This window comes from Pseudomonas sp. MUP55, from assembly GCF_034043515.1.
In the GTDB taxonomy this organism is placed as follows: Bacteria; Pseudomonadota; Gammaproteobacteria; order Pseudomonadales; family Pseudomonadaceae; genus Aquipseudomonas.
Genome location: NZ_CP138214.1, coordinates 1,430,980 through 1,488,650 on the forward strand (window position 1 = coordinate 1,430,980; position 57,671 = coordinate 1,488,650).

Consider the following 57,671-nt stretch of genomic DNA (forward strand, 5'->3'; position numbering starts at 1 on the left):
ATAGCCATTGCTCAAAAACAGAATTTTCGCGGCTTCGAGAATCGCCTGGCGTTTTGCCATGTCCTTGGGGCGCCCGGGGCTATTGGTGTTTACAGGATTGTCGGACATTTTCACCTTTAATACTGGACTGGTGAGTTTGGTATTAATAACATACCGGCCAGTATAATAATTCCTAGCTTCATTTGCGAAAGGTCCTACAGCATGCGCAGCACTTTCCTGCCCTTTGCGTTGCCTGTCAGTCTGGTTTTCCTGTTAGCCGCTTGCGGCCACGAGGAAGCGGCTCAAACCACCGTCCGCCCGGCCATGGTGGTGCAACCCCAGCCTTCGGCGCAGGCAATGGACAGCTACCCGGGCGAAGTGCGCGCCCGTTATGAGCCGGACCTGGCCTTTCGCATCGCTGGCAAAGTCAGCAAGCGCCTGGTGGAGGAGGGCGAGCGGGTCAAGGCCAACCAGCCACTGGCAGAGCTCGACCCACAGGATGTGCGCCTGCAGCTGGAAGCCACCCGTGCCCAAGTAGCCGCCGCCGATGCCAACCTGAGCCTGGTGCGTGCCGAACGTGACCGCTACAAGACCCTGATGGACCGTCAGATGGTCAGCCGGTCCCAGTACGACAATTCCGAAAATCTTTATCGATCAGGTGTTGCACGCCTCAAGCAGATCAAGGCTGAGTTCGAGGTGTCCAGCAACCAGGCCGGCTACGCTGTGCTGCGCGCCCCCCAGGACGGCGTCGTCGCCAAGCGTGCGGTGGAAGTGGGCCAGGTCGTCTCCGCGGGCCAGACCGTGTTCACCCTGGCCACCGATGGCGAGCGTGAAGTATTGATCAGCCTGCCCGAGCAAGGTTTCGCTCGCTTCAAGGTCGGCCAGCCGGTGTCGGTTGAGCTGTGGAGCCAGCCGGATCAACGCTTTGCCGGGCGCATCCGCGAACTCTCGCCCGCCGCCGATCCGAAGTCGCGCACCTTCGCCGCACGGGTGGCTTTCACGGGGGGCAAAACGGCGGCGGAGCTCGGCCAGAGTGCCCGCGTATTCATACAGGCCGACGGCGTGATTGCCCTGTCGGTGCCGCTGTCGGCCCTCAGTGCGCAGGACGGCGCGTCCTACGTCTGGCGCGTGGCACCCGACAATACCCTCAAGCGCACACCCGTGCGCGTCGGCGCGTTTGGCGAGAAGACCGTGCCGGTACTCGAAGGCCTGGCGCCCACTGACTGGGTGATCGCCGCGGGTGTGCACGTGCTGCATGAGGGCCAGCAAGTGCGGCCGGTGGATCGCACCAACCGCGTGGTGAATCTGGCGGCGAAGGAGTAGTCCCCGATGGGTTTCAATCTTTCCGAATGGGCGTTGCGTAATCGCCAGATCGTACTGTTCCTGATGATCCTGCTGGCGGTGGTCGGCACCTTGTCCTACACCAAGCTGGGGCAAAGCGAAGACCCGCCCTTTACCTTCAAGGCCATGGTGATCAAGACCAACTGGCCGGGCGCCACGGCCCAGGAAGTCTCACGTCAGGTCACCGAGCGCATCGAGAAAAAGCTGATGGAAACGGGCGAGTACGAGCGCATCGTCTCGTTTTCGCGCCCAGGTGAGTCTCAAGTCACCTTCATTGCTCGCGACTCCATGCACTCGGCGCAGATTCCCGAGCTGTGGTACCAGGTGCGCAAGAAGATCAGCGATATTCGCCAGACCTTGCCGCCGGATATCCAGGGGCCGTTTTTCAACGATGAGTTCGGCACCACGTTCGGCAATATCTACGCCTTGACTGGTGACGGTTTCGACTACGCCGTGCTCAAGGACTACGCCGACCGTATCCAGATTCAGCTGCAACGGGTGCCGGATGTGGGCAAGGTCGAGCTGCTTGGCCTGCAGGACGAAAAAATCTGGATCGAACTGTCCAACCTCAAGCTCGCCACCCTCGGCCTGCCATTGGCCGCTGTGCAGCAGGCCTTGCAGGAGCAGAACGCGGTGTCGACCGCCGGTTTCTTTGAAACCCCGACCGAACGGGTGCAGTTGCGGGTATCCGGCAATTTCAAGACCGTGGAAGAGATTCGCAACTTTCCTATTCGGGTTGCGGAACGCACCTTCCGCATTGGCGATGTGGCCGAGATTCACCGGGGCTTCAACGACCCACCGGCACCGCGCATGCGTTTCATGGGGGCTGACGCTATCGGACTGGCCGTGGCCATGCGTGATGGCGGCGACATCCTGGTGCTGGGCAAGGCGCTGGAAAACGAATTCGCACGATTGCAGAAGAATCTTCCGGCAGGCATGGAGCTGCGCAAGGTCTCGGACCAACCGGCAGCGGTGAAAACCAGTGTCGGCGAATTCGTCCAGGTGCTGGCTGAAGCGTTGGCGATTGTGTTGCTGGTGAGCTTCTTTTCCCTGGGCGTACGCACCGGCATGGTGGTGGCCCTGGCGATTCCGCTGGTGCTGGCGATGACCTTCGCCACCATGTATTACCTCGGCATCGGCCTGCACAAGATTTCCCTGGGCGCGCTGGTATTGGCCCTGGGCCTGCTGGTCGATGACGCGATCATCGCCGTGGAAATGATGGCGATCAAAATGGAGCAGGGGTACGACCGGCTCAAGGCCGCGAGTTTCGCCTGGACCAGTACCGCATTCCCAATGCTCACCGGTACGTTGATCACCGCTGCGGGCTTCTTGCCGATTGCCACGGCGCAATCGAGTACCGGTGAGTACACCCGTTCGATCTTTCAGGTGGTGACCATTGCATTGCTGGCCTCATGGGTCGCCGCAGTGGTATTTGTGCCTTACCTGGGCGAAAAGCTGCTGCCGGACCTGGCGAAGATTCATGCCGCCAAACACGGCTCGGATCGGCCTGATCCCTACGGCACGCCCTTCTACCAGCGTGTCAGGCGTCTGGTGGAGTGGTGCGTGCAACGGCGCAAGACGGTGATCGTCCTGACCCTGCTGCTGTTTATCGGCTCGGTTGGGCTGTTTCGTTTCGTGCCGCAACAGTTCTTCCCGGCCTCGGGTCGCCTGGAATTGATGGTCGACCTGAAACTGGCCGAAGGCGCGTCGTTGAGCAACACGGCCGAGCAAGTCAAACGCCTCGAAACCCTGCTCAAGGGACACGCCGGCATCGATAACTACGTGGCCTATGTGGGCACCGGTTCGCCGCGTTTCTACCTGCCCCTCGACCAGCAACTGCCGGCCGCCAGCTTTGCGCAATTTGTGGTGTTGGCACCCACCATCGAAGAACGCGAAAGCCTGCGCACCTGGCTGATCGAAACGCTGAACGAACAGTTTCCCGACCTGCGTTCGCGCGTTACCCGCCTGGAAAACGGCCCACCCGTGGGCTACCCCGTGCAGTTTCGCGTGACCGGTGAGCACATCGAAGAAGTCCGCGCCCTGGCGCGCAAAGTCGCGATCAAGGTTCGCGAAAATGCTCACGTGGTCAATGTGCATCTGGACTGGGAAGAACCGAGCAAAATCGTCTACCTGAATATCGACCAGGACCGCGCCCGCGCGCTGGGCGTAAGCACCGCCAACCTGTCGAAGTTCCTGCAAAGCTCCCTGACCGGCTCCACGGTCAGCCAGTACCGCGAAGATAACGAGTTGATCGAAATTCTCCTGCGCGGCACCGTCCATGAGCGCACCGAATTGTCGCGGCTGTCCAGCCTGGCCGTGCCGACCGATAACGGTAAAAGTGTGGCGCTGTCGCAGATTGCCACCCTTGAGTATGGCTTTGAAGAAGGCATCATCTGGCACCGTAACCGCCTGCCTACGGTGATCGTGCGCGCCGATATCTACGGCAAGGAGCAACCTGCCACGCTGGTCCAGCAGATCCTGCCGACCCTCGAAGGCGTGCGCGCCGAGTTGCCTGACGGCTATTTGCTGGAAGTCGGTGGTACCGTCGAAGACTCGGCGCGCGGCCAGAACTCGGTGAAAGCCGGCGTGCCATTGTTCATCGTGGTGGTGCTGACCTTGCTGATGTTGCAACTGCGCAGCTTCTCACGCACCGCGATGGTGTTTCTGACGGCACCCTTGGGCTTGATCGGCGTGACCCTGTTCCTGCTGGTATTTCGTCAACCCTTTGGTTTCGTGGCGATGCTCGGCACCATCGCGCTGTCGGGGATGATCATGCGCAACTCGGTGATCCTGGTCGATCAGATCGAACAGGACATCAAGGCGGGGTTGACGCCCTGGCAGGCGATCATCGAAGCGACGGTGCGGCGCTTCCGGCCGATCGTGCTCACGGCACTCGCCGCGGTACTGGCCATGATTCCCCTGTCGCGCAGTGTGTTCTTCGGGCCGATGGCGGTGGCGATCATGGGCGGGCTGATTGTGGCGACCGCGTTGACCCTGTTGTTTCTGCCGGCGTTGTACGCGGCCTGGTTCAGGGTCAGGAAGGAGGTTGGGTGATGGGTCGATACCACGCGCAGTTGGGTTACGAGCTGAAGCAAATAGCCACGCAGCCATGTGGAACGCCCACGGCTGCTACTCCACTCAGAGATGCCTGATGAACAGGCAGCAGCCTCGGTATCGCTGTTGGGCGACCGGCGCTGTTTCATTGAGCTTATGGAGTTTCATATGTCGTTTTTTACCGCAATTGCGGCTTTCAAAGGGGCGTTTCTCGGGGCCTTGCTGGGCGGCCATCTGCCGCGCCATGAAGAAGTTAGTTCCAAGCCGTACAGGTCTGACCATAGCTACTCAGGTCATCACCCTCATGGACCTCGTTATGGCCATACTCAACCCGCCAAGCTGCATCATGGTCGGCCTTACCCGTCCCATCCGACGTTCAATGAACATCAGCCTCACACCAGGATTTTGTACTCGCTTTTTCGTTGAGTCATTAGGCTTCGTGGCTTGAAACCCCTGCGCCAAGGCCCTTTGCAAGCAGCCTTGGCGCAGTAGTTGAGCGGTGTCGTCGAGGATTTACAGCGCGCCAAACACCTTCTTTGCCAAGCTGGTGGCGGCTGCTGCCGGATTCTGGCGAATCGTCTCTTCCTGCTGCGCGATCATCTTGAACAAGCCATCCAGCGCCTGTTCGGTCACGTAGTTTTCAACATTGGCGCTTTTGGCGTCCACTGCGCCAAACGCAGCCGCCTTGCCGGCGAGGGCGTTGTACTGCTGGGCCACGCCAACCTTGTCGGTGGCCGCCTTGACGATGGGCAGGAACTTGGCGCGGATCTGCTCGCGGCTGCTCTTGTCCAGGTACTGGGTGGCGGAGTCCTGACCGCCGCTGAGAATGCCTTTGGCATCGGTCACGCTCATGTTTTTCACGGCATTGACCAGAATCGGCTGGGCCTGGGTAACGGCGGTTTCCGCGGCTTTGTTCATGCTGGTTTCCAGCTGGGTGACCTGATCGCCCATGCCGAACATCTTCAGCTTGTCAGCGACCTTGCCCAGCTTCCCCGGCAGGCCGATCTTCACTTCAGGGTTATTGCTGAAGCCACCGGGCGTTCCCAGTTGTTTCACGGCGATCTGTGCGCCCTGGGTCAAGGCGTCCTTGAGGCCGCCGCTGGCGTCGCCCTGGGACAGGCTGCCAAGGTCCAGCGCCATGGCGTTGGCGCCCAGCAGCAGGCCGGCGAACAGGGCAGTGAGGCGAAGAGGGTGACGGAGCATGTGCGCTTCCTTGTGGTTGAATTCAGTGGGCTACAGCGTCGACGCGCAAGCGCAGTGGCTGTTGATCCTGGCCGTTGAGCTGCACGGCGTGCCGTTCAGTGGTGATGAACAGTAGCTTGCCATCCACTTCGATGCGAGCGCTGACCGAATAGCTGTGGCCGGGCTTGACCTGCGCCGGGTCATAGCTCAGGTGAAACGGCAGCGGTACCTGGCCTTTGACCGGGCCTTTCTGTTCGGCCAGGACCACGGCGGGGGCGTCCATCAGCGATACGTCCTGCAGGCTGACGCTCAAGGTGGCGGCAGGCGGCAGGGCGATGCGTTGCAGGTAGAACACTTCGCCGTCGAGGCTGGCCTTGGGTGCAGGGGTCATGGATTGGCAGGCTCCGAGCAAGGCGGTGAGGCCCAGGAGGATGATCTTTTTCATGGTGCTGCTCCTTTTCAACGGCGCCGGAAACTGCCCGGCGCCTTGTTCAATCTAGCGGGTTTGCGCAGGTTCCACCGCTTGCTCGGCCGCGCCATCGACGCGATGCAACGCGACCTGGCGGATCGACAGGCGAATGTCCGCCGGCAGTACCCGTTTGGCCGCGCCTTCAGCCAGCTCGCCGAGCAGGTCGTGGTAGCTCAGCTTGCCGGCTTCATCGCGGCGCAGCACATCTTGCTCCAACAAGGTCTGGATGAAATGTCGGAATAGGCTCTTGTCGAAGAATTCCGGGGCATTGAGGCCGTGCAGGATCGACAGCCGCTGTGCCATGATCGTGCACAGGTCTTCCAGCTCTTCGGCGCTGATGCTGTTCTGGCCGCTGTTGAGCAGCAGCGAAATGGCCATGTAGAAGCGCTGCAGGGTCTGGGCGATGCTTTTTGACAGCAGCGTCAGCAGCACAAAATGCCGCGAGCTCGGCGCCGGGCGCAGGTACACGTTGTTTTCAAAGCGCAGCAGGCCCTGTTCGACAAACGCGTCCAGCCATTGGTCGACCACGGTATCCAGATCCTCCAGTGACCAGCGGATAAACAACTCCGATTGCAGGTACGGATACAGCGCCTGGGTGTAGCGCAGGATCTGTTCGCGGCTCATGCGCGAACTGCTCTGGAAGAAGCTCGCCAGCAGCGCCGGCAGGGCGAAGATGTGCAATACGTTGTTGCGGTAATAGGTCATCAGGACGGCGTTTTGCTCATCCAGATAGACGATTTTGCCCAGGGCATCGCTCTGTTCCGACAGCAGATTCATGTCCTTGACGTGCTTGATCAGGGCGAGGCCATCGCCGTCCGGCAGGGTGGTATGCGGTGAATAGGGCACACGGCGCAGCAGCGCCAGGTACAGGTCCAACTGGCGGGCCATGGCTTGTTCATCCAGGGCCAGGCGTGTGGTCGACAGCAGCGCCAATGCCACCAGGTTCACCGGGTTCACCGCTGCGGCTTCGTTCAGATGGCGCGCCACCTGTTCGCCCAGGCGGTGGGTGGTTTCATTCAGCCACGCCGGCTTGTAGTTCGGGCCCAGTTCCTGAGCGCGCCAATCCGGTTGCTCGTTGTCGAGGAATTCCGCCAGCTTGATCGGCTCGCCGAAGTTGACCGCGACCTGGCCGAAGCGCTGCTTGAGCGCGCCCACCACTTTGAAAATATCGAAAATCGACTCTTTCTTCTTGCTCGCACCACGCAGTTCGCCGAGGTAGGTACGACCTTCCAGCACGCGTTCATAGCCGATGTACACCGGCACGAACACGATAGGCATGCGCGAAGAGCGCAGGAAACTGCGCAGGGTGATCGCCAGCATCCCGGTTTTGGGCTGCAGCATGCGCCCCGTGCGCGAGCGTCCGCCTTCGACGAAGTACTCGACGGGGAAGCCTTTGGTAAACAGGGTGTGCAGGTATTCGTTGAACACCGAGGTGTACAGCGGGTTGCCCTTGAAGGTGCGGCGCATGAAAAACGCACCGCCACGGCGCAGCAGGCTGCCGATCACGGGCATGTTCAAGTTGATGCCGGCGGCAATGTGCGGCGGGGTCAGGCCGTTCTTGAACAGCAGGTAGGAAAGCAGCAGGTAGTCGATATGGCTGCGGTGGCACGGTACGTAGATTACTTCGTAGCCCTGCGCAACCTGTTGCACGCCCTCGATGTTGTTGATCTTGATGCCATCGTAGATCTTGTTCCAGAACCAGCTCAGCACCACTTCCAGGAAGCGGATCGCGGTGTAGGTGTAGTCCGAGGCGATCTCGTTGCCATAGCGCAGGGCCAGGGCCTTGGCTTTCTCCGGCGAGATTTTTTCACGCTCGGCTTCATCGGCGATGGCTTGGCGCACCAACGGCATGTTCACCAGGCCCTTCACCAGATTGCGGCGGTGCGACAGGTCGGGGCCGATCACGGCGGTCTTCAGGTTACGAAAGTGCACACGCAGGATGCGCTGGGCCATCCTTACGGTGCGTTCGTGCCCTTTATTGTGCTCGATCAATTCACGCAGATTGATGGGCGCGGAGAATTGCACGCGCGTCTTGCGACCGAGGATCAGGATGCTCAACAACCGGCGCAAGCGCCCGGTGACCGCCCAGCTGTCGGCGAACAGCAGTTTCCAAGGGCTGGACTCACTTTCAGGCGACTGGCCCCAGAACACGCTGACCGGAATGATTTGTGCATTCTCTTCGGCATGTTCGGTGAGGGTGTTGACCAGGCGCGTCAGAGTTGGCGGTGCGCCGCGCTTGTCCTGGCGACCGAGCCAGTCCGGGTCCGGCGTCAGGTAAAAGAACGCCGCGGGTTCCATCAACGGGCCGACCGATACCGGCAGCACCGGGCGCGGCAGGCCGGCCCTGGTGCACTCGGCGTCGACCACGGCCAGTTCGGTCAGGGAGGGCGATTGCAGGACATAGAACACCGGCCGGCTGCGGTCCAGGTTAAGGGTTAGGGACGACTGGTTGATCGTCTCCGAGCGAACCCAGAGGTACAGCAGTCGACGCAAGGTGCCGAACACCAGGCGACGGAACGGGGAGCGGGTCATAGGCGAGCTGCTTCAAGTGGGAATAAACCGGGCAGATGCTCGGGCAGGTAGTGTGCCGTATTCGCCGAAAATCGGCAAAAAAGCGGCGATGTAAAGTTGGGTTGATGGTTTTTGAACCTGTCTTATACTCGGCAGTTCAACCTCAGCGACTCAATAATAAAAACCAGTGGGAGTGAACAGATGACAACGCGCGAAACCGGCAATGTGAAGTGGTTCAACGATGCCAAGGGCTATGGCTTTATCCAGCGTGAAGATGGCAAGGACGTGTTCGTGCACTACCGCGCCATTCGCGGTGACGGTCACCGTTCGTTGGCCGAAGGCCAGCAGGTGGAGTACGCCGTGGTGACCGGCGAGAAGGGGCTGCAGGCCGAGGATGTGGTGGGTCTTTAAGACCACCGCTGGAACCCTGTGGGAGGGGGCTTGCCCCCGATAGCGGCGGATCAGTCGATTTATTCAGCGACTGACACTCAGCAATCGGGGGCAAGCCCCCTCCCACATTTGATTGGGTTCGCAGCTCGGAATCAGGCGGTTTTCCAGGTGATCTGTTCTTCACCGTCGGCGCTGATGCGAATCCAGGTGTCGGCGCTTTCCTCGCCTTCTTCCTCGACCCAGGTCCCCGGTGCGCAGCGCACTTCAACGTTCAGTGCGGCAAACGCGGCGCGGGCGCAGGCGATGTCGTCGTCCCATGGAGTCTGGTCGCTTTCCAGAAACAGGCTGTTCCACTTGCCGACGGCTTTTGGCAGCCAGGTCACCGGCACGTTGCCGGCTTTGCACTTGTAGGTCTGGCCCTTCTGGACCCAGTCGGTGCAAGGGCCCAGGGCGGCGCCCAGCCAGGCGGCGATGGCCTTGTGGTCGACGTCGGCGTCCTTCAGGTAAATCTCAATATCGGGTTGGCGCATGGATGTTCCTCGTCGCGGGATTCGAAAATCCATTCGCGGGTACTGAAAAGTCGGTTATTGAAGCACGAAATAATCGTAGCGCATCGACACGGTGACCTGCAGCGGCTCGGCGGCTTCGATCACCTCGTTGCGGCGCTCGGCGCTGGCGCGCCAGCCGTGAGGGGTCATGGCCAGCAGATTGGCGCGGTCCTTGGGTTCGGCCAGGCTCAGGGTGAACTCCAGGGTTTCGCTGTGGGCCAGGCTCATGCCATCCGGCACCAGCGCCAAGTGTTTGTCGTCGGTGTACTCGCGCACTTCATCGTACAAGCGCTCGCGCAATTCCATCAGATGGCCGCGGGTGGGGCCGACCTTCATCAAGCCGCCACCTGGGCTGAGCAGGCGCTTGGCTTCCTGCCAGTCCAGCGGGCTGAACACGCTGGCGAGAAACTGGCAACTGGCGTCGGCCAATGGGATGCGGGCCATGCTGGCGATCAACCAGGTCAGCGCGGGGTTGCGCTTGCATGCCCGCTTGACCGCTTCCCTGGAAATATCCAGGGCGTAGCCGTCGGCGTGGGGCAGGGCGTCGGCGATCTGCGCGGTGTAGTAACCCTCGCCACAGCCGATGTCCACCCAGCGTTGCGGTTTGCGTTCAGCGGCCAGCTCGGCCAGGCGCTGAGCCACAGGGGCGTAGTGCCCGGCATTGAGAAAATCGCGGCGCGCCTCGACCATCGCCAGGTTATCGCCCGGGTCGCGGCTGTTCTTGTGCTGCACCGGCAGCAGGTTCAGGTAACCCTGGCGTGCGCGGTCGAAACGGTGCCCGGCGGGGCACGCCACGCCGTTGTCCACCGGATTGAGCGGGGCGCTGCAAAGGGGGCAGGCGAGCATCAGGCGAGCAACTTGATCAGGGTCTGATAGTAGATTTCGGTCAACACATCGAGGTCGCTGGCAAGGATGCGCTCGTTGACCTGATGGATCGTCGCATTCACCGGGCCCAGCTCGACCACTTGCGTGCCCAGGGTCGCGATGAAGCGACCATCCGAGGTGCCGCCGCTGGTGGACGCCTGGGTCTCACGACCGGTGATCGCCTTGATGCTGGCCGAGACCGCGTCGAGCAGTGCGCCCGGCTCGGTGAGGAATGGCAGGCCCGACAGCGCCCAGTCCACATGCCAGTCCAGGCCGTGTTTATCCAGGATCGCGGCCACCCGTTGCTGCAAGCCTTCCACGGTGGATTCGGTGGAAAAACGGAAGTTGAACACCGCCGTCAGGTCGCCGGGAATCACGTTGGTGGCGCCGGTACCGGAATTGAGGTTGGAGATCTGGAAGCTGGTCGGCGGGAAGAAGGCGTTGCCGTCGTCCCAATGCTCGGCAGCGAGCTCGGCCAATGCCGGTGCGGCCAGGTGGATCGGGTTCTTCGCCAGGTGCGGATATGCCACGTGGCCTTGCACACCGCGCACGGTCAGCGTAGCGCCGAGGGAGCCACGGCGGCCATTCTTGACCACGTCACCCACCAGGGTTGTACTCGACGGTTCGCCGACGATGCACCAGTCCAGGCGCTCCTTGCGCGCGGCCAGACGTTCGATCACGGCCTTGGTGCCATGGTGCGCCGGGCCTTCTTCGTCGCTGGTGATCAGGAAGGCCACCGAGCCCTTGTGGTCCGGGTAGTCGGCGACAAAACGCTCCGCCGCCACCAGCATCGCCGCCAGGCTGCCTTTCATGTCCGCCGCGCCACGGCCGCACAGCATGCCGTGTTCGTCGATCAGTGCGTCGAACGGATCGTTCTGCCAGGCCTGCACCGGGCCGGTCGGCACCACGTCAGTGTGGCCGGCAAAACACAGCACCGGGCCTTCGTGCTTGCCATGGGTCGCCCAGAAGTTATCCACGTCGAAGATGCGCATTGGCTCGAGCGCAAAACCGGCGTCGCCCAGGCGCTGCATCATCAGCTTCTGGCAATCGGCGTCGATCGGAGTGACCGACGGGCGACGGATCAGGTCGATGGCAAGTTGAAGGGTCGGCGAAAGGTCGGCATGGGCCGTCATGGGAAAACTCCGGAAAGCGTGTAATGGGCGCAGGACGAATGTGCTGAAACGGCGCAGATTCAATGTGGGAAGGGGCTTGCCCCCGACGGCGGTTTATCAGCAAAAAATTAGCTGACTGACACGCTGCTATCGGGGGCAAGCCCCCTCCCACATAAAGCAATCGGTGCTTGCCTGATCCAACAAAACGGCCGTTATCTTATAGCAAAACGGCGACCAGAGGCCGCCGTTTAGTGGATTGCGCAAGTTTTTACGCCGCGGGTGCGGGCTCAGCCTTCGCCGCAGGTTTGGGCAGTGAAGACAGGAACGCCATGATCAGCGCCGCCACATACGGCAGCGACTGCACCAGCAGCATCACCACCCAGAAGCGCATGTCATTGCTCGGCAGGCCCTGCACCAGGTAGATCCCCAGCGCCGCGCCCCACAACAGCAGCATGATGAACATCTCTTCGCGGGCTTCGGAAATGGCTACCCAGAAGCCGTGGTTATCGGCGTTTTTCGGCGTGCGAAAGAACGGAATGCTGGTGGTGAAGAAGCCATACAGCACCGCCTTGGCAATGGTGTGCGACAACGCCAGGCCGGCCAGCGCCGCGCAAAATGCATCCTTGAGGTTGACTCCGACCGCACGGCGGTAGAGGAAGATGATCTTGCCCACCTTGAACACGAACAGCGCCAACGGCGGGATGGCGAAGATCAGCAACGGCGGATCGACACGGGTCGGCACGATGACCATCGCCGCCGACCACAACAGCGCGCCGACGGTGAAGAAGATGTTCATGCCATCGGCCACCCACGGCAGCCAGCCCGCGAGGAAGTGATAGCGCTGGCCACGGGTCAGCTCAGTGTCCTTGCCGCGCAGCAGGCTGGCGGTGTGGCGCTTGATGATCTGAATCGCGCCATAGGCCCAGCGGAAACGCTGTTTCTTGAAGTCGATAAAGGTATCGGGCATCAGGCCTTTGCCGTAGCTGTCGTGGTAATACGCCGCCGACAAGCCTTTTTCGAACACGCGCAGGCCCAGTTCGGCGTCTTCACAGATGCACCAGTCGGCCCAGCCCAGCTCTTCGAGCACCGAGCGACGGGTCATGGTCATGGTGCCGTGCTGGATGATCGCGTCGCGGTCGTTACGGGTGACCATGCCGATATGGAAGAAGCCTTTATATTCCGCATAGCAGAGCTTCTTGAAGGTGCTTTCGTTCTGGTCGCGGTAATCCTGTGGCGACTGCACCACGGCGATTTTCGGGTCGGCGAAGTGCGGCACCATGTGCTTGAGCCAGTTGGGCGAGACGCAGTAGTCGGAGTCGATCACCGCGATCACTTCGGCGTCCTTGGCGGTGTGCGGAATCAGGTAGTTCAGCGCGCCGCCCTTGAAACCGGCCAGTGGCGCGACGTGGAAGAACTTGAAACGCGGGCCCAGGGTTTGGCAGTAGTCGCGCACCGGTTCCCATACCGCCGGGTCCTTGGTGTTGTTGTCGATGATCAGGACTTCGTAGTCCGGGTAATCGAGTGCGGCCAGGGCGTCGAGGGTCTGTTTGACCATTTCCGGCGGCTCGTTGTAGCACGGCACGTGGATCGACACTTTCGGGCGGTAGTCCGATTCCCCTTCTACCGGCAGGAATTCACGCCGGCGCTTGTGAGTCCACACCGCTTCGGCCAGTTCGTGGGCTTCGGTCAACAACACGATGAATACGCCCATGGCACCCAGCGCCAGCAAGAAACCGACGGTCAGGCTGAACCAGGTGCTGTATTGCTGGCTGTAGTCGTAGCCGATCCATACCAGCACCGAGCCGCACAGGAACGCGATAAACGTCAGGAAGGTACGGCCGCGCTGGCGCAAGGCCGAACCGTCGATCATTAACAGGGTCAGCGACAGCAGGGCCAGTACCACCGAGCCGATCGCCAGCACGCGCCATTGCGGAATGGCGACCACCGGCCCTTCAAAGTTGAATTTTTGCTGGCGCGCGGCGTTGTACACGCCCCAATAGGCGCCGGCAGAACCTTCATCGCTGACTTTCCACGGTTGGTCGAAGGCTTCGATCACAAAATAGTTGAAGCCTTGGCGATTGAGCTTGTTCACCAGCGTGCGCAGGTAAATCGCCTGGTCCGCCGGGGACGATTCATTGCCGCCGCGCATGCGCCCGTTACTTGGCCAGCCAACCTCCGACAACAGCAGCGGCTTTTTCGGGAACATCTTCTTCAGGTCCCGGGCGCGGTCGAGTACGTACTGGCCGGCCTTGTCCATCGGAATGAATTCCCAGAACGGCAGGATGTGCGCGGCGATCAGGTCGACGTGCTTGGCCAGTTGCGGGTTCTTTTCCCAGATGTGCCATTGCTCGGAGGTGGTCACCGGCACTTTCACAGCGGCGCGCACCCGGTCCAGCAGCACGATCAGCGCCTCTGGGGTGATTTCTTCACGGAACAGCGCCTCGTTACCCACCACCACCCGCACAACGCTGCGCGAGCTGTTGGCGATCTCGATGGCGCGCTGGATTTCGCGTTCGTTGCGCTCAAGATCGGGGCTGATCCAGATACCCAGGGTCACCCGCAGGCCGAACTCTTCCGCCAGCTTGGGGATATCGCCCAGGGTGCCGTCGACCGAGTAGGTACGGATGTTGTCCGTCAGCTTGCTCATGATCTCGAGGTCGCGACGCATCTGGTCGTCGCTCGGGTATTGGTTTTTCTGTGGATACTGGCCTTGCTGGAACGGCGAGTAAGAAAACCCGGAGATCTGTTCAGGCCAGTTGGGGGTAGTGACCGGGCGGTTGATCAGCGCCCAGAAGCCAGTGAACAGTGCGGCAATAGCCAGCACCACCACCAGGTTGAGTCCAAATTTACGCGATGACATGGCGATTTCGGGTTCCAAAGGGTGTGGAACGAAAAGAGGTGTCGGCCTGCGCCGAACGGCGCGCATCCTACACCGGCCTTTCCCTGAGCGTACAGCAGACAGAGAAAAGCCGGACGTTAGTCCGCGAATGTTCACCTAAGTTCTTTACTTGTAACTTGTAGCTTAAAACTTGCCGCTGCGTAGCCCATAATGCGCGCCGGTTTTTGGGGTAATGGTCATGAGCACAGAAGATCCACGGTTTGCAGGCGTTGCCCGCTTGTATGGCATTGAAGGCCTGGAACGCTTGAAAGCGGCCCATGTGGCGATCGTCGGCGTTGGCGGCGTGGGCTCGTGGGCGGCGGAAGCCATCGCCCGCTGCGGGGTGGGCGAGATTTCGCTGTTTGACCTGGATGACGTCTGCGTCAGCAACAGCAACCGCCAGTTGCATGCGCTGGACAGCACCGTGGGCAAACCCAAGGTCCAAGTGATGGCCGAACGTCTGCGCGGCATCAACCCGGCGTGCACGGTGCATGCGGTGGCGGATTTCGTGACGCGCGACACCATGGCCGAGTACATCACCCCGAACATTGATTGCGTGATCGACTGCATCGACGCGGTCAACGCCAAGGCGGCGCTGATTGCCTGGTGCAAACGCCGCAAGATCCAGATCATTACCACCGGTGGCGCCGGCGGGCAGATCGACCCGACGCTGATCCAGGTGTGTGACCTGAACCGCACCTTCAACGATCCGCTGGCCTCGAAAGTGCGCTCCACGTTGCGCCGCGACTATGGTTTCTCACGCACCGTGACCCGTCATTACAGCGTGCCGTGCGTGTTTTCCACCGAGCAACTGCGCTACCCCAAGCCCGATGGCAGCATCTGTTTGCAGAAGAGTTTTGTCGGCGACGGCGTCAAGCTCGATTGTGCCGGTGGCTTTGGCGCGGTGATGATGGTGACGGCCACGTTCGGCATGGTGGCGGCCACCAAGGCGGTGGACAAGATCGTGGCGGGGGTGCGCCGGCCGTCGGAGCGGGTCAAGCCCGCCTGAATCGAAGCATGTTGTTCAGCCCAAAATGTGGAAGGGGCCTTGCCCTAATGCCAGTCAGTTAAGCGAAAGCGGTTCAATGTAGGAGCGAGCTTGCTCGCGAAAAACGCCTAGGCAACGCGTTCATTCTGGATAAACGCGGGGGCCCTGAGTTCTTCGCGAGCAAGCTCGCTCCTACAGTGAACCAATTTCAGTTTTGGGTCTGGCTCAGGGAACGCATGCGCTGCAGCACCGCATTGAGGCCATTGCTGCGTGACGGTGAGAGCTGGCGCGACAAGCCCAGTTGATTGAACCACTCAGGCAGGTCAACCGCCTGCAACTGCGCAGCCGACAACCCATTGACCCGTGCCAGCAACAACGCCACCAGCCCACGAATCATCCGCGCCTCGCTGCTGGCGGCAAACTGCCAGTGACCGTCCTCTAAGCGTCCCACCAACCACACCAGGCTTTCGCAGCCGTGCACCAGATTGGCGTCGACCTTGTCGGCCTCCGTCAGAGCCGGCAGCCGCTCGCCCCATTGCATCAACAGGCGTGCGCGTTGCTCCCAGCTGCCTATGGCCTGGAACGCTTGCAGTGCGGCCACCGCGTCCGTCGGCAAGCTCATCGCAACATATCCAGCGCCTGGTCCAGTGCTTCAAAGAAACGCTCCAGGTCGTCGGAGTCGTTGTACAGCGCCAGGGACACGCGGATCGCCCCCGACAACTGCAGCGCCTTGAGCAACGGCATCGCACAGTGATGACCGGCACGCACGGCAATCCCCTGTTCGGTCAGCAAGTGGGCGAGGTCGGCGTTATGCACGCCCTCGACCACAAAGCTGACCAACGCCACCTGCGGCGCGCCCAATACGTGCACGCCGTTGCGCGCCTTCAAGCCGCGCAGCAGATAATCGTGCAGCGCCGCCTCGTGCCTGACCACCGCCTGTTGATCCAGCGAAGTCAGGTAGTCGAGCGTCGCGCCCAGGCCGATCACACCGGCAATTGGCGGCGTTCCCGCTTCAAAACCCAGCGGGGCAGGGCGGAAGCTGGCGCTGTGGTAATCGGCCTGCTGCACCATCTCGCCGCCGAACTGCCAGTGGCGCAGGTGATGCAAGGCTTCATGGCGGCCGTATAACACGCCGACCCCGTCCGGGCCGTACAGCTTGTGGCTGGAAAATACGTAGAAGTCGCAGCCCAGGGCCTGCACGTCGTGGCGGCCGTGGACGATGCCTTGGGCGCCGTCGATCACCGTCAGTGTGCCGTGGGTGCGGGCCAGCCCGAGCAAGGCATCGAGCGGTTGCCAGGCGCCGAGTACGTTGGATAGCTGGCTTACCGCCAGCAGTCGGGTACGCGGGCCGATCAGCCGTGCGGCGGCCTCAAGGTCAATCACACCGTCAGCCTCCAGTGGCAATACCACCAGGGTCAGTGCGCGACGTTTGGCCAGTTGCTGCCAGGGCAGCAGGTTGGCGTGGTGTTCCAGGGCGCTGATGGCAATCTCATCGCCCGCATTGAATAAGTGCTCCAGGCCATAGGCCAGGAGGTTCAGCGCAGAGGTTGCGCCGTGGGTAAACACCACCTGCCCGCTGTCGCCCGCATTCAACCACTGCATCACCTTGCTGCGACTGTCTTCAAACGCCTGGGTCGCGTGGGCACCCGGCAGATGCTGGGCACGGTGCACATTGGCTGCGCCATTGGCGTAGTAATGGCTGATTGCATCCAGCAGGGCTTGGGGTTTTTGCGTGGTGGCGGCGTTGTCCAGGTAGGTCTGGTCCTGGCGTTGCAGGGTGGCGATGGCTGGGAAATCAGCACGCCAGGGGGAGGGCACAAGCATGATGTTCAAGACTCGTATAAGCGAGCCGCACCCTGAAGGTGCGGCTCGCTGGGCGGCATCGAGTGGCTGCTTAGTTGTGAGCGTGCAGCGTTTCGTTCAGTTCGATGGCCGATTTGTGGGTTTTGCACTCCACGGCACCGGTCTCGGAGTTGCGACGGAACAGCAGGTCCGGCTGGCCCGCCAGTTCACGCGCCTTGACCACTTTGACCAGTTGGTTCTTCTCGTCCAGCAAGGCGACCTTGGTGCCGGCGGTGACGTACAGGCCGGACTCCACGGTGTTGCGGTCGCCCAGCGGGATACCGATACCGGCGTTGGCGCCGATCAGGCAGCCTTCGCCGACCTTGATCACGATGTTACCGCCACCGGAGAGCGTGCCCATGGTCGAGCAGCCGCCGCCCAGGTCCGAACCCTTGCCGACGAACACGCCAGCCGATACGCGGCCTTCGATCATGCCCGGGCCTTCGGTGCCGGCGTTGAAGTTGATGAAACCTTCGTGCATGACGGTGGTGCCTTCGCCCACGTAGGCACCCAGGCGCAGGCGGGCGGCGTCAGCGATACGCACGCCGCTCGGCACCACGTAGTCGGTCATTTTCGGGAATTTGTCCACCGAGAACACTTCCAGCAGATCGCCGCGCAGGCGCGCTTCCAGCTGGCGTTCGGCCAGTTCAGCGATATCGATGGCGCCCTGGCTGGTCCAGGCCACGTTCGGCAGCTGCGGGAACACACCGGCCAGGTGCAGGCCGTGAGGCTTGACCAGGCGATGGGACAACAGGTGCAGCTTGAGGTAGGCCTCAGGCGTGGAGGTCAGCGCGGCATCTTCGGCCAGCAAGGTCGCCACCAGCGGGGTATGGCTTTCAGCCAGACGGCTGAGCAGGGCGGCCTGGGCGGAATCGACGCCTTTGAGCGCGTCGGCCAGTTGCAGGGCCTGGGTGACGGTGAAGGTAATCGCCTGGTTGCCTTCGGTGTAACCGAGGATCGGCGCAATGGCCGCGACGATGTCAGCCGACGGGTTGAGCAGGGGTTGTGCGTAAAACACTTCCAGCCAAGCACCTTGGCGGTTCTGAGTGCCGACGCCGAAGCCCAGGCTGAACAGGGAATTGGACATGCTGTTACCTCTACAAAAATGGAAAAGGCTGACCTACTTGAGGGCCGCCGAATAACTCTCTGGCTTGAAGCCAATCAGGGTTCTGTCACCGAGATCGAGCACCGGGCGCTTGATCATCGAGGGTTGTGCGAGCATCAATTCAATGGCTTTCGACTGATCGAGATCGGCTTTGCGTTCGTCTTCGAGTTTGCGAAAGGTGGTGCCCGCACGGTTCAAAACCACCTGCCAACCGTGCTCGTTGCACCATTGGGTCAAGTGTTCGCGGTCGATACCGGCCGTTTTGTAATCATGGAACTCATAGCTCACAGCGTGCTCATCAAGCCAGGTGCGCGCCTTTTTCATGGTGTCGCAGGCTTTGATGCCGAAAAGGTGCAAGGTTTTGCTTGAAGCAGTCAAGGAATTGCCCCCCTTTGGACGAATGAAAAATGAAAGATCGCGGATTATGCCACGCTCAGCGCGTTTCGGCGCCGCCCGTCAGCAGGGTGCGACTTTTGTGCAAAAGCCAAGGCGCAGCATAGACGCCTAATATGGCACTTCAACGGACACATGTTGCCTGATGTGTGTCGTTGCAAGTCGATTGTCTGGGAAACTGCGTTATGCAAACCGCCTACACCGTTCTTATCCTGCTGATGCTGGTCAGCGTTTCGCGTCTGGTCGGGCGCATCATTCCCCTCCCGCTGCCACTGGTGCAGATTGGCGCCGGGGCCCTGCTGGCCTGGCCCACGCTGGGGCTGCACGTGGCGCTGGACCCGGAGCTGTTCCTGTTTCTGTTCCTGCCACCGCTGCTGTTTTCCGATGGCTGGCGCATGCCCAAGCGTGAGTTGTGGCGCTTGCGCGGGCCGATTCTGACGCTGGCCGTAGGGCTGGTGCTGTTCACTGTGGTCGGCGCGGGTTATCTCATTCACTGGATTGTGCCGGCGATTCCGTTGCCGGTGGCCTTCGCCCTGGCCGCCGTGTTGTCGCCGACGGATGCCGTGGCGGTGTCGGCGATTTCCCAGAACCGCTTGCCCACGCCCTTGATGCACATGCTTCAGGGTGAGGCCTTGATGAATGACGCGTCGGGCCTGGTGACCTTCAAGTTTGCCCTGGCTGCCGCCCTGACCGGGGTGTTTTCCCTGGCTGATGCCAGCCTGACCTTTGTCTTGGTCGCCGTGGGCGGGCTCGCGGTGGGTGTGGCGTTGAGCTGGCTGGTGGGTCGTCTGCGCGCCTGGATGATCGCACGAGGTTGGGATGACCCGGCCACCCACGTGGTATTCATGTTGCTGCTGCCGTTCGCTGCCTACGTCCTGGCGGAACGCCTGGGGGCGTCGGGCATTTTGTCGGCGGTGGCGGCGGGCATGATGCAGAGCTGGCTGGACCTGCTGCCGCGTCAAACCAGTACGCGGCTGCTCAATCGCAGTGTCTGGTCGCTGCTGGAGTTTGCGTTCAATGGCCTGATCTTTCTGCTGCTGGGCCTGCAGCTGCCGGACATCATCAAGGCAGTGGTGAGCCATGAGACCACGGTGTGGCCGACCTTGATGTATCGCTGCCTGGACGTGATCGCGATTTTTGTGGTGCTGGTGGTGTTGCGCTTTATCTGGGTGCAGAGCATTTGGCGGCTGTCAGGCCTGCTGCGTCGCGTGCGTGGCAAACCCGAGCTGACCCTGGTGCCTACGGCACGCTCCTGCTGGTTGCTGACGGTGGGCGGCGTGCGCGGTGCGGTGACATTGGCGGGCGTGATGTCGGTGCCATTGCTGCTGGCGCCGGGCCAGGCTTTTCCGGAGCGCGACCTGCTGATCTTCATCGCGGCCGGGGTCATCCTGTTGTCATTGGTGGCCGCTTGTATCGCGCTGCCGCTGCTGCTTCGCGGCATCGAAAAGAGCCCCGATGAGAAGCGTCACCGAGAGGTCCGCGAAGCCTGGAAAAAAACCGCTGTGGCGGCGATCCATGCGCTGGAGGCCGAAGAGCCTGATGAAGGCGCACTACCGGACGCGGCTCAAGCGGCGTTGGCCACTGAGCTCAAAGCGCGGTTGATGTCGGAATATCGCCACCAGCTCGAGGTATTCAACGATTCCGCCGAAGCCCAGGCACTGGCGCTGCAGATGGATAAGTTGGAACGCAAGCTGCGGCTCAAGGGGCTGCGCGCGCAGCGGCTGGAATTGTATCGTTTGAGCCGTCAACACCAGATTGGCGATGACGTGTTACGCGAGGTCCTGGCGGATCTGGACATGAGTGAAGCGAACCTGGGCAGCGTCAAGTAGTTCTGCTTTCGCTCGACGGCCGCCCCCACGGTGTGGGAGCGGCTTGGAACCTTAAGCGCGGCGCTGGATGAAATCGCGAATCCGCTCAGCCGCTTCGACGCATTCGGCCAGCGGCGCAACCAATGCCAGGCGCACACGCCCGGCGCCTGGATTGAAGCCGTCCACTTCACGGGACAGGTAAGAGCCCGGTACTACCGTCACGTGTTCTTCCACGAACAAGTCACGGCAGAACGCCGCATCGTCCCCATTCACATTCGGCCACAGGTAAAAGCCGCCGTCCGGGCTTTGCACATCCAGCACCGGCTTGAGGATTGCCAGCACCGCGTCAAACTTCTCGCGATACAGGTCACGGTTGGCCAGTACGTGTGCTTCGTCTTGCCAGGCGGCGATGCTGGCCAGTTGGGTTTGCACTGGCATGGCGCAACCGTGGTAGGTGCGATACAGGAGGAACGCCTTGAGAATCTCTGCGTCGCCAGCCACGAAGCCCGAACGCAGGCCTGGCAGGTTGGAACGCTTGGACAGGCTATGGAAGACCACGCAACGCTTGAAGTCCTGGCGACCCAGTTCGACACAGGCGCTCAGCAGGCCCGGCGGCGGGGTTTGCTCGTCGAAGTAGAGTTCGCTATAGCACTCGTCGGCGGCGATCACGAAATCGTACTCGTCGGCCAGGGCGATCAGCTTTTTCAGGGTGGCGACTGGAATCAGCGCGCCGGTCGGGTTGCCCGGGGAGCACAGGAACAGGATCTGGCAGCGTTTCCAGATGTCCGGCGATACGGCATCGAAGTCCGGATTGAAACCATTGCTGTCCAGGCACGCCAGGTAATGCGGCTTGGCACCGGCGAGGAACGCGGCGCCTTCATAGATCTGGTAGAACGGGTTCGGGCTCACCACCAGCGCGTCGTCACCGCGATTGACCACGGTCTGGGTAAAGGCGAACAGTGCCTCGCGCGTGCCATTGACCGGCAGAATATTGCGCGCCGGGTCCAGCCAGCCGCCAGGTACGTTGAAGCGGCGCTCGCACCAGGCGCCAATGGCCTCGCGCAGTGCAGGGGTGCCCAACGTGGTCGGGTACACCGCCATCTGGTCCAGGTTATTGCTCAGCGCCTCGGCCACGAACCTTGGGGATGTGTGCTTGGGCTCGCCAATCGACAGTGCAATCGGGCGTTTGTCCGGGTTCGGGGTGACACTGCCGAGCAGGGCGCGCAGTTTCTCGAACGGGTAGGGCTGCAACTGGTTCAGGGCGTTGTTCATCGAAAGTCTCGTCAAGTTCAGTTGTCGGCACGCAGTCTGGTTGCCGGCGAAATTCAATGTGGGAGGGGGCTTGCTCCCGATTGCGTTGTGTCAGTCAGCTGATTTTTATCTGATCCACTGCTATCGGGAGCAAGCCCCCTCCCACAGAAGCCGATGTTCATAGGGTCAGGCGCGTCAGCTCGACGCCGGGTTCCTGGGTGACGCTCAATTGCTCAACGATTGCATCCTGCAAGCGGCGGCACAGCTCGGGGTCGGACAGCGGCTGGTTGTCGGCGTCGGTGATGAAGAACACGTCTTCCACGCGCTCGCCGAGGGTCGCAATCTTGGCGTTCTGCAAAGACAGGTCGAACTCGAGGAAAATCCCGCCGATGCGTGCCAGCAGGCCTGGGCGATCCGGCGCGCTGAGTTCCAGCAGCGTCACCGGGCGCTGGGCATCGTTGGAGATAGTCACCTGGGGCGCAAAGGCAAAGTGCTTGAGCTGGCGCGGTACCCGGCGCTGGATGATGGTCGGATAGTCGTCCGGGTTGCGCAGGGCTTCGGTGAGGCCTTCGCGGATTTTCTTCACGCGCGCCGGATTGTCGCCGATTGAGTCGCCATCGGTGTCGAGCACAATGTAGGTGTCGAGGGTGAACTGGCTGCTGGAGGTGATCACTCGGGCGTCATGAATGTTCAGGTTGAGCTGGTCCATGGCCGCCACGGTCACGGCGAAGAAGTCATGTTGGTCCGGCGCATAGATGAAGATCTGCGTGCCGCCTTCGAATTCGCGCTGGGTGGTTTCCTTGATCAGCACCAACGGGCCACCATCGGCCGGCTGTTGCAGGATGGCGTCGGTGTGCCAGGCGACATCGCCGGCGGTATGGCGCAGGAAGTAGTCATCGCCCAGTTGCGACCACAGTTGTTCGACATCATCCGGGTCGTTGCCGCCGCGCACCAGGATATCCAGGGCCGCGCTTTGGGTGCGGCGGATCTGCTCTTCGCGGTCCACCGGGTTTTCCAGGCCGCGGCGCAGGGCGCGCTTGGTCTCGGTGTACAGTTGGCGCAGCAGGCTCGCGCGCCAGGAATTCCACAGCGTTGGGTTGGTAGCGTTGATGTCGGAGACGGTCAGCACGTAGAGGTAGTCGAGGCGGGTTTCATCGCCGACGATCTGCGCGAAGTCGTGGATGACCTGCGGGTCGGACAGGTCCTTGCGCTGGGCGGTGGTCGACATCACCAGGTGGTTCTGCACCAGCCAGACGATCAGGCGGCTGTCCCACAGCGGCAACTGATGGCGTTGGCAGAACGCTTCGGCATCAACCGCGCCGATCTCCGAGTGGTCGCCATGCCGGCCTTTGCCGATGTCGTGGTACAGCCCGGCCAGGTAAATCAGCTCGGGCTTGGGCAGCTTGGCCATGAGTTTGCTGGCCAGCGGGAATTTCTCTGACACCTGGGTGTACTGCAACTTACGCAGGTGCTTGATCAGGTTCAGGGTGTGGGCGTCCACGGTATAGATGTGGAACAGGTCGTGCTGCATCTGCCCGACGATAAAGCCGAACTCCGGCAGGTAGCGCCCAAGGATGCCGTAGCGGTTCATCCGCCGCAGGTTGCGGTGGATGCCGATCTTGCACTTGAACAGCTCGATAAACAGGCTGGTGTTGCGGATGTCGTTACGAAACTCATCATCGATCAGGTGACGGTTTTCCCGCAGCAGGCGGATGGTGTCGGCGCGCACGCCCTTGATTTCCGGCTGCTGGGCCATCAGCACGAAGATTTCCAGCATGGCGAACGGCGTGCGGCGGAACACATTGTCGTTGCGCGCTTCGATATAGCCATCGTGCAATTGAAAGCGCGCATTGATCGGTTGCGGCGGCGCTTCGTCTTCGGGGGCCAGGATCACTTCTTCGAAGTGCTGGATGATCAGGTCGCTGAGCTGGGCAATGCTCATCACCACCCGGTAATACTGCTGCATGAAGCTTTCGATGCTGGTCTTCGCGTCTTCGCCTTCAAAACCCAGGAGGGTGGCGATGGAGCGTTGGTGGTCGAACAGCAGGCGGTCTTCGGAGCGCCCGGCAAGCATGTGCAGCGCGTAGCGCACTTTCCACAGGAACTCCTGGGACGAGGCCAGCAGGGCGTTTTCGCTCTCCACCAGAAAGCCCTCGCCGGCCAGGGCGCGCAGGTTCAGGGTGCCGTACTGGCGGCGGGCGACCCACAAAATCGTCTGGATATCCCGCAACCCGCCCGGCGAGCCTTTTACGTTGGGCTCCAGGTTGTATTCGGTGTCGTTGTACTTGTGGTGGCGGGCCTTTTGCTCAGCGCGCTTGGCCAGGAAGAAGTCCTTGCTCGGCCACATATGGGCGGTGCTGGTGACTTCGAGCATGCGCTGGCGCAGGCGCTCGGGGCCGCAGATGGTGCGGCTTTCCATCAGGTTGGTGACCACCGTCAGGTCGGCGCGGGCCTCTTCGGCGCATTCATCGACCGAGCGTACGCTCTGGCCGACTTCCAGGCCGATGTCCCACAGCAGCGTCAGAAAGCGCTCGATGGAATCGCGAAACATCTCATGGTCGGCGCTGTCCAGCAGGATCAGCAGGTCGATGTCGGAGTAGGGGTGCAGCTCGCCACGCCCGTAGCCGCCAACCGCCACCAGGGCGATATCCGCCTCGGTGCTCCAGCTGAACTGTTCCCAGGCTTTTTGCAGGATGTTGTCGACGAACCAGGCGCGGTCCTCGATCAGCCGGCGGATGTCGCGGCCGCTGCGAAAGCGCTGGTCGAGCACTTCGCGCGCCTGACGGATCGCCTTCTTGAACGCGGCGATGGGGCTTGCCTTCAGTGCCAGTTCGGCCTGGAACTGGCCACGGTCGAAGAGTTCGGGGTCCACCTGGGGCATCGATCGGTTTTCCTTTCTATCTATCAGTCAGTCACAACACCAGTGGGGGAAAACCGCAGCAAGCCTTACGCCGACGCTGCATCCGAGGTGCGTGGGATCGTGTCATCGGCGCGCAGGGTGAAGATCTCGTAGCCGGTTTCGGTGACCAGCAGGGTGTGTTCCCACTGGGCCGAGAGCTTGCGGTCCTTGGTAATGGCGGTCCAGCCATCGCCCAGCACCTTGGTGTCGGCCTTGCCCTGGTTGATCATCGGCTCGATGGTGAAGGTCATGCCGGCCTTGAGTTCCATGCCGGTGCCGGCGCGGCCGTAGTGCAGGATCTGCGGTTCTTCGTGGAACACGGTCCCGATGCCGTGGCCGCAGAACTCGCGCACCACCGAGAAGCCATTTTTTTCGGCGTGCTTCTGGATCACTTCGCCGATGTCGCCCAGGCGGCAGCCAGGCTTGACGATTTCGATGGCCTTGTACATGCATTCCTGGGTGACCTGGGACAGGCGCTCGGCCCAGACCGGCACGTTGCCGACGTGGAACATGCGGCTGGTGTCGCCGAAATAGCGGTCCTTGATCACGGTAACGTCGATGTTGAGGGTGTCGCCATCCTTCAACGGCTTGTCACCCGGGATGCCGTGGCACACCACATGGTTGACGGAGGTGCAGATCGACTTGGGGAAGCCTTTGTAGTTCAGCGGGGCAGGAATGGCCTTCTGCACATTGACGATATAGTCATGGCAGATCTGGTTCAGTTCTTCGGTGGTGACGCCGGGCTTGACGTGTTCGGCAATCATTTCCAGCACGTCGGCGGCCAGTTTGCCGGCGATGCGCATGCCGGCGATGTCTTCGGCGGTTTTCAAACTAACGGTCATACGGGCTCTCTCTAGCGCCAAGCGCTGAAATCAATACGGTTCACGGGCGTGCGACAGAAGGTTACAAAATTCGCACAGGCCACAAAAAACGCGATTCTAACAGACGCGGGCGGCAAACCATGAGCCCCTGACGATCGCTTCTCTCTATAGAGTGGGGTTATATCGACGCTATTCAAAGGGTTGGGACAGGGCGACTCAAGGCAAATGTGATTGCGGGTTCCGTTTTCGCCCTTGCTGTGGTATAAAATGCGCCGCTTTCCGGGGATGCCCCGTAGAGCTTAAATCCACACACGTGTCGACACGATGACCTGGGTGCCGGAGGCCTTGAAGCCGCTGGTTGGTCATTGGGATACGTGGAGGCCAAACCCGACTTATTAAGGAACTATCATGTCCCAAGTCAACATGCGCGATATGCTGAAGGCCGGTGTGCACTTCGGTCACCAGACCCGTTACTGGAACCCGAAAATGGGCAAGTACATTTTCGGCGCGCGTAACAAGATTCACATTATCAACCTTGAAAAAACCCTGCCAATGTTCAACGAAGCTCTGACTTTCGTAGAGCGTCTGGCCCAGGGCAAAAACAAGATCCTGTTCGTCGGCACCAAGCGTTCCGCTGGCAAGATCGTTGCTGAAGAAGCAGCACGTTGCGGTTCGCCGTACGTCGATCACCGCTGGTTGGGCGGCATGCTGACCAACTTCAAAACCATCCGTGCTTCCATCAAGCGTCTGCGTGACCTTGAAGTGCAAGCCGAAGACGGTACTTTCGCCAAGCTGACCAAGAAAGAAGCGCTGATGCGCTCCCGTGACCTGGAAAAGCTCGATCGTTCCCTGGGTGGTATCAAGGACATGGGCGGTCTGCCTGACGCACTGTTCGTTATCGACGTTGATCACGAGCGCATCGCGATCACCGAAGCCAACAAGCTGGGCATCCCTGTTATCGGCGTAGTCGATACCAACAGCAGCCCGGAAGGCGTTGACTACATCATCCCAGGCAACGATGACGCAATCCGCGCTATCCAGCTGTACATGGGTTCGATGGCTGACGCTGTAATCCGTGGTCGCAACCACGTTGCTGGTGGTACCGAGCAGTTCGTTGAAGAAGCTCCGGTAGCCGCAGCTGAGTAATTGACGCCCTGGCGTTGACTCAGTAAGCAAAAAGGGGGCTTGGCCCCCTTTTTGCCACCTCGAAAACCGTTTGTCGGCGCCCACTTGTGGCAGCGCAACCTAGCGACTGTAACGTGCAGCAGCCTACAACGGAGATTCGGGAAGAATTGATCCCCCGTTCGATCGGGTGGAATGGTTGAAAACCTATCCAAGAGGAATTTGAAAATGGCAGCAATTACTGCAGCGTTGGTTAAAGAACTGCGTGAGCGTACTGGCGAAGGCATGATGGACTGCAAGAAGGCCCTGGAAAAGGCTGACGGCGACATCGAAAAAGCCATTGATGACATGCGTGCTTCCGGCGCCATCAAGGCTGCCAAGAAAGCAGGCAACGTGGCTGCTGAAGGCGCTATCGCTCTGAAAGAAGACGGCAAATCGGCTGTTCTGCTGGAAGTGAACTCGCAGACCGACTTCCTGGCTCTGCAGGACGACTTCAAGGCATTTGTTGCTGCCAGCGTTGAAAAAGCGTTCGCCGACAAGCTGACTGATGTCGCTCCACTGATCGAAGCTCAAGAAGCTGCTCGCCTGGTACTGGTCGGCAAGGTTGGCGAAAACGTCAACATCCGTCGCCTGGTACGCGTTGAGGGTGACGTGGTTGGTGGTTACCTGCACGGCAACAAGATCGGTGTTGCAGTTGTTCTGAAAGGCGGCAACGTTGAACTGGCCAAAGACATCGCTATGCACGTAGCGGCCAGCAACCCAGAGTTCCTGTTGCCTTCGGAAGTTTCGGCAGAAGCGATCGAGCGTGAAAAAGCTGTGTTCCTGCAGCTGAACGAAGAAAAAATCAAAGGCAAGCCAGAAAACATTGTTGAGAACATGGTCAAAGGCCGTATCAGCAAGTTCCTGGCTGAAGCAAGCCTGGTTGAGCAGGCGTTCGTCAAGAACCCTGAAATCAAGGTTGGCGAGCTGGCCAAGAAGGCCGGTGCTGAAATCGTTTCCTTCACCTACTTCAAAGTAGGCGAAGGCATCGAGAAGCCGGTCGACAACTTCGCTGAAGAAGTTGCTGCCCAGCTGGCTGCCGCCAAGCAATAAGACAGTTTTCAACTGTCGCCCGAAAGAGGCTGCCCGCTCACGCGCGCAGCCTCTTTTCAAATGGGAAGGCTAATTTTATTTGGCTTCCCCTCGGAACTGCCTTACAAAGCCGTGTTCCGATGGCGCTGTGATGGCGTCCAGCTAGAGTGAACGCAAGCCGTAAACGGCTCGCCAAGAATTTTTTAAAAAATACGCCGCAGGAGAGATTCGCAATGGCTCAGCAGGGCAGTGGTTATCAGGCTCGCTATAAACGCATTCTACTCAAGCTCAGCGGCGAGGCCCTGATGGGCTCGGAAGAGTTCGGGATCGACCCCAAGGTGCTTGACCGCATGGCGCTCGAAGTCGGCCAATTGGTCGGTATCGGCGTCCAGGTGGGTCTGGTGATCGGCGGCGGTAACCTTTTCCGCGGCGCGGCACTGAGCGCTGCCGGCATGGATCGGGTCACTGGCGACCACATGGGCATGCTGGCCACTGTGATGAACGCCCTGGCCATGCGCGACGCCCTGGAGCGTGCCAACATCTCGGCCATCGTGATGTCGGCGATTTCCATGGTTGGCGTGACCGATCACTACGATCGCCGTAAGGCCATGCGCCACCTGAACGCCAAGGAAGTGGTGATCTTTGCCGCTGGCACGGGTAACCCGTTCTTCACCACCGATTCGGCTGCTTGCCTGCGCGCTATCGAAATCGACGCAGACGTGGTGCTGAAGGCGACCAAGGTGGATGGCGTATACACTGCAGATCCATTCAAGGACCCGCATGCCGAGAAGTTCGATCATCTGACCTACGATGAAGTGCTGGATCGCAAGCTGGGTGTGATGGACCTGACGGCTATCTGCCTGTGCCGCGACCACAAGATGCCGCTGCGCGTATTTAACATGAACAAGCCCGGCGCCCTGCTGAATATCGTACACGGCGGCGCGGAAGGGACTCTGATCGAGGAAGGCCAACAATGATCAACGAAATCAAGAAAGACGCCCAAGCGCGTATGCAGAAATCCCTGGAGTCTCTGAGCCATGCATTCGGCCAGATTCGTACCGGCAAGGCGCACCCGAGCATCCTGGGCAGCGTGATGGTGCCTTACTATGGCTCCGACACCCCGCTGAGCAGCGTGGCCAACGTCACCGTGAAGGACTCGCGTACCCTGCAGGTCGTGGCTTTCGAGCGCAACATGCTCGCAGCCGTCGACAAGGCCATCCAGAGCGCCGGCCTGAACCTCAACCCGACCAACCTGGGCGAGTTGCTGCTGATTTCCATGCCTGCCCTGACCGAAGAGACCCGCAAGGGCTTCACCAAGCAGGCGCGCAGTGCGGCTGAAGATGCACGCGTTGCCGTGCGCAACATCCGTCGCGATGCCCTGGGTGACCTCAAGAAGTTGGTCAAGGACAAGGAAATCAGCGAAGACGAAGAGCGTCGTGCCGTTGCCGATATCGACAAGCTGACCAAGGATGCGGAGGCCCAGATCACCAAGGCCACCGAAGAAAAAGAAAAGGACCTGATGGCCGTATAAGGGGTCAGGACGCCTTCATGGAAAAGACCAAGCAGACTGTGCCCTCTGTGGTGCCGCGCCATGTCGCGATCATCATGGATGGGAATAATCGCTGGGCGAAAAAACGCTTTATGCCAGGCGTTGCCGGGCATAAGGCGGGTGTCGATGCGGTGCGCGCTGTCATTGAGGTGTGTGCCGAGGCCAAGGTCGAAGTGCTGACGCTGTTTGCCTTTTCCAGTGAGAACTGGCAACGGCCCGCCGAAGAAGTGAGCGCCTTGATGGACCTGTTCTTCAAGGCGCTGCGTCGAGAGGCCAAGCGTCTGAATGAGAACAACATCAGCCTGCGCATCATTGGTGACCGCTCCCGGTTCCATCCGGAGTTGCAGGCGGCCATGCGTGAAGCCGAGGCCATCACTGCCGGCAGCAACCGCTTTGTGCTGCAAATCGCAGCTAATTACGGTGGCCAGTGGGACATCGCCCAGGCTGCGCAGCGACTGGCCCGCGAGGTACAGGCCGGTCATCTGCGCCCCGACGACATTACGCCCGAACTGTTGCAAACCTGTCTGGTAACCGGTGACCTGCCGTTGCCGGATTTGTGCATCCGTACCGGTGGCGAGCATCGCATCAGCAATTTCCTGCTGTGGCAGCTAGCCTATACCGAGCTGTACTTCTCCGACCTGTTCTGGCCGGACTTCAAACACGATGCCATGCGCAACGCGCTGGCCGATTTCGCTTCCCGTCAGCGTCGTTTCGGTAAAACGAGCGAGCAGATCGAAGCTGGAGCCCGGGTTTAAATGCTTAAACAACGAATCATCACGGCGCTGATCCTGCTGCCGATTGCCTTATGCGGTTTTTTCCTGCTTGAGGGTTCCGGCTTTGCGCTGTTCATCGGCCTGGTCGTGACCTTGGGGGCATGGGAGTGGGCACGTCTGGCGGGGTTTGGCGAGCAACTGCCGCGTGTGGTGTACGCCGCGGTCGTCGCACTGTTGCTGTTCCTGATGTACATCCTGCCTGATCTGGCGCCTTGGGTGCTGGGGGCCGCGATACTGTGGTGGGCCTTGGCGACCTTCCTGGTGCTGACCTACCCGCGCACCAGTGGCAAGTGGTCCAGCGTGGCCTGCAAGTTGGTCATCGGCTTGCTGATCCTGCTGCCGGCCTGGCAAGGGCTGGTGGAAATCAAGCGTTTCCCGAATGGCAACGAATTGATCCTGGCGGTCATGGTGCTGGTCTGGGGCGCCGACATTGGCGCCTACTTTTCGGGCCGTGCCTTTGGCAAGCGCAAGCTGGCGCCGGCCGTCAGCCCAGGCAAGAGCTGGGAAGGCGTATACGGCGGCCTGGCATTGACGCTGCTGATCGCGCTGGTGGTCGGTGTGTTGCGCGACTGGTCGGTGAAGGAGATTTTCCTGGCTTTGCTGGGTACTGCCGTCGTCGTCTTTATTTCGGTGGTGGGTGACCTTACCGAAAGCATGTTCAAGCGTCAGGCCGGAATCAAGGACAGCAGCAACCTGCTGCCAGGTCACGGCGGCGTACTGGACCGTATCGACAGCCTCACCGCTGCGTTGCCGATCTTTGCCGTGTTGCTGTGGATGATGGCTTCGTGAGCCGTGTGCAGCAGGTGACCGTGCTGGGCGCGACCGGCTCGGTCGGGCTGAGCAGCCTGGATGTGATCGCCCGTCATCCTGATCGTTATCAGGTGTTTGCGCTGACCGGCTTCACCCGCATCAGTGAGTTGCTCGCGCTATGTGTGCGTCACTCTCCACGTTTTGCGGTGGTGCCGCAGGCCGCTGCCGCCCGTAGCCTGCAGGATGACCTGCGGGCTGCCGGCCTTGCCACCCAAGTGCTGGTGGGTGAAGAAGGGCTGTGCCAGGTGTCTGCCGATGCCGAAGTGGACACTGTCGTAGCCGCAATCGTTGGTGCGGCGGGTTTGCGCCCGACACTGGCCGCCGTCGATGCGGGTAAAAAAATCCTGCTGGCCAATAAAGAAGCACTGGTCATGTCCGGCGCGCTGTTCATGCAGGCTGTGCGCAAGAGCGGTGCGGTCCTGTTGCCCCTCGACAGCGAGCACAATGCAATTTTCCAGTGCATGCCTACGGATTTTGCCCGCGGCTTGAGCCAGGTTGGCGTACGCCGGATTTTGCTGACGGCTTCCGGTGGCCCCTTTCGACAAACTCCTTTGGATGAGCTGGAGCATGTGTCGCCCGACCAGGCGTGCGCGCACCCGAACTGGTCCATGGGGCGCAAGATATCCGTGGACTCGGCAAGCATGATGAACAAGGGGCTGGAGCTGATCGAGGCCTGCTGGCTGTTCGATGCGCGGCCCGATCAGGTAGAGGTGGTGATTCACCCGCAAAGCGTGATTCATTCCCTGGTGGATTACGTGGATGGCTCGGTATTGGCGCAGTTGGGCAACCCCGATATGCGCACGCCAATCGCCAATGCCCTGGCTTGGCCGGAGCGGATCGATTCTGGTGTGGCGCCATTGGACCTGTTTGCAGTTGCGCGCCTGGATTTCCAGGCCCCGGATGAGCAGCGCTTTCCATGCCTGCGTCTGGCCCGACAAGCGGCTGAAGCGGGTAACAGTGCGCCAGCGATGCTCAATGCAGCCAATGAGGTCGCCGTGGCGGCGTTTCTCGAACGGCGCATCCGCTTTCCGCAGATCGCGAGTATCATCCAGGACGTTCTGGATCTTGAACCGGTAGTGGCTGTGAATGATCTGGAGGCAGTGTTCGAGGCTGATACAAAGGCTCGGGCCCTGGCCGAGCAATGGCTGGACCGCAACGCGCGTCAGGCTGTGGGCGGGTAAGCGCCTTCAGGCATTGGATTGAAATGCGGAGAAATTAGATGAGTGCGCTCTACATGATTGTCGGCACCCTGGTTGCTCTGGGTGTGCTGGTTACCTTCCACGAATTCGGCCACTTCTGGGTGGCGCGTCGTTGCGGCGTCAAGGTATTGCGCTTTTCCGTCGGTTTCGGCATGCCGCTGGTCCGCTGGCACGACCGGCGCGGCACCGAGTTCGTGATCGCAGCCATCCCGTTGGGTGGCTATGTGAAAATGCTCGATGAGCGCGAAGGCGAAGTGCCTGCGGACCAGTTGGACCAGTCCTTCAACCGCAAGACCGTTCGTCAGCGCATCGCCATCGTGGCGGCCGGCCCGATTGCCAACTTCCTGTTGGCAATGGTGTTCTTCTGGGTCCTCGCCATGCTGGGCAGCCAGCAAGTGCGTCCGGTCATCGGTGCGGTCGAGGCGGGCAGTATTGCCTCCAAGGCCGGCCTAGTGGCTGGGCAGGAAATTGTTTCCATTGATGGCGAGCCCACCACAGGGTGGAGCGCGGTCAATTTGCAACTGGTGCGTCGACTGGGCGAGAGCGGTACCGTCAACGTAGTGGTGCGCGAACAGGACTCCAGTGCCGAAAGCCCGCGAGAGCTGGCTTTGGACCATTGGCTTCAAGGCGCCGACGAGCCGGACCCGATCAAGTCCCTGGGCATTCGACCTTGGCGTCCGGCCCTGCCGCCGGTACTCGCCGAGCTGGATCCTAAAGGCCCGGCCCAGGCCGCAGGCCTGAAAACCGGCGACCGCCTGTTGGCCCTCGATGGTCAGGCGCTGGGCGACTGGCAGCAAGTGGTCGACTTGGTGCGTGTACGTCCGGATACCAAAATTGTGCTGAAAGTTGAGCGCGAAGGTGCTCAAATCGACGTCCCCGTGACCTTGTCGGTACGTGGGGAAGCCAAGGCCGCCGGAGGTTATCTGGGGGCAGGGGTCAAAGGTGTCGAGTGGCCGCCATCGATGGTGCGAGAGGTCAGCTTCGGGCCGTTGGCGGCGATTGGGGAGGGTGCGAAACGCACTTGGACCATGAGCGTGCTGACCCTCGAATCCCTCAAGAAAATGTTGTTCGGCGAGCTCTCGGTAAAAAACTTGAGTGGACCGATAACCATTGCTAAAGTGGCGGGCGCTTCTGCCCAGTCGGGTGTCGCGGATTTCCTGAATTTCCTGGCTTATCTGAGTATCAGCCTTGGAGTTCTGAATTTGCTGCCCATTCCAGTATTGGATGGGGGGCATCTGCTGTTTTATCTGGTCGAGTGGGTGCGTGGTCGCCCCTTGTCGGATCGGGTGCAGGGTTGGGGGATACAGATCGGTATCAGTTTGGTGGTCGGAGTGATGTTGTTAGCTCTGGTCAACGATCTGGGACGACTGTAACGCTTCGCTGAATTGCGAATCTGCCGCATTTTGCGGCAGTTTGTTTATTGCCAGTTGGAATAAGAAAGGACTTCATGAAACGTCTGCTGCTAACTGCGGTTCTCACCGTATTGATGATCGCCGAAGTTCACGCCGAGTCCTTCACCATCTCCGATATTCGCGTCAACGGCCTCCAGCGGGTTTCCGCGGGTAGCGTCTTTGGTGCCTTGCCGTTGAACGTCGGGGAACAGGCTGATGACCGTCGCCTGGTGGAATCCACTCGTGCGCTGTTCAAAACCGGGTTCTTTCAAGATATCCAACTGGGTCGCGAAGGCAATGTCCTGGTCATCACCGTCGTCGAGCGACCTTCCGTCGCGAGTATCACGATCGAAGGCAACAAGGCCATTTCCACTGAAGACCTGATGAAAGGTCTGAAACAGTCGGGCCTGGCCGAGGGCGAGATCTTCCAGCGCGCTACCCTTGAAGGTGTGCGTAACGAGCTGCAACGCCAGTACGTTGCCCAGGGTCGCTATTCGGCGAGCGTGGAGACGGAAGTAATTCCTCAGCCGCGTAACCGCGTGGGCCTGAAGGTCAACATCAACGAAGGCACCGTGGCGGCTATCCAGCACATCAACGTGGTGGGCAACACCAAGTTCGCCGACGAAGACCTGATCGACCTGTTCGAACTCAAGACCACCAACTGGTTGTCGTTCTTCAAGAACGATGACAAGTACGCCCGTGAAAAACTTTCCGGTGACCTGGAACGCCTGCGCTCCTACTACCTGGACCGTGGCTACATCAACATGGACATCGCTTCGACCCAGGTGTCCATCACCCCGGACAAGAAGCACGTCTACATTACCGTCAACGTCAACGAAGGCGAGAAGTACAAGGTTCGTGACGTCAAGCTCAGCGGTGACTTGAAAGTGCCTGAAGACCAGGTCAAGTCCCTGCTGCTGGTCCAGAAGGACCAGGTGTTCTCGCGCAAGCTGATGACCACCACTTCCGAACTGATCACGCGTCGCCTGGGTAACGAAGGCTATACCTTCGCCAACGTCAACGGCGTGCCGACTCCAAACGATGAAGACCACACCGTCGACATCACTTTTGTCGTCGACCCTGGCAAGCGTGCCTACGTCAACCGTATCAACTTCCGTGGCAACACCAAGTCCTCGGACGAAGTGCTGCGTCGTGAAATGCGCCAGATGGAAGGCGGTTGGGCGTCGACTTACCTGATCGACCAATCCAAGACTCGTCTCGAACGCCTGGGCTTCTTCAAGGAAGTCAACGTCGAAACCCCGGCCGTACCGGGCGTGGATGACCAGGTCGACGTGAACTACGCCGTTGAAGAGCAGGCCTCGGGTTCGATCACCGCCAGTGTCGGTTTCGCACAGAGCGCCGGTTTGATCCTGGGTGGTTCGATCACGCAGAACAACTTCCTGGGTACCGGTAACCGTGTGTCCATCGGCCTGACCCGAAGCGAATACCAGAGCCGATACAACTTCGGTTACACCGACCCCTACTGGACTGCAGACGGTGTGAGCCTGGGCTACAACGCCTTCTACCGCACCACCGACTACAAAGACCTCGATGTTGACGTTGCAAGCTATGCGATCGACAGCCTCGGCGCTGGTGTCAACGTGGGTTATCCGATCAGTGAGACCTCGCGTCTGACCTTCGGCCTGACCGCCCAGCAGGATGAAATCAAGACCGGTGTGTACACCGTCGACGAGATCTTCGACTTCACCCGCCGTGAAGGCGACAAGTTTCTGAACTTCAAGGCGTCTGCCGGCTGGTCCGAGTCGACCCTGAACAAAGGCGTACTGGCAACCCGTGGTCACTCCCAGAGCCTGACCGCGGAAGTCACCACGCCGGGCAGCGACCTGTCGTTCTTCAAGCTCGACTACCGCGGCCAGTTGTTCCAGCCGCTGAGCGATAACTACACCATGCGCCTGCACACCGAGCTGGGTTATGGCGACGGTTATGGTTCGACCAATGGCTTGCCGTTCTATGAAAACTACTACGCGGGTGGCTTCAATTCCGTACGTGGCTTCAAGGACAGCACACTGGGTCCTCGTGGTACTCCAAGCCGTGGTGTTGATCAAACCGGTAACCAGGGCACTCAGCCTGACTCGGACAACGACCCGCTGCCGTTCGGTGGTAACGTGCTGATCCAGGGTGGTGCGGAAATTCTCTTCCCGCTGCCGTTCGTCAAGGACCAGCGTTCCCTGCGAACTTCGGTCTTCTGGGACGTGGGTAACGTGTTCGACTCCAAGTGCGAGCAGATCAAGAACCCAAGTGGCTTGAAGTCCAATACCCAGTGCAACGACGTGAGCCTCAGCAACATGGCCAGCTCCGTGGGCGTGGGTGTGACCTGGGTGACTGCGTTGGGCCCGTTGAGCTTTGCTCTGGCCATGCCGATCAAGAAACCGGATAACGCTGAAACCCAGATTTTCCAATTCTCCCTTGGCCAGACGTTCTAAGCGTCTGACCTAAGATAACGACAACGGATTCTGTAGGAGTACATCGTGCGTAAGTTGACTCAATTGGTCCTGCTGGCCACTGTGCTGGTAACCACCCCGGCCTTCGCCGAAATGAAAATCGCCGTGCTGAACTATCAGATGGCTTTGCTGGAATCCGACGCGGCCAAGAAGTACGCTGTGGATGCCGAGAAGAAATTCGGTCCGCAACTGACCAAGCTCAAGACCCTGGAAAGCAGCGCCAAGGGTATCCAGGACCGTCTGGTTGCCGGTGGTGACAAGATGCAGCAGGGCGAGCGCGAGCGTCTGGAGCTTGAATTCAAGCAAAAGGCCCGCGACTACCAGTTCCAATCCAAGGAGCTGAACGAAGCCAAGGCTGTTGCCGACCGCGAAATGCTCAAGCAGCTCAAGCCGAAACTCGACAGCGCCGTGGAAGAAGTCATCAAGAAGGGTGCCTTTGACCTGGTGTTCGAGCGTGGCGCCGTGATTGACGTCAAGCCTCAATACGACATCACCCGTCAGGTGATCGAGCGCATGAACCAGCTGAAGTAAACCATGACCGCGACTATCAAGCTCGGCGAGTTGGCCGAGTTCCTGGGGGCCACCTTGCGTGGCTCCCCGGAGAAAGAAATCACTGGGCTAGCCACCTTGCAGGAGGCTGGCCCAGCTCAGTTGAGCTTCCTCGCAAATCCTCAATACCGTAAATACCTGATCGATTGCCAAGCCGCAGCCGTGTTGCTGAAGGCCGCGGACGCCGAAGGGTTTGTCGGGGATGCGCTGGTGGTGGCTGACCCCTACCTGTCTTACGCAAAAGCATCGCACCTGTTCGATCCCAAGCCTAAGGCGGCTGGCGGTATTCACCCGTCAGCGGTAATTGCCGAGGATGCCCAGGTCGATCCTGCGGCGAGCATTGGTGCTTTTGCGGTGATCGAGAGTGGCGCGCGTATTGGTGCTGGCGTCACCGTCGGCGCGCATTGCTTCATTGGTGCACGCTGCGAAATCGGTGCCGATGGCTGGCTGGCGCCTCGCGTTACCCTTTACCACGATGTGCGTATCGGGCAGCGGGTGGTCATTCAGTCGGGCGCGGTGATCGGTGGTGAAGGCTTTGGCTTTGCCAATGCCAAAGGTGTCTGGCACAAGATTGCCCAGGTTGGCGGCGTATTGATCGGCGACGACGTGGAAATCGGGGTCAATACCGCCGTTGATCGCGGGGCCCTGGCCGATACCGTGATTGGCAATGGCGTGAAGCTCGACAACCAGATTCAGATCGCTCACAACGTGCAGATTGGCGATCACACCGCCATGGCAGCCTGCGTGGGGATTTCCGGCAGCACCAAAATCGGCAAGCATTGCATGCTGGCTGGTGGCGTGGGGCTGGTGGGGCATATCGATATTTGCGACAACGTCTTTATCACCGGCATGACCATGGTCACTCACTCGATTACCGAGCCAGGGGCTTATTCATCCGGTACCGCGATGCAGCCAGCGGCTGAATGGCGCAAGAGTGCGGCGCGTCTGAGGCAGCTCGACGACATGGCGCGACGTCTCAAACAGCTGGAAAAGCGTGTTGGGGACGTGACCCCTGGCGGTAATGCTTCATCAGAAGGCTGATACCATTTCCATATCAAGTGTGCACAGCCGATAGACTGCCTCCTTGATTTGCTAGCGGGGCGTGCTGTTAGTCCGCCCGCCCCCAATCTTTATTACAGGCTTCCCCCCGAAATGATGGACATCAACGAGATTCGCGAATACCTGCCTCACCGTTACCCGTTCCTGCTGGTGGACCGCGTAGTGGACCTCAATGTTGAGGAAAAGCGCATTCGTGCCTACAAGAATGTCAGCATCAACGAACCGTTTTTCAATGGCCACTTCCCTGCGCATCCCATCATGCCAGGCGTGTTGATCATTGAAGCAATGGCCCAGGCTGCCGGTATCCTTGGTTTCAAAATGCTCGACCTCAAGCCTGCCGATGGCACGCTTTACTATTTCGTGGGCTCCGACAAGTTGCGTTTCCGCAACCCGGTCACCCCGGGTGACCAGTTGATCCTGGAAGCCAAGTTCATCAGCTGCAAGCGCCAGATCTGGAAGTTCGAATGCCAGGCTTCGGTGGATGGCAAGCCGGTGTGCTCTGCCGAAATCATCTGTGCGGAACGCAAACTATGAGTTTGATTGACCCTCGCGCAATCATCGATCCGTCGGCCGTCCTGGCCGACGACGTTGAGGTCGGCCCTTGGTCGATCGTCGGCGCAGGTGTGGAAATCGGCGAGGGGACTGTCATCGGGCCGCATGTGATCCTTAAGGGTCCGACCCGCATTGGCAAACACAATCGTATCTACCAGTTTTCCTCGGTAGGCGAAGACACCCCGGACATGAAGTACAAGGGTGAAGAAACACGGCTGGTAATCGGTGACCACAACATCATCCGTGAAGGTGTGACTATTCACCGTGGCACCGTGCAGGACCGAGCCGAGACCACGCTGGGCGATCACAACCTGGTGATGGCCTATGCGCATATCGGCCACGACAGCGTGATTGGCAACCACTGCATCCTGGTTAACAACACTGCGTTGGCCGGGCATGTGCATGTGGATGACTGGGCGATCCTGTCCGGCTTCACCCTGGTGCATCAGTATTGCCATATCGGCGCCCACAGCTTTTCCGGCATGGGCACCGCCATCGGCAAGGATGTGCCTGCATTCGTCACCGTGTTCGGCAACCCTGCCGAAGCACGCAGCATGAATTTTGAAGGCATGCGCCGTCGCGGGTTCAGCGACGACGCAATCCAGGCCCTGCGCCGGGCCTACAAGACGGTTTACCGTCATGGGCTGACGGTTGAGCAGGCCCTGGCCGAACTGGCTGAGCCTGCGGCGACGCACCCGGAAGTCGCGGTGTTTCGTGACTCGATCCAGGCGTCGACTCGCGGCATCACCCGCTGACCATGGCCAAGTTGCGTATCGCATTGGTCGCCGGAGAAGCTTCCGGCGATATTCTCGGCGCCGGCCTGATGCGGGCCCTCAAGGTCCAGCACCCTGCTGTCGAATTTATCGGTGTCGGTGGCCCGTTGATGCAGGCCGAAGGCCTCACCTCCTACTTTCCGATGGAGCGCCTGTCGGTCATGGGGTTGGTGGAAGTGCTGGGGCGCCTGCGTGAATTGCTCGCTCGCCGCAAGCTGCTGATCAAGACGTTGATCGAAGAAAAGCCCGACGTCTTTATCGGTATCGATGCACCGGATTTCACCCTCAATATCGAACTCAAGTTGCGCCAGGCCGGAATCAAGACCGTGCACTATGTCAGCCCGTCCGTCTGGGCGTGGCGGCAGAAGCGTGTACTGAAGATCCGTGAAGGCTGCGACCTGATGCTGACCCTGCTGCCGTTCGAGGCCAGGTTCTACGAGGAGAAGGGCGTGCCGGTGCGGTTTGTCGGCCATACCCTGGCCGATGCCATTCCTTTGCAGGCTGACCGTGCCGCGGCGCGTACCGAGCTGGGGTTGCCCGACGGCCCGCTGGTCGCATTGATGCCGGGCAGCCGAGGTGGCGAAGTCGGGCGCCTGGGCGGCCTGTTTTTTGATGCCGCCGAACGTCTGCTTGCACTCAAGCCCGGTCTTCGGTTTGTGCTGCCGTGCGCCAGCCCTCAGCGTCGCGCACAAATTGAAACACTGCTGGAGGGGCGCAACCTGCCGTTGACCCTGCTCGACGGCCAGTCGCACCTGGCCCTGGCCGCCTGTGATGCCGTATTGATCGCCTCGGGCACCGCTACCCTGGAAGCCTTGTTGTACAAGCGTCCGATGGTGGTGGCCTATCGCCTGGCGCCGCTGACCTTTTGGATACTCAAGCGGATGGTCAAAAGCCCGTATATTTCCTTGCCCAATTTGCTGGCCCAACGGCTATTGGTGCCGGAATTGTTGCAGGACGATGCTACGCCCGAAGCGCTTGCGCAAACGCTACTACCCTTGATTGACGGCGGCGAAGAACAGACCCGTGGTTTCGACGATATTCACCGCACCTTGCGTCGTGATGCCTCGAACCAGGCGGCCGACGCCGTGCTGAATTTGATCGGCCATAAACAGGAAACTTTATGAGCACGCAGATGGGCCTGGATTTCAGCCTGGTTGCAGAAGTCCATGAACTGGTGGCGGGTGTCGACGAAGTCGGCCGCGGCCCGTTGTGCGGTGCGGTCGTGACGGCGGCGGTGATCCTCGACCCGAACCGTCCGATCCTTGGCCTTAATGATTCGAAAAAGCTCACCGAAGCCCGTCGTGAAAAACTCTATGACGAGATCTGCGAGAAGGCCCTGAGTTGGCACATCGCGCGGGCAGAAGTGGAAGAAATCGATGAGCTGAACATCCTGCACGCCACCATGCTTGCCATGCAGCGCGCGGTTGAAGGGCTGCATATCACGCCCAAGCTGGCGATGATCGATGGCAACCGCTGCCCCAAACTGGCGATGCGCGCCGAGGCGGTGGTGCAGGGCGACAGGAAGGTACCGGCCATCGCGGCGGCGTCGATCCTGGCCAAGGTCAGTCGCGACCGTGAAATGGCTGCTTTCGAATTGGTCTACCCCGGCTACGGCATGGGCGGACACAAAGGCTATCCGACGCCCGTTCATCTGGAAGCCCTGGCCCGACTCGGCCCTACGCCTATCCATCGCCGCTCGTTCGCCCCGGTGCGCCAGGCTTATGAGCTGCGCGAGAGCCTCAGCGAGGTGTAGTCGCGAGGCTGATGTTTTGCTCGAGGCCCGGTACAATCCGGGCCTTGTTGTTTCCACGTTACTGCACAGGATCACTATGCCGGCTTCATTCGTTCATCTACGCCTGCACACTGAATACTCCCTGGTCGACGGCCTCGTACGGATCAAACCGCTGGTCAAGACCCTGGTGGGCATGAACATGCCGGCGGTAGCGGTTACCGACCAGAACAACATGTGTTCCCTGGTCAAGTTCTACAAGAACGCCATGGGCGCCGGTATCAAGCCGATCTGTGGCGCCGACCTGTGGCTGTCCAACAAGGATCCGGATAACCCCCTGAGCCGCATCAGCCTGCTGGCGATGAACGGCGTCGGTTATCGCAACCTGACCGAACTGATTTCCCGTGGCTTTATCGATGGTCAGCGCAATGGCTCGGTGATCATCGAGCGCGAGTGGGTGGCCGAAGCCAGCGAAGGCTTGATCATGCTCTCGGCCGCCAAAGAGGGCGAAGTTGGTATCGCGCTGCTCGGCGGCAACCCCCAGGAAGCCGAAGTGCTGGCCCGCGAATGGATGCAGGTGTTTCCGGACCGCTTCTACCTGGAAGTGCAACGCACCAATCGTCCCAACGATGAAGAGCATCTGCACGCCGCCGTGGCCCTGGCCGACAAGCTGGGCGCGCCGCTGGTGGCCACCAACGATGTACGTTTTATCAAGAAAGAAGATTTCGAAGCCCACGAGACTCGCGTGTGCATCGGCGAAGGCCGAGCCCTGGATGACCCGCGTCGCTCGAAGAACTACAGCGAAGAGCAGTACCTCAAAAGCGCCGAGGAAATGGCCGAACTGTTCAGCGACCTGCCCGAGGCGCTGGAAAACTCCGTCGAGATTGCCAAGCGCTGCAATATCGAAGTGAAGCTGGGCAAGCACTTCCTGCCCAACTTCCCGATTCCCGATGGCATGACCATCGACGAGTATTTCCGCAAGGTGTCGTTCGATGGCCTGGAAGAGCGGCTCAGCGTGCTGCTGCCCAGGGACACCACCGAAGATTACGAAGCCAAGCGCCAGGTCTATGTCGACCGGCTGAATTTCGAGCTGGATATCATTATCCAGATGGGATTCCCCGGTTACTTCCTGATCGTGATGGACTTCATCCAGTGGGCCAAGAGCAACGGCGTACCGGTAGGCCCGGGCCGGGGGTCAGGCGCGGGCTCGCTGGTGGCCTACGTGCAGAAGATCACCGACCTCGACCCGCTGGAGTATGACCTGCTGTTCGAACGCTTCCTGAACCCGGAGCGGGTTTCCATGCCCGACTTCGACGTCGACTTCTGCATGGATGGTCGCGACCGCGTGATCGAATACGTGGCCGAAAAATACGGCCGCAATGCGGTAAGCCAGATCATCACCTTCGGTTCCATGGCGGCCAAGGCGGTAATCCGCGACGTGGCTCGCGTGCAGGGCAAGTCCTACGGGCTGGCCGACCGCCTGTCGAAGATGATTCCGTTCGAAGTCGGCATGACCCTGGAAAAAGCCTACGAGCAGGAAGAGATCCTGCGCGACTTTATCAAGGTCGATGAAGAAGCCGCCGAAATCTGGGACATGGCGCGCAAGCTCGAAGGCGTGGTGCGTAACGTCGGTAAACACGCCGGTGGCGTGGTGATCGCGCCCACCAAGCTTACGGACTTCTCGCCGATCTATTGCGATGAAGAAGGCGACGGCCTGGTCACCCAGTTCGACAAGGACGACGTGGAGGCGGCCGGGCTGGTGAAGTTCGACTTCCTCGGCCTGCGTACCTTGACGATCATCGACTGGGCGCTCAAGACCATCAACCGCGACCGCGCCAAGGTGGGCGAGGAGCCGCTGGATATCGCCTTCATCCCGCTGGATGACAAGCCGACCTACACCTTGCTGCAAAAAGCCGAAACCACTGCGGTGTTCCAGCTTGAATCGCGCGGCATGAAAGAGCTGATCAAAAAGCTCAAGCCCGACTGCCTGGAAGACTTGATCGCACTGGTGGCCCTGTTCCGTCCGGGGCCGCTGCAGTCGGGCATGGTGGATGACTTCATCAACCGTAAGCACGGCCGCGCCGAGCTGGCGTACCCGCACTCCGACTATCAGTACGAAGGGCTCAAGCCGGTACTGGCGCCGACCTACGGCATCATCCTGTATCAGGAACAGGTGATGCAGATCGCCCAGGTGATGGCCGGTTACACCCTTGGCGGCGCGGACATGCTGCGTCGTGCCATGGGTAAAAAGAAACCCGAGGAAATGGCCAAGCAGCGCGGCGGTTTCATTGAGGGTTGTGCCACCAACAATATCGACGCGGACCTGGCCGGTAACATCTTCGACCTGGTGGAAAAGTTCGCCGGTTACGGCTTCAACAAATCCCACTCCGCCGCCTATGGCCTGGTGTCGTACCAGACGGCGTGGCTGAAAGCCCATTACCCGGCGCCGTTCATGGCGGCGGTACTCTCGGCGGATATGCACAACACCGACAAGGTCGTGACCTTGATCGAAGAAGTGCGCACCATGAAGCTGCGCCTCGACGCGCCGGACGTGAACGCGTCGGAGTTCAAGTTCACGGTGAACGACGAAGGCCGCATCATTTATGGCCTTGGCGCGATCAAGGGCGTGGGTGAGGGGCCGGTGGAGGCGATCACCGAAGCGCGTCAGGATGGGCCGTTCAAGGACCTGTTCGACTTCTGTGCACGGGTCGACCTCAAGCGTATCAACAAACGTACCCTCGACGGCCTGATCCGCAGCGGCGCGCTGGACCGTCTTGGCCCGTATTTCCATGATGAGCCCAAGGCTTACCAGGCCAACATCGACCGTAACCGTGCCGTATTGCTCACCGCCATGGAAGAAGCGATCAAGGCTGCCGAGCAGACCGCCCGTACCCATGACAGCGGCCACGCCGACCTGTTTGGTGGATTGTTCGTCGAAGAAGACGCGGATGTGTACGCCAACCACCGCAAGGCCAAGGAACTGACCCTCAAGGAGCGTCTCAAGGGTGAGAAAGACACCTTGGGCCTGTACCTCACCGGCCATCCGATTGACGAGTACGAAGGCGAGATTCGCCGTTTCGCCCGTCAGCGCATCATCGACCTGAAACCGGCCCGGGATACCCAGACCGTCGCCGGCATGATCATCGCCCTGAGGGTGATGAAAAATAAGAAGGGCGACAAAATGGGCTTCATCACCCTCGACGACCGCTCGGGCCGGATCGAAGCGTCGCTGTTTGCCGACGCGTTCCACTCCGCCCAGTCATTGCTGCAGACCGATGCCATGGTGGTGGTGGAAGGGGAAGTCAGCAACGACGACTTTTCCGGCGGCCTGCGCCTGCGCATCAAGCGTGTAATGAGCATGGAAGATGCACGGACCAACCTGGCCGAAAGCCTGCGCCTGAAGGTCAAGACCGAGGCGCTCAAGGGCGATCAGCTACGCTGGCTGGGTGACCTGCTCAAGCGTCACCGTGGCGCATGCCCGGTGACCATGGAGTACACCGGCAACGACGCCAAGGCCATGTTGCAGTTTGGCGAGACCTGGCGAATTGATCCGGCTGACGGCTTGATTCAAGCATTGCGTGACCAGTTCGGCCGTGACAACGTCTTTCTCCAATACCGCTGATGGCCAGGCGCTTTCTTTTTCATGAAGAGCAGTCGCCTGATCTCGGCCAAACATTTAATCTCGACCTAAACGCGCCTCTCCCTTAAGGTAGAGCGCGAATAGACAACCGGCTGGCCAGGCACTCCTTGGCCGTCGACCCAAGACGGACGCTTATGAACCCGAATTTTCTTGATTTCGAACAGCCGATCGCTGACCTGCAAGCCAAGATCGAAGAACTGCGCCTGGTCGGCAATGACAATTCGCTGAACATCGGCGATGAGATCGCTCGCCTGCAAGACAAGAGCAGCACGCTCACCGAAGACATCTTTGGCAAGCTGACCAGCTGGCAGATCGCGCGCCTGGCTCGCCACCCGCGCCGTCCGTACACCCTGGACTACATTCAGCACATTTTCACCGAGTTCGACGAACTGCATGGCGACCGCCATTTCTCCGACGACGCGGCCATCGTGGGCGGTATCGCTCGGTTGGATGATCAGCCGGTGATGGTGATTGGCCATCAAAAAGGCCGTGAAGTGCGCGAAAAAGTGCGTCGCAACTTCGGTATGCCGCGTCCGGAAGGCTACCGCAAGGCTTGCCGCCTGATGGAAATGGCCGAACGCTTCAAGATGCCGATCCTGACCTTCATCGACACCCCGGGTGCCTACCCAGGTATCGATGCCGAAGAGCGCAACCAGAGCGAAGCGATTGCCTGGAACCTGCGCGTCATGGCACGCCTTAAAACCCCAATCATCGCCACCGTGATCGGTGAAGGTGGTTCCGGTGGTGCGCTGGCCATTGGTGTCTGCGACCAGCTGAACATGCTGCAATACTCGACCTACGCGGTGATCTCGCCGGAAGGTTGCGCCTCGATCCTGTGGAAAACCGCGGAAAAGGCGCCGGACGCTGCTGAAGCCATGGGCATCACCGCCGATCGCCTCAAGGGCCTGGGTATCGTGGACAAGGTCATCGCCGAGCCACTGGGCGGCGCTCACCGCGACCCGGCTGCTGCGGCCGCGACGATCCGCGCTGAGCTGGGTTCGCAACTGGCGATGCTCAAGAAGCTGGATAACGAAGCGCTGCTGGCCCGTCGTTATGAGCGCCTGATGAGCTACGGCCTGTAAGCCGACGCCGTGACTTAATGTGGGAGGGGGCTTGCCCCCGATAGCAGTGTGTCAGCCAATGCATAATTGACTGACACATCGCGGTCGGGAGCAAGCCCCCTCCCACATTTGCTTTGTGTATGCTCGGCCTACGTACTCCAGATTTTCGGCGGTAACCTGTGATGAAACTGGCCCTGCCCGCCAAGCTCCTGCAAGCCCTGACTCCCTGGCGCAACGCCCCGGCATGGCACGTCGCTTTTTCGGGTGGGCTCGATTCCACCGTCCTGCTGCATCTCTTGGCCTCTCTTGCAAACACTCCACCTCTGCGCGCTGTACATGTTCACCATGGCCTGCAAACTGCCGCTGACACCTGGCCCGGCCATTGTCAGCGCGTGTGCGACGGCTTGAACGTGCCCTTGCGGGTGATGCGCGTGCAGGTGCAGCCCGGCGCCAGCGTTGAACAGGCAGCGCGCGCTGCTCGTTATCAGGCCTTTGCCGAGACGACCGGGGCAGGGGAGGTGCTGTTCACCGGTCAACATCGTGACGATCAGGCCGAAACCCTGCTGTTCCGCCTGTTGCGCGGCACTGGAGTGCGTGGGCTTGCGGCAATACCTGCGCATCGCGCTTTGGCGCAGGGGCATCTGGTGCGGCCGCTGCTGGATATCAGCCGTGCCGAGCTGGAAACATATGCCCGAGAACACCACCTGAAGTGGATCGAAGATCCTTCAAATGCTGATCCACGTTTCTCCCGCAATTATCTGCGGCACCGTGTCTTCCCTGTTTTGGCGCAGCGCTGGCCTCAAGTGGTGCCCAGCCTGGCCCGCACGGCTGAGCACTTGGGCGAAGCCCAGGGCTTGCTCGATGAGCTGGCGGCTATGGACCTGCAAGGCGCTGATCAACCCTCGCTGGTTCCCTGGTTGCCTCTGCCTTCCCTGGCCCTTGCACCTTTGCGCGAGCTTTCCGACGCACGCCAGCGCAACGCCCTGCGCCATTGGCTGGCGCCACTGACCCGTCTACCCGACAGCAACCATTGGGCCGGCTGGTATTGCCTGCGCGATGCCAGGGACGATGCACAGCCCGTCTGGCGTCTGACCGACGGCGACTTGCACCGTAGCGGCGAGCGCATCTGGTGGCTGCCTTCTATGTGGACTGAGTTTTGCGACGCTTCGGTGAGCTGGCCCGATCCGCAAAAAACCCTGGAGTTACCCGGCAATGGCCAGTTGAAACTGATTGGCCAGGCGCCCGAAGGTCCGCTGCAAGTCCGATACCGCCAGGGCGGCGAAATCGTCGAAGTGCCAGGTCGCGGTCGACGTGACCTGAAGCGTCTGTTGAATGAGCGGGGTCTGCCCGGGTTCGTCCGTGGCAGATTGCCGCTGCTGTATCGGGGCGAGCAATTGCTGGCTGTCCCAACCCTTGCGGGGCTATGGGCCAGCGCGCCGGATGACTGGCAATTACATTGGATGCCACAGACCTGCGATCAAGGTTTGAGCTGATAGAGCCTTTCCGGTAGACTACGCTCCCTTCTTGATACAACTTCTGTGGATTCGCCTGAATCGCAGCAGTTGCCGATTACCAAGCAGTCTTTGCTGGGCGATTCCAAAAAATGTGTAGCGATCAACGTACCGGTGTTCCACTGCTGGTCTGTCACAACGCGGCGGTTTTTTTGAAAGGTGCACTGTGATTAATGCAGGTGATCGGGGGCTTCGGCCTCTCTTCGCTTTCCCCGGCGGCTCGGACCGCTTTAACGCAGACTTCTAGGGTTTTTCATGACGCGCTACATATTCGTCACGGGCGGTGTTGTTTCTTCATTGGGGAAAGGCATTGCCTCCGCTTCATTGGCGGCCATCCTGGAGGCGCGGGGGCTTAAAGTCACCATGCTCAAGCTGGACCCGTACATCAACGTCGACCCGGGCACCATGAGCCCGTTCCAGCACGGTGAAGTGTTCGTCACGCATGACGGCGCCGAGACCGACCTGGACCTGGGCCACTACGAGCGGTTCATCCGCACGACCATGACCCAGAACAACAACTTCACCACCGGCCGTGTCTACGAGCACGTGCTGCGCAAGGAGCGCCGTGGTGACTACCTGGGTGCAACCATCCAGGTGATCCCGCACATCACCGACGAAATCAAGCGCCGCATCATCAAGGGCGCAGGCGATGCCGACGTGGCGATGGTCGAGATCGGTGGCACCGTGGGTGACATCGAATCCCAACCGTTCCTCGAAGCCATCCGCCAGTTGCGTTTCGAAGTCGGCGCCAAGCGCGCGATGCTGATGCACCTCACCCTGGTGCCGTACATCGCCACCGCCGGTGAAACCAAAACCAAGCCTACCCAGCACTCGGTCAAGGAACTGCGTTCCATCGGCCTGCAGCCGGACGTGCTGGTCTGCCGCTCCGATCACCCGATCGATATTTCCTCGCGTCGCAAGATCGCGCAGTTCACCAACGTTGAAGAACGTGCGGTGATTGCCCTGGAAGACGCCGACACCATCTACAAGATCCCGGGCATCCTGCATTCGCAAGGCCTGGATGATTTTGTCGTCGAGCGTTTCGGCCTGCAGTGCAATGGCGCGGACCTGTCCGAGTGGGACGCCGTGGTCGACGCCAAGCTCAACCCCGAGCATGAAGTCACCATCGCCATGGTCGGCAAGTACATGGAGCTGCTGGACGCGTATAAATCGCTGATCGAAGCGATGAGTCACGCCGGCATCAGCAACCGTACCAAGGTCAACCTGCGCTACATCGACTCCGAAGACATCGAGAACCAGGGCACCGCGCTGCTTGAAGGCGTGGACGCGATCCTCGTTCCCGGCGGTTTCGGCCTGCGGGGCGTGGAAGGCAAGATCACGGCCGTGCAGTACGCTCGCGAGAACAAGGTGCCGTACCTGGGTATCTGCCTGGGCATGCAAGTGGCCGTTATCGAGTTCGCCCGTAACGTGCTGGGCTGGAAAGACGCCAACTCCACCGAGTTCGATCACACCAGCGGCCACCCGGTCGTGGGCCTGATCACCGAGTGGGAAGACGCCACCGGCGCCGTTGAAACCCGTACCGAAGCGTCCGACCTGGGCGGCACCATGCGCCTTGGCGCACAGGACTGCCTGCTGGAAGCCGGTTCCCTGGTGCACGACTGCTACGGCAAGGACGTGATCGTCGAGCGTCACCGTCACCGCTACGAAGTGAACAACAACCTGCTGCCGCAGATCAAGGAAGCAGGCCTGAAGATTTCCGGTCGCTCCGGTGACGGCAAGCTGGTTGAAGTGGTCGAGGCGCCGGATCATCCGTGGTTCGTGGCTTGCCAGTTCCACCCTGAGTTCACCTCGACGCCGCGCGACGGTCATCCGTTGTTCAGCGGTTTCGTCAAAGCTGCACTGACGCAACATCAGAAGAAGGCATAACCCTGATGGCCCAGAAGATCATTCGCGTAGGCGACATCGAAATTGCCAACGACAAGCCCATGGTGCTGTTCGGCGGCATGAACGTACTGGAAAGCCGCGACATGGCGATGCAGGTCTGTGAAGAGTACGTACGGGTTACCCAGAAGCTGGGTATCCCTTATGTCTTTAAGGCCAGCTTCGACAAGGCCAACCGTTCGTCCGTGACTTCCTATCGCGGCCCGGGCCTTGAAGAAGGCATGCGGATCTTCCAGGACATCAAGCAAGCCTTCGGCGTGCCGGTCATCACCGACGTCCACGAGCCTGAGCAGGCTGCCGTGGTCGCCGAGGTGTGCGACATCATCCAGTTGCCGGCCTTCCTGTCGCGCCAGACCGACCTCGTGGTCGCCATGGCCAAGACCGGCGCTGTGATCAATATCAAGAAAGCCCAGTTCCTCGCGCCCCAGGAAATGAAACATATCCTGAGCAAATGCGTGGAAGCGGGTAACGACCAGTTGATCCTGTGCGAGCGCGGTTCGAGCTTCGGCTACAACAACCTCGTGGTGGACATGCTGGGTTTTGGCATCATGAAACAGTTCGAATACCCGGTGTTCTTCGACGTGACCCACGCGCTGCAAATGCCCGGTGGTCGCTCCGACTCCGCCGGTGGGCGTCGTGCCCAGGTTACCGATCTGGCCAAGGCGGGCATGAGCCAGTCTTTGGCCGGCCTGTTCCTGGAAGCCCACCCGGACCCGGACAACGCCAAGTGCGATGGCCCTTGCGCCCTGCGCCTGGACAAGCTGGAGCCGTTCCTGGCCCAGCTCAAGCAGTTGGACGAGCTGGTCAAGAGTTTTCCGACGGTAGAAACCGCGTAAGCGTCGTTTCTCCGGTAGAATTTCCCACGCTTTACGCTCAGGTCCAGGCCTGAGCCTTGTCGTCTGCAAGCCTGCCCTGTTGTTCCACCCTTGCGGTCGGTCAAAAGATTTCCTTCAGCTGCGTCGTTTTCGTCAACTTTGGAGTGTTTACAACAATGGCAAAAATCGTCGACATCAAAGGTCGTGAAGTTCTCGACTCCCGTGGCAACCCCACCGTCGAAGCCGACGTGCTTCTCGATAACGGCATCATCGGCAGCGCCTGCGCGCCGTCCGGTGCTTCCACCGGTTCGCGCGAAGCGCTGGAGCTGCGTGATGGCGACAAGAGCCGTTACCTGGGCAAGGGTGTACTCAAGGCCGTAGCCAACATCAACGGTCCGATCCGTGACCTGCTGCTGGGCAAGGACCCGCTGGACCAGAAAGCCCTGGACCACGCGATGATCAAGCTCGACGGCACCGAAAACAAAGGCAGCCTGGGCGCCAACGCCATCCTCGCCGTGTCCCTGGCTGCCGCCAAGGCCGCCGCCCAGGACCAGGACCTGCCGCTGTACGCACACATTGCCAACCTGAACGGCACCCCGGGTGTTTACTCGATGCCGGTACCGATGATGAACATCATCAACGGTGGCGAGCACGCCGATAACAACGTCGACATCCAGGAATTCATGGTGCAGCCGGTGGGTGCCAAGACCTTCTCCGAAGGCCTGCGCATGGGCACCGAGATTTTCCATCACCTCAAGGCTGTGCTGAAGGCCCGTGGCCTGAGCACCGCGGTGGGTGACGAAGGTGGTTTCGCGCCGAACCTGGCGTCCAACGAAGATGCGCTCAAAGTGATCTCCGAAGCCGTGGCCAACGCGGGCTACAAGCTGGGCACCGACGTGACCCTGGCCCTGGACTGCGCGGCCAGCGAATTCTTTGAGGACGGCAAGTACAACCTGTCCGGCGAAGGCCAGGTGTTCAACTCCGAAGGTTTCGCTGAATACCTCAAGGGCCTGACCCAGCGCTACCCGATCATCTCGATCGAAGACGGCCTGGACGAGTCCGACTGGGATGGCTGGAAAATCCTCACCGACAAGATCGGCGAAAAGATCCAGCTGGTGGGCGACGACCTGTTCGTGACCAACACCAAGATCCTGAAAGAAGGCATCGACAAGAAGATCGCCAACTCGATCCTGATCAAGTTCAACCAGATCGGCACCCTGACCGAAACCCTGGAAGCCATCCAGATGGCCAAGGCTGCGGGCTACACCGCCGTGATCTCGCACCGCTCCGGTGAAACCGAAGACTCCACCATTGCCGACCTGGCCGTGGGTACCTCGGCTGGCCAGATAAAGACCGGTTCCCTGTGCCGTTCCGACCGTGTGTCCAAGTACAACCAGTTGCTGCGCATCGAAGAGCAATTGGCGGGTAAAGCCAAGTACAACGGTCGCAGCGAGTTTCGCGGCTGAGCAGTAAATGGTAAAAAGTTGGCCGATTGCGTCGCAAATTTCACGACAGAGTGAATTTCGGCGTTAATCTGCTGACTGACAAGCACAAGCCTGGTTTATCCAGGCTTCGTGCTATCAGTTGCTGCAAAAGGTTTGCATGACTGTCTTTATTCATTGGATACCCGGATTTCGATGCGCAGTCCCAATTGGTTGTTTCTCGTCTTGCTCTTGTTGCTGGCTGGCCTGCAGTACCGCCTATGGGTGGGTAACGGCAGCTTTGCGCAGGTGGAAGAGCTGACCCAGCAAATTGCCGATCAGCACGCCGAAAACGAACGCCTGCTGGAGCGCAACCGCGTCCTTGACGCCGAAGTGCTTGAGTTGAAGAAAGGTACGGAGACCGTTGAAGAACGGGCTCGTCATGAACTGGGCATGGTCAAGGAGGGCGAAACCCTCTACCAGTTGGCCCAATGAACACCGAGTTACCGGCCTTCTGGGCCGTGATTCCTGCCGCGGGTGTGGGTGCCCGTATGGCCGCGGACCGTCCCAAGCAGTATCTGCAACTGGGCGGGCGCACTATTGTTGAACACAGCCTTGGCTGTTTCCTTGGCCACCCTGCGCTGAAAGGGCTGGTGGTCAGTCTTGCTATGGATGACCCCTACTGGCCCAGCCTGGCGTGTGCCGCTGACCCGCGTATCCACCGTGCGGACGGCGGATCGGAGCGTTCGGGCTCCGTCCTCAATGCGCTGCTGCAACTCAATGCCCTGGGCGCCAGTGATGATGACTGGGTGCTGGTGCACGATGCAGCGCGGCCCAATCTGAGCCGTGACGACCTCGACAAGCTATTGGCTGAGCTGGCTGACGATCCCGTGGGTGGCCTGCTGGCGGTGCCGGCCCGTGACACCCTCAAGCGCGTCGACAAGCACGGCCGTGTGGTCGAGACCGTTGATCGTAGCCTGATCTGGCAAGCCTACACGCCGCAGATGTTCCGCCTGGGTGCCTTGCACCGCGCGTTGGCTGACAGCCTGGTGGCCGACGCGGTGATCACCGATGAAGCCTCCGCCATGGAATGGTCCGGCCAGGCGCCGCGGTTGATCGAGGGGCGTTCGGACAACATCAAGGTGACCCGGCCGGAAGACCTTGAGTGGCTACGGCTGCGCTGGGCCAACCGCAGGTAGTCGGTCGTACCGCGTCGACTTCATCGCAGGCAAGCCAGCTACCACAGTTGACTGGGTTCACAGATCAAAATGTGGGAGGGGGCTTGCCCCCGATGCGGCCTGACCAGGCAACAAATAATCACCCGCTGTATTCCGGCCTTTGAGCCAACCCTTGCTTCAAGAAATCCACCAACTTCCTGACCTTCGGCGATAAATGCCGCTGCTGCGGATACAGCGCCCACACGGCCGTATTCGGCGGCTGATGCGCCTCCAGCAACGACACCAGCGCACCACTGTGCAAATGCTCCAGCACGTAATAGTCCGGCAACTGGCACAGTCCCATGCCCTGCAGCGCGGCATCCAGCACCGCTTGCCCACTGTTGCAGCGCCAGTTGCCCTGCACCCGCTGGGAAAATTCGCGTCCGTCCTGGGCCAGTTGCCACACATCCGAACTGCCGATCAGGCAGTTGTGCCGGCTCAACTCCGACAAACTATGTGGCCGACCATACCGGGCCAGGTAGGAAGGTGACGCACACACATACATGCGGCGCGCAGCCAGGCGGCTGGCAACCATGCGCGAGTCTTGCAGGCGACCGAGGCGAATCGCCAGATCGAGTCCTTCGTGCACCAGGTCCAGCTGGCGGTTGCTCAGCTCGATATCGACCCGCAACTGCGGATAGAGCGCCATGAACCGGGTCACAAGTGGCACGATAAAACGTTCGCCATAGGCCACGGCGCAGGTCATGCGCAACATGCCTTTGGGTTCGCTGGTCAGGTCGCCCACTGCACGCAAGGCTTCCTCGCGACCGTCCTGCAAGCGTTGGCAGTGCTGCAGGAAGGTCTGGCCCGCTTCGGTCAGCGTCACCTTGCGTGTGCTGCGATACAGCAGGCGTGTTTGCAGGCGTTCTTCCAGGCGCGCCACCTGGCGGCTGATGTGGGACGAAGAAACCCCCAGGCGCTCGGCCGCCGCAGTGAATTGGCTGCATTCGGCCACCGCGACGAACTCATCAATGCCTTCCCAGCGGTTCTCCAGCATGGCTATTGTCCCTGTACAGCAATAATGTTTTGCTTTCGTCTGGATTATTAATCAATGAGCGATGTTTTACACTGTTCCAATCAACTTTCACTCCCTGGAGAAAACCGGATGATCAAGTCCCGCGCCGCCGTAGCCTTCGAAGCCAAGAAGCCCCTTGAAATTGTGGAAGTCGATGTCGCCATGCCCAAGGCTGGCGAAGTGCTGTTGCGCGTGGTCGCGTCCGGCGTGTGCCATACCGACGCCTACACGCTGTCGGGCGCAGACCCGGAAGGTATCTTCCCGTCGATCCTCGGTCATGAAGGCGGCGCAGTGGTTGAGGCTATCGGTGAAGGCGTGACTTCGGTCGCCGTCGGCGACCACGTGATCCCGCTGTACACCCCCGAATGCGGCCAGTGCAAATTCTGCCGGTCGGGCAAGACCAACCTGTGCCAGGCCATCCGCTCTACTCAGGGCAAGGGCCTGATGCCTGACGGCACCACGCGTTTTTCCTACAAAGGCCAGCCGATTTTCCACTACATGGGTACCTCGACGTTCTCCGAGTACACCGTGTTGCCGGAAATTTCCGTCGCCAAGATTCCCAAAGAAGCGCCGCTGGAAAAGGTTTGCCTGCTGGGCTGTGGCGTGACCACCGGTATCGGCGCGGTGATCAACACGGCCAAGGTCAAGCCCGGTGACACCGTGGCTATCTTCGGTTTGGGCGGCATCGGTCTCTCTGCGGTGATTGGCGCCGTCAAGGCCAAGGCGGGTCGCATCATTGCCATCGACATCAACCCGGCCAAGTTCGAAATCGCCAAGCAACTGGGCGCTACCGACTGCATCAACCCGAAAGACTACGACCGCCCGATCCAGGACGTGATTGTCGATCTGACCGATGGCGGCGTGGACTTTTCCTTCGAGTGCATCGGCAATGTTCAGCTGATGCGTGCGGCTCTGGAGTGCTGCCATAAAGGGTGGGGTGAGTCGGTAATCATCGGCGTGGCCGGTGCCGGCCAGGAAATCGCTACCCGTCCATTCCAACTGGTGACCGGCCGCGTCTGGCGCGGTTCTGCATTCGGCGGCGTACGTGGACGCAGCGAATTGCCAAGCTACGTGGAAATGGCCCAGACCGGCGAGATCCCGCTGGACACCTTCATCACCCACACCATGGGCCTGGAAGACATCAACAAAGCCTTCGACCTGATGCATGAAGGCAAGAGCATTCGTACCGTCATTCATTTTTGAAGCAGTGGCAAGCGACAAGCTGAAAGCTGCAAGTGGGGCATACGCCTTCTTGTCGCTTGAAGCGTGCGGCTTGCAGCTGGGAGAACCCCCATGTCCCTGGAAAATATTTCCTGTCAGAAAAGTTTTGGTGGTTGGCACAAGCGCTACAAACACAGCTCCCACGTGCTCGATTGCGACATGACCTTCGCAGTCTACCTGCCGCCGCAAGCGGAGCAGTGCGGCAAGCTGCCGGTGCTGTACTGGCTGTCTGGCTTGACCTGCACCGATGAGAACTTCATGCAGAAGGCCGGTGCCCATCGCATGGCCGCCGAACTGGGCCTGATCATCGTGGCGCCGGATACCAGTCCGCGCGGCCCCGGTGTGCCAGATGACCCGGACAACGCCTGGGACTTCGGCCTGGGCGCCGGTTTCTATCTCAATGCCACCCAGGAACCCTGGGCCAGGCATTATCGGATGCACGACTACGTGGTGCAGGAATTGCCAGCGTTGGTGGAAGCGCATTTTCCGGCTTCGGACAAGCGGGGCATCAGCGGCCACTCGATGGGCGGCCACGGTGCGCTGGTCTGTGCGCTGCGCAATCCGGGCCGTTACCAGTCCGTATCGGCGTTTTCGCCAATCAACAATCCGATGGATTGCCCCTGGGGCCAGAAAGCCTTCTCCCGTTACCTGGGTGAAGAGCGCTCGAAGTGGCGTGAATGGGATGCCTGTCTGCTGATCAGCGAAGCATCGGAGCGGTTGCCGCTGTTGGTGGACCAGGGTGATCGTGACGATTTCCTTGCCGTGCAGCTCAAGCCCGAGGCCCTGCAGGCAGCGGCCAAGGCGGCGGGTCATCCGCTGGAACTGCGGCTGCAGCCCGGCTACGACCACAGCTACTTCTTTATCGCCAGCTTCATCGACGACCATTTGCGCCATCATGGTCGTGCTTTGCTCGGTTAATCTGAGGCAAAAGTAGGTAGAATCACGCCCTGAATTAAATCGGGGCGTTTTTTTATGCGTATTGGCCACGGCTACGATGTGCACCGTTTCGCTGAAGGCGATTTCATCACTTTGGGCGGCGTGCGTATCGCGCACCACCATGGGCTGCTGGCTCATTCCGACGGCGACGTCGTCTTGCACGCCTTGAGCGATGCGTTGCTCGGCGCAGCGGCGCTCGGTGATATCGGCAAGCACTTTCCAGACACCGACCCAACCTTCAAGGGCGCGGACAGCCGTGTCCTGCTGCGCCATGTGGTCGGCTTGATCCACGCCAAGGGCTGGAAAGTCGGCAACGTCGATAACACCATCGTGGCCCAGGCGCCCAAGATGGCCCCGCATATCGAGTCGATGCGCGCCTTGATCGCTGCCGACCTGCAAATAGAATTGGACCAGGTAAACGTGAAAGCCACTACCACCGAAAAGCTCGGGTTTACTGGTCGGGAAGAGGGCATTGCCGTGCATTCCGTCGCCTTGTTGCTGCGCGCATGAACGAACTCCAATTGCTCGGCCCGCGTGCCTATGGCGAGGCCTTGGGCAGCGCGGTCCTGAAGGCCACCGCCGAAGATTTCCAGGTAGACGAAGTACTTGATATCCCCCTGACCGGCGAGGGCGAGCACCTGTGGTTGTGGGTGGAAAAGCGCGGTCTGAACACCGAGGAAGCGGCGCGGCGTATCGCCAAGGCGGCCGGCGTGCCACTGCGCACCGTCAGCTATGCCGGGCTCAAGGACCGGCAGGCATTGACCCGTCAGTGGTTCAGCGTGCAATTGCCCGGCAAGGCCGACCCGGACATGAGTGCCGCCGAGAACGACACCCTCAAGATTCTGAAAACCGCTCGGCACAAGCGCAAGCTGCAGCGCGGTGCACACGCGGCCAACGGCTTTACCTTGCGCCTGACCCAGTTGGCCGGCGATACCGCCGCCATCGATGCGCGTCTGCAATTGATCGCCCGGCACGGTATTCCCAACTATTTCGGTACCCAGCGCTTTGGCCATAACGGCGGCAATGTGGTCGACGCCCGTGACTGGGCAGCGCGCAAGGCCTTGCCGGAACAACGCAATGTGCGTTCGCGGCTGCTCTCCACTGCCCGTAGCTTTCTGTTCAACAAGGTGTTGGCGGCGCGCGTCGCTGACGGTTCCTGGCAGCGTGCCCAAGTCGGCGACCTGCTGGCCTTTACCGACAGTCGCAGTTTTTTCCCGGCGGGGGAGGCTGAATGCAGCGACCCGCGTCTGGCGATCCTGGACCTGCACCCCACCGGCCCGCAGTGGGGCGAGGGTGATTCACCGGCGAAAGGTCTTACATACGAATTGGAACAATCTGTCGCCGCTGAAGAAGCCGACCTGCGTGATTGGCTGGTAAATGCAGGGATGAGCCAAGAACGTCGCATTCTGCGACTGCCCATTGGCGGGTTGACGTGGCATTATCCCGGGCCTGACATTCTGCAATTGGAATTCGTCCTGCCGGCTGGATGCTTCGCCACTGTGTTGGTGCGCGAGCTTGTTGATCTAGTGCCGGTGGGGCCGACGGACAACCCATGCGTATTCTGATATCAAACGATGACGGTGCCACCGCACCCGGCCTCGCCGCGCTTCATGCTGCGCTGGCCGATTACGCCGAGTGCGTGGTGGTAGCCCCCGACCAGGACAAGAGCGGCGCCAGCAGTTCGCTGACGCTCGATCGGCCGTTGCATCCCAAGGTCCTGGCCAATGGCTTTATCAGCGTGAACGGCACCCCCACCGACTGCGTGCACCTGGCGATCAACAGCTTGCTGGAGCACGCGCCGGACCTGGTGGTGTCTGGCATCAACCTGGGCGCGAACCTGGGTGATGATGTGCTGTATTCCGGCACCGTGGCGGCGGCCCTTGAGGGGCGCTTTCTCGGTGGGACCGGGTTCGCCTTTTCCTTCGCCTCCCGGCAGTTGGATAATTTGGCGACGGCGGCGTACTACGCTCGCAAACTGGTGGAGGCGCACGGTTCCCTGGACCTGCCGCCGCGCACGGTGCTTAACGTCAATATCCCCAACCTGCCTCTGGACCGTGTACGCGGTATCCAGCTCACGCGGCTGGGGCACCGTGCCCGTGCGGCGGCGCCTTTGAAGGTGGTCGACCCGCGTGGCAAGGAAGGTTATTGGATCGCCGCGGCCGGCGACGCCGAAGACGGGGGTGAGGGCACGGACTTTCATGCGGTGATGCAAGGCTATGTATCGATTACCCCGTTGCAATTCGATCGCACCTTCAGTGATGCCTTCAGTGGTCTTGATGGCTGGCTGGAGGGACTGCGCTGATGGCTCGTGAACAGGACGACCTGCTGCGCCGTGGCATCGGGATGACCTCCCAGCGCACCCGCGAACGTTTGATCCAGCGTCTGTACGAAGAAGGCTTGTCCAACGCGCAGGTGTTGGAAGTCATCCGGCGTACGCCTCGACACCTGTTTGTCGACG

At 60.5% G+C, this 57,671-nt stretch carries 50 protein-coding genes (2 of these 50 only partly in view); 34 read left to right on the forward strand and 16 right to left on the reverse strand.

The window, feature by feature from the left end; genetic code table 11:
• Window positions 1-108, reverse strand: the 5' portion of a protein-coding gene (locus SC318_RS06380; protein WP_320430093.1) for a TetR/AcrR family transcriptional regulator. It extends 528 nt beyond the left edge of the window; the window shows 108 of its 636 coding nt (coding positions 1-108); the start codon lies at window positions 106-108; its stop codon lies off the left edge, out of view.
• 93 nt (window positions 109-201) lie between these two features.
• On the opposite strand from SC318_RS06380, the gene SC318_RS06385 reads away from it, so the two are divergent.
• Complete coding sequence (locus tag SC318_RS06385) at window positions 202-1,302, forward strand: efflux RND transporter periplasmic adaptor subunit (protein ID WP_320430094.1); 1,101 nt, start codon at window positions 202-204, stop codon at window positions 1,300-1,302.
• Between the two features lie 6 nt (window positions 1,303-1,308).
• Window positions 1,309-4,374, forward strand: coding sequence for an efflux RND transporter permease subunit (locus SC318_RS06390; protein ID WP_320430095.1), 3,066 nt, complete (start codon window positions 1,309-1,311; stop codon window positions 4,372-4,374).
• Between the two features lie 513 nt (window positions 4,375-4,887).
• Here the strand turns inward: SC318_RS06390 and SC318_RS06395 are convergent.
• From SC318_RS06395 to plsB, 3 genes are read right to left on the reverse strand one after another with little or no spacing between them, the layout of a single operon-like run.
• A complete protein-coding gene (locus SC318_RS06395; RefSeq protein WP_320430096.1) occupies window positions 4,888-5,577 on the reverse strand; it encodes a DUF4197 domain-containing protein in 690 nt (229 codons plus the stop codon).
• Window positions 5,578-5,599: 22 nt separating this feature from the next.
• Window positions 5,600-6,001, reverse strand: coding sequence for a YbaY family lipoprotein (locus tag SC318_RS06400; protein ID WP_320430097.1), 402 nt, complete (start codon window positions 5,999-6,001; stop codon window positions 5,600-5,602).
• A gap of 51 nt (window positions 6,002-6,052) precedes the next feature.
• Window positions 6,053-8,557: a glycerol-3-phosphate 1-O-acyltransferase PlsB gene (gene plsB, locus SC318_RS06405; protein ID WP_320430098.1), complete on the reverse strand. Its 2,505-nt coding sequence runs from the start codon at window positions 8,555-8,557 to the stop codon at window positions 6,053-6,055.
• Between the two features lie 180 nt (window positions 8,558-8,737).
• On the opposite strand from plsB, the gene SC318_RS06410 reads away from it, so the two are divergent.
• Window positions 8,738-8,947 carry a cold-shock protein gene (locus SC318_RS06410; protein WP_065886074.1) on the forward strand — a complete coding sequence of 70 codons (210 nt, stop codon included), beginning with the start codon at window positions 8,738-8,740 and terminating at the stop codon, window positions 8,945-8,947.
• A gap of 131 nt (window positions 8,948-9,078) precedes the next feature.
• On the opposite strand, the gene SC318_RS06415 is transcribed toward SC318_RS06410, so the two are convergent.
• From SC318_RS06415 to SC318_RS06430, 4 genes are all read right to left on the reverse strand, one after another.
• Complete coding sequence (locus SC318_RS06415) at window positions 9,079-9,456, reverse strand: hypothetical protein (RefSeq protein WP_320430099.1); 378 nt, start codon at window positions 9,454-9,456, stop codon at window positions 9,079-9,081.
• A gap of 54 nt (window positions 9,457-9,510) precedes the next feature.
• Entirely contained in the window at window positions 9,511-10,320 is an 810-nt protein-coding gene (locus SC318_RS06420; RefSeq protein ID WP_320430100.1) for a putative RNA methyltransferase, read from the reverse strand.
• The gene (dapE, locus tag SC318_RS06425) at window positions 10,320-11,471 is read right to left on the reverse strand and encodes a succinyl-diaminopimelate desuccinylase (protein WP_320430101.1); all 1,152 of its coding nucleotides are present in this window, start codon (window positions 11,469-11,471) and stop codon (window positions 10,320-10,322) included. Before dapE ends, SC318_RS06420 begins: the two co-directional genes overlap by 1 nt.
• 247 nt (window positions 11,472-11,718) lie before the next feature.
• Window positions 11,719-14,310 (reverse strand): glycosyltransferase, encoded by a 2,592-nt coding sequence (locus SC318_RS06430; RefSeq protein WP_320430102.1) that lies wholly within the window; start codon window positions 14,308-14,310, stop codon window positions 11,719-11,721.
• A gap of 217 nt (window positions 14,311-14,527) precedes the next feature.
• Between SC318_RS06430 and tcdA the strand changes: the two genes are divergently transcribed.
• Complete coding sequence (gene tcdA, locus SC318_RS06435; protein ID WP_320430103.1) at window positions 14,528-15,337, forward strand: tRNA cyclic N6-threonylcarbamoyladenosine(37) synthase TcdA; 810 nt, start codon at window positions 14,528-14,530, stop codon at window positions 15,335-15,337.
• A gap of 187 nt (window positions 15,338-15,524) precedes the next feature.
• On the opposite strand, the gene SC318_RS06440 is transcribed toward tcdA, so the two are convergent.
• The 4 genes from SC318_RS06440 to SC318_RS06455 all read right to left on the reverse strand — a co-directional run bounded on the left by SC318_RS06440 (window position 15,525) and on the right by SC318_RS06455 (window position 18,641).
• Window positions 15,525-15,938 (reverse strand): SufE family protein, encoded by a 414-nt coding sequence (locus SC318_RS06440; protein WP_320430104.1) that lies wholly within the window; start codon window positions 15,936-15,938, stop codon window positions 15,525-15,527.
• Window positions 15,935-17,140, reverse strand: a complete 1,206-nt coding sequence (locus tag SC318_RS06445; protein WP_320430105.1) for an aminotransferase class V-fold PLP-dependent enzyme — start codon at window positions 17,138-17,140, stop codon at window positions 15,935-15,937. Before SC318_RS06445 ends, SC318_RS06440 begins: the two co-directional genes overlap by 4 nt.
• A 70-nt stretch (window positions 17,141-17,210) precedes the next feature.
• Window positions 17,211-18,245, reverse strand: a complete 1,035-nt coding sequence (gene dapD / locus SC318_RS06450) for a 2,3,4,5-tetrahydropyridine-2,6-dicarboxylate N-succinyltransferase (RefSeq protein WP_320430106.1) — start codon at window positions 18,243-18,245, stop codon at window positions 17,211-17,213.
• A gap of 33 nt (window positions 18,246-18,278) precedes the next feature.
• The gene (locus SC318_RS06455; RefSeq protein ID WP_017529704.1) at window positions 18,279-18,641 is read right to left on the reverse strand and encodes an ArsC family reductase; all 363 of its coding nucleotides are present in this window, start codon (window positions 18,639-18,641) and stop codon (window positions 18,279-18,281) included.
• Between the two features lie 200 nt (window positions 18,642-18,841).
• Between SC318_RS06455 and SC318_RS06460 the strand changes: the two genes are divergently transcribed.
• Window positions 18,842-20,485, forward strand: coding sequence for a Na+/H+ antiporter (locus SC318_RS06460; RefSeq protein WP_320430107.1), 1,644 nt, complete (start codon window positions 18,842-18,844; stop codon window positions 20,483-20,485).
• Window positions 20,486-20,536: 51 nt separating this feature from the next.
• Here SC318_RS06460 and dapC read toward each other — a convergent pair whose 3' ends face one another.
• The 3 genes from dapC to map form a co-directional block, all read right to left on the reverse strand.
• Window positions 20,537-21,736 carry a succinyldiaminopimelate transaminase gene (gene dapC / locus SC318_RS06465; RefSeq protein ID WP_320430108.1) on the reverse strand — a complete coding sequence of 400 codons (1,200 nt, stop codon included), beginning with the start codon at window positions 21,734-21,736 and terminating at the stop codon, window positions 20,537-20,539.
• 157 nt (window positions 21,737-21,893) lie between these two features.
• Complete coding sequence (locus tag SC318_RS06470) at window positions 21,894-24,596, reverse strand: [protein-PII] uridylyltransferase (protein ID WP_320430109.1); 2,703 nt, start codon at window positions 24,594-24,596, stop codon at window positions 21,894-21,896.
• A 65-nt stretch (window positions 24,597-24,661) separates the two neighbouring features.
• The gene (gene map, locus SC318_RS06475) at window positions 24,662-25,456 is read right to left on the reverse strand and encodes a type I methionyl aminopeptidase (RefSeq protein WP_124361607.1); all 795 of its coding nucleotides are present in this window, start codon (window positions 25,454-25,456) and stop codon (window positions 24,662-24,664) included.
• 387 nt (window positions 25,457-25,843) lie between these two features.
• Between map and rpsB the strand changes: the two genes are divergently transcribed.
• The 23 genes from rpsB (at window position 25,844) to ispD (ending at window position 52,023) form a co-directional block, all read left to right on the forward strand.
• Window positions 25,844-26,581, forward strand: a complete 738-nt coding sequence (rpsB, locus tag SC318_RS06480; protein WP_003189158.1) for a 30S ribosomal protein S2 — start codon at window positions 25,844-25,846, stop codon at window positions 26,579-26,581.
• Window positions 26,582-26,785: 204 nt separating this feature from the next.
• The gene (tsf, locus tag SC318_RS06485) at window positions 26,786-27,649 is read left to right on the forward strand and encodes a translation elongation factor Ts (protein ID WP_099583358.1); all 864 of its coding nucleotides are present in this window, start codon (window positions 26,786-26,788) and stop codon (window positions 27,647-27,649) included.
• Between the two features lie 212 nt (window positions 27,650-27,861).
• Entirely contained in the window at window positions 27,862-28,605 is a 744-nt protein-coding gene (pyrH, locus tag SC318_RS06490; RefSeq protein WP_003172271.1) for a UMP kinase, read from the forward strand.
• On the forward strand, window positions 28,602-29,159 hold the full coding sequence (gene frr / locus SC318_RS06495) for a ribosome recycling factor (RefSeq protein WP_320430110.1): 558 nt from the start codon (window positions 28,602-28,604) through the stop codon (window positions 29,157-29,159). The genes pyrH and frr overlap by 4 nt, the downstream gene beginning before the upstream one ends.
• A 17-nt stretch (window positions 29,160-29,176) precedes the next feature.
• On the forward strand, window positions 29,177-29,932 hold the full coding sequence (uppS, locus tag SC318_RS06500; protein ID WP_320430111.1) for a polyprenyl diphosphate synthase: 756 nt from the start codon (window positions 29,177-29,179) through the stop codon (window positions 29,930-29,932).
• On the forward strand, window positions 29,933-30,739 hold the full coding sequence (locus tag SC318_RS06505) for a phosphatidate cytidylyltransferase (RefSeq protein WP_320430112.1): 807 nt from the start codon (window positions 29,933-29,935) through the stop codon (window positions 30,737-30,739). It abuts the gene before it with no gap.
• Complete coding sequence (gene ispC / locus SC318_RS06510) at window positions 30,736-31,941, forward strand: 1-deoxy-D-xylulose-5-phosphate reductoisomerase (protein WP_320430113.1); 1,206 nt, start codon at window positions 30,736-30,738, stop codon at window positions 31,939-31,941. Before SC318_RS06505 ends, ispC begins: the two co-directional genes overlap by 4 nt.
• A gap of 38 nt (window positions 31,942-31,979) precedes the next feature.
• On the forward strand, window positions 31,980-33,332 hold the full coding sequence (gene rseP, locus SC318_RS06515; protein WP_320430114.1) for a sigma E protease regulator RseP: 1,353 nt from the start codon (window positions 31,980-31,982) through the stop codon (window positions 33,330-33,332).
• Between the two features lie 74 nt (window positions 33,333-33,406).
• Complete coding sequence (bamA, locus tag SC318_RS06520; protein ID WP_320430115.1) at window positions 33,407-35,794, forward strand: outer membrane protein assembly factor BamA; 2,388 nt, start codon at window positions 33,407-33,409, stop codon at window positions 35,792-35,794.
• A 45-nt stretch (window positions 35,795-35,839) separates the two neighbouring features.
• Complete coding sequence (locus SC318_RS06525) at window positions 35,840-36,343, forward strand: OmpH/Skp family outer membrane protein (protein WP_003172279.1); 504 nt, start codon at window positions 35,840-35,842, stop codon at window positions 36,341-36,343.
• Window positions 36,344-36,346: 3 nt separating this feature from the next.
• Complete coding sequence (gene lpxD, locus SC318_RS06530; RefSeq protein ID WP_306491918.1) at window positions 36,347-37,402, forward strand: UDP-3-O-(3-hydroxymyristoyl)glucosamine N-acyltransferase; 1,056 nt, start codon at window positions 36,347-36,349, stop codon at window positions 37,400-37,402.
• A 111-nt stretch (window positions 37,403-37,513) separates the two neighbouring features.
• Complete coding sequence (fabZ, locus tag SC318_RS06535; protein WP_003172281.1) at window positions 37,514-37,954, forward strand: 3-hydroxyacyl-ACP dehydratase FabZ; 441 nt, start codon at window positions 37,514-37,516, stop codon at window positions 37,952-37,954.
• Window positions 37,951-38,727, forward strand: coding sequence for an acyl-ACP--UDP-N-acetylglucosamine O-acyltransferase (lpxA, locus tag SC318_RS06540; protein ID WP_306491919.1), 777 nt, complete (start codon window positions 37,951-37,953; stop codon window positions 38,725-38,727). Before fabZ ends, lpxA begins: the two co-directional genes overlap by 4 nt.
• Before the next feature lie 2 nt (window positions 38,728-38,729).
• Window positions 38,730-39,869, forward strand: a complete 1,140-nt coding sequence (lpxB, locus tag SC318_RS06545; protein WP_320430116.1) for a lipid-A-disaccharide synthase — start codon at window positions 38,730-38,732, stop codon at window positions 39,867-39,869.
• Complete coding sequence (gene rnhB / locus SC318_RS06550; protein WP_320430117.1) at window positions 39,866-40,498, forward strand: ribonuclease HII; 633 nt, start codon at window positions 39,866-39,868, stop codon at window positions 40,496-40,498. Before lpxB ends, rnhB begins: the two co-directional genes overlap by 4 nt.
• Window positions 40,499-40,574: 76 nt before the next feature.
• Window positions 40,575-44,096, forward strand: a complete 3,522-nt coding sequence (gene dnaE / locus SC318_RS06555) for a DNA polymerase III subunit alpha (RefSeq protein ID WP_320430118.1) — start codon at window positions 40,575-40,577, stop codon at window positions 44,094-44,096.
• A gap of 152 nt (window positions 44,097-44,248) precedes the next feature.
• Window positions 44,249-45,196, forward strand: a complete 948-nt coding sequence (locus tag SC318_RS06560; RefSeq protein ID WP_016976871.1) for an acetyl-CoA carboxylase carboxyltransferase subunit alpha — start codon at window positions 44,249-44,251, stop codon at window positions 45,194-45,196.
• Between the two features lie 161 nt (window positions 45,197-45,357).
• The gene (gene tilS, locus SC318_RS06565; RefSeq protein ID WP_320430119.1) at window positions 45,358-46,668 is read left to right on the forward strand and encodes a tRNA lysidine(34) synthetase TilS; all 1,311 of its coding nucleotides are present in this window, start codon (window positions 45,358-45,360) and stop codon (window positions 46,666-46,668) included.
• 273 nt (window positions 46,669-46,941) lie between these two features.
• A complete protein-coding gene (locus SC318_RS06570) occupies window positions 46,942-48,573 on the forward strand; it encodes a CTP synthase (protein ID WP_320430120.1) in 1,632 nt (543 codons plus the stop codon).
• Window positions 48,574-48,578: 5 nt separating this feature from the next.
• On the forward strand, window positions 48,579-49,424 hold the full coding sequence (gene kdsA, locus SC318_RS06575) for a 3-deoxy-8-phosphooctulonate synthase (RefSeq protein WP_320430121.1): 846 nt from the start codon (window positions 48,579-48,581) through the stop codon (window positions 49,422-49,424).
• Window positions 49,425-49,579: 155 nt separating this feature from the next.
• Window positions 49,580-50,869 (forward strand): phosphopyruvate hydratase, encoded by a 1,290-nt coding sequence (gene eno / locus SC318_RS06580; protein WP_306491924.1) that lies wholly within the window; start codon window positions 49,580-49,582, stop codon window positions 50,867-50,869.
• A gap of 171 nt (window positions 50,870-51,040) precedes the next feature.
• Complete coding sequence (ftsB, locus tag SC318_RS06585; RefSeq protein ID WP_057723188.1) at window positions 51,041-51,319, forward strand: cell division protein FtsB; 279 nt, start codon at window positions 51,041-51,043, stop codon at window positions 51,317-51,319.
• Window positions 51,316-52,023 carry a 2-C-methyl-D-erythritol 4-phosphate cytidylyltransferase gene (gene ispD, locus SC318_RS06590; RefSeq protein WP_320430122.1) on the forward strand — a complete coding sequence of 236 codons (708 nt, stop codon included), beginning with the start codon at window positions 51,316-51,318 and terminating at the stop codon, window positions 52,021-52,023. Before ftsB ends, ispD begins: the two co-directional genes overlap by 4 nt.
• Window positions 52,024-52,141: 118 nt before the next feature.
• On the opposite strand, the gene SC318_RS06595 is transcribed toward ispD, so the two are convergent.
• Window positions 52,142-53,038 (reverse strand): LysR substrate-binding domain-containing protein, encoded by an 897-nt coding sequence (locus SC318_RS06595; protein WP_320430123.1) that lies wholly within the window; start codon window positions 53,036-53,038, stop codon window positions 52,142-52,144.
• A gap of 108 nt (window positions 53,039-53,146) precedes the next feature.
• Here SC318_RS06595 and SC318_RS06600 point away from each other — a divergent pair, with 108 nt between their 5' ends.
• The 6 genes from SC318_RS06600 to SC318_RS06625 all read left to right on the forward strand — a co-directional run.
• Window positions 53,147-54,259: an S-(hydroxymethyl)glutathione dehydrogenase/class III alcohol dehydrogenase gene (locus SC318_RS06600; protein WP_320430124.1), complete on the forward strand. Its 1,113-nt coding sequence runs from the start codon at window positions 53,147-53,149 to the stop codon at window positions 54,257-54,259.
• 90 nt (window positions 54,260-54,349) lie between these two features.
• Window positions 54,350-55,195, forward strand: coding sequence for an S-formylglutathione hydrolase (gene fghA / locus SC318_RS06605; RefSeq protein ID WP_320430125.1), 846 nt, complete (start codon window positions 54,350-54,352; stop codon window positions 55,193-55,195).
• A gap of 54 nt (window positions 55,196-55,249) precedes the next feature.
• Entirely contained in the window at window positions 55,250-55,723 is a 474-nt protein-coding gene (gene ispF / locus SC318_RS06610; protein WP_012722614.1) for a 2-C-methyl-D-erythritol 2,4-cyclodiphosphate synthase, read from the forward strand.
• Window positions 55,720-56,778 carry a tRNA pseudouridine(13) synthase TruD gene (gene truD, locus SC318_RS06615; protein WP_320430126.1) on the forward strand — a complete coding sequence of 353 codons (1,059 nt, stop codon included), beginning with the start codon at window positions 55,720-55,722 and terminating at the stop codon, window positions 56,776-56,778. Before ispF ends, truD begins: the two co-directional genes overlap by 4 nt.
• Window positions 56,766-57,515 carry a 5'/3'-nucleotidase SurE gene (gene surE, locus SC318_RS06620; protein WP_320430127.1) on the forward strand — a complete coding sequence of 250 codons (750 nt, stop codon included), beginning with the start codon at window positions 56,766-56,768 and terminating at the stop codon, window positions 57,513-57,515. The genes truD and surE overlap by 13 nt, the downstream gene beginning before the upstream one ends.
• Before the next feature lie 41 nt (window positions 57,516-57,556).
• On the forward strand, window positions 57,557-57,671 hold the 5' end (the start) of the coding sequence (locus SC318_RS06625; RefSeq protein ID WP_169867554.1) for a protein-L-isoaspartate(D-aspartate) O-methyltransferase. Its footprint extends 521 nt past the window's final position; the window shows 115 of its 636 coding nt (coding positions 1-115); it begins with the start codon at window positions 57,557-57,559; its stop codon lies beyond the right edge, outside the window.

Coding starts and splice junctions, on each gene's coding strand:
- SC318_RS06385 (WP_320430094.1), top strand. CDS start 202: ATGCGCAGCACTTTCCTGCCCTTTGCGTTGCCTGTCAGTCTGGTTTTC.
- SC318_RS06390 (WP_320430095.1), top strand. CDS start 1,309: ATGGGTTTCAATCTTTCCGAATGGGCGTTGCGTAATCGCCAGATCGTA.
- SC318_RS06395 (WP_320430096.1), bottom strand. CDS start 5,577: ATGCTCCGTCACCCTCTTCGCCTCACTGCCCTGTTCGCCGGCCTGCTG.
- SC318_RS06400 (WP_320430097.1), bottom strand. CDS start 6,001: ATGAAAAAGATCATCCTCCTGGGCCTCACCGCCTTGCTCGGAGCCTGC.
- plsB (WP_320430098.1), bottom strand. CDS start 8,557: ATGACCCGCTCCCCGTTCCGTCGCCTGGTGTTCGGCACCTTGCGTCGA.
- SC318_RS06410 (WP_065886074.1), top strand. CDS start 8,738: ATGACAACGCGCGAAACCGGCAATGTGAAGTGGTTCAACGATGCCAAG.
- SC318_RS06415 (WP_320430099.1), bottom strand. CDS start 9,456: ATGCGCCAACCCGATATTGAGATTTACCTGAAGGACGCCGACGTCGAC.
- SC318_RS06420 (WP_320430100.1), bottom strand. CDS start 10,320: ATGCTCGCCTGCCCCCTTTGCAGCGCCCCGCTCAATCCGGTGGACAAC.
- dapE (WP_320430101.1), bottom strand. CDS start 11,471: ATGACGGCCCATGCCGACCTTTCGCCGACCCTTCAACTTGCCATCGAC.
- SC318_RS06430 (WP_320430102.1), bottom strand. CDS start 14,310: ATGTCATCGCGTAAATTTGGACTCAACCTGGTGGTGGTGCTGGCTATT.
- tcdA (WP_320430103.1), top strand. CDS start 14,528: ATGAGCACAGAAGATCCACGGTTTGCAGGCGTTGCCCGCTTGTATGGC.
- SC318_RS06440 (WP_320430104.1), bottom strand. CDS start 15,938: ATGAGCTTGCCGACGGACGCGGTGGCCGCACTGCAAGCGTTCCAGGCC.
- SC318_RS06445 (WP_320430105.1), bottom strand. CDS start 17,140: ATGCTTGTGCCCTCCCCCTGGCGTGCTGATTTCCCAGCCATCGCCACC.
- dapD (WP_320430106.1), bottom strand. CDS start 18,245: ATGTCCAATTCCCTGTTCAGCCTGGGCTTCGGCGTCGGCACTCAGAAC.
- SC318_RS06460 (WP_320430107.1), top strand. CDS start 18,842: ATGCAAACCGCCTACACCGTTCTTATCCTGCTGATGCTGGTCAGCGTT.
- dapC (WP_320430108.1), bottom strand. CDS start 21,736: ATGAACAACGCCCTGAACCAGTTGCAGCCCTACCCGTTCGAGAAACTG.
- SC318_RS06470 (WP_320430109.1), bottom strand. CDS start 24,596: ATGCCCCAGGTGGACCCCGAACTCTTCGACCGTGGCCAGTTCCAGGCC.
- map (WP_124361607.1), bottom strand. CDS start 25,456: ATGACCGTTAGTTTGAAAACCGCCGAAGACATCGCCGGCATGCGCATC.
- rpsB (WP_003189158.1), top strand. CDS start 25,844: ATGTCCCAAGTCAACATGCGCGATATGCTGAAGGCCGGTGTGCACTTC.
- tsf (WP_099583358.1), top strand. CDS start 26,786: ATGGCAGCAATTACTGCAGCGTTGGTTAAAGAACTGCGTGAGCGTACT.
- pyrH (WP_003172271.1), top strand. CDS start 27,862: ATGGCTCAGCAGGGCAGTGGTTATCAGGCTCGCTATAAACGCATTCTA.
- frr (WP_320430110.1), top strand. CDS start 28,602: ATGATCAACGAAATCAAGAAAGACGCCCAAGCGCGTATGCAGAAATCC.
- uppS (WP_320430111.1), top strand. CDS start 29,177: ATGGAAAAGACCAAGCAGACTGTGCCCTCTGTGGTGCCGCGCCATGTC.
- SC318_RS06505 (WP_320430112.1), top strand. CDS start 29,933: ATGCTTAAACAACGAATCATCACGGCGCTGATCCTGCTGCCGATTGCC.
- rseP (WP_320430114.1), top strand. CDS start 31,980: ATGAGTGCGCTCTACATGATTGTCGGCACCCTGGTTGCTCTGGGTGTG.
- bamA (WP_320430115.1), top strand. CDS start 33,407: ATGAAACGTCTGCTGCTAACTGCGGTTCTCACCGTATTGATGATCGCC.
- lpxD (WP_306491918.1), top strand. CDS start 36,347: ATGACCGCGACTATCAAGCTCGGCGAGTTGGCCGAGTTCCTGGGGGCC.
- fabZ (WP_003172281.1), top strand. CDS start 37,514: ATGATGGACATCAACGAGATTCGCGAATACCTGCCTCACCGTTACCCG.
- lpxA (WP_306491919.1), top strand. CDS start 37,951: ATGAGTTTGATTGACCCTCGCGCAATCATCGATCCGTCGGCCGTCCTG.
- lpxB (WP_320430116.1), top strand. CDS start 38,730: ATGGCCAAGTTGCGTATCGCATTGGTCGCCGGAGAAGCTTCCGGCGAT.
- rnhB (WP_320430117.1), top strand. CDS start 39,866: ATGAGCACGCAGATGGGCCTGGATTTCAGCCTGGTTGCAGAAGTCCAT.
- dnaE (WP_320430118.1), top strand. CDS start 40,575: ATGCCGGCTTCATTCGTTCATCTACGCCTGCACACTGAATACTCCCTG.
- SC318_RS06560 (WP_016976871.1), top strand. CDS start 44,249: ATGAACCCGAATTTTCTTGATTTCGAACAGCCGATCGCTGACCTGCAA.
- tilS (WP_320430119.1), top strand. CDS start 45,358: ATGAAACTGGCCCTGCCCGCCAAGCTCCTGCAAGCCCTGACTCCCTGG.
- SC318_RS06570 (WP_320430120.1), top strand. CDS start 46,942: ATGACGCGCTACATATTCGTCACGGGCGGTGTTGTTTCTTCATTGGGG.
- kdsA (WP_320430121.1), top strand. CDS start 48,579: ATGGCCCAGAAGATCATTCGCGTAGGCGACATCGAAATTGCCAACGAC.
- eno (WP_306491924.1), top strand. CDS start 49,580: ATGGCAAAAATCGTCGACATCAAAGGTCGTGAAGTTCTCGACTCCCGT.
- ftsB (WP_057723188.1), top strand. CDS start 51,041: ATGCGCAGTCCCAATTGGTTGTTTCTCGTCTTGCTCTTGTTGCTGGCT.
- ispD (WP_320430122.1), top strand. CDS start 51,316: ATGAACACCGAGTTACCGGCCTTCTGGGCCGTGATTCCTGCCGCGGGT.
- SC318_RS06595 (WP_320430123.1), bottom strand. CDS start 53,038: ATGCTGGAGAACCGCTGGGAAGGCATTGATGAGTTCGTCGCGGTGGCC.
- SC318_RS06600 (WP_320430124.1), top strand. CDS start 53,147: ATGATCAAGTCCCGCGCCGCCGTAGCCTTCGAAGCCAAGAAGCCCCTT.
- fghA (WP_320430125.1), top strand. CDS start 54,350: ATGTCCCTGGAAAATATTTCCTGTCAGAAAAGTTTTGGTGGTTGGCAC.
- ispF (WP_012722614.1), top strand. CDS start 55,250: ATGCGTATTGGCCACGGCTACGATGTGCACCGTTTCGCTGAAGGCGAT.
- truD (WP_320430126.1), top strand. CDS start 55,720: ATGAACGAACTCCAATTGCTCGGCCCGCGTGCCTATGGCGAGGCCTTG.
- surE (WP_320430127.1), top strand. CDS start 56,766: ATGCGTATTCTGATATCAAACGATGACGGTGCCACCGCACCCGGCCTC.